Source organism: Pacificispira spongiicola (genome assembly GCF_012926505.1).
In the GTDB taxonomy this organism is placed as follows: domain Bacteria; phylum Pseudomonadota; class Alphaproteobacteria; order UBA8366; family Aestuariispiraceae; genus Pacificispira; species Pacificispira spongiicola.
In genome coordinates this window covers 1-55,156 of sequence record NZ_JABBNT010000007.1, presented here as the reverse complement: position 1 = coordinate 55,156, position 55,156 = coordinate 1, and the positions used below count along the sequence as shown (strand labels likewise).

64 protein-coding genes and 1 tRNA gene (1 of these 65 cut by a window edge) are annotated in these 55,156 nt (G+C 61.2%); 9 read left to right on the top strand and 56 right to left on the bottom strand.

Features of this window, described 5'->3' with window-relative positions; translation table 11 throughout:
• The 11 genes from HH303_RS19255 to HH303_RS19205 all read right to left on the bottom strand — a co-directional run.
• Positions 1-297: the 5' end (the start) of a carbonic anhydrase gene (locus tag HH303_RS19255; RefSeq protein WP_319637471.1), read on the bottom strand. 354 nt of this gene lie to the left of the window's left edge; the window shows 297 of its 651 coding nt (coding positions 1-297); it begins with the start codon at positions 295-297; its stop codon lies beyond the left edge, outside the window.
• On the bottom strand, positions 294-956 hold the full coding sequence (locus HH303_RS19250) for an SDR family oxidoreductase (protein ID WP_169627032.1): 663 nt from the start codon (positions 954-956) through the stop codon (positions 294-296). The genes HH303_RS19255 and HH303_RS19250 overlap by 4 nt, the downstream gene beginning before the upstream one ends.
• Positions 957-974: 18 nt before the next feature.
• Positions 975-2,165, bottom strand: a complete 1,191-nt coding sequence (locus HH303_RS19245; RefSeq protein ID WP_169627031.1) for an acetyl-CoA C-acyltransferase — start codon at positions 2,163-2,165, stop codon at positions 975-977.
• Positions 2,166-2,192: 27 nt separating this feature from the next.
• Complete coding sequence (locus HH303_RS19240) at positions 2,193-3,365, bottom strand: isovaleryl-CoA dehydrogenase (RefSeq protein ID WP_169627030.1); 1,173 nt, start codon at positions 3,363-3,365, stop codon at positions 2,193-2,195.
• A gap of 27 nt (positions 3,366-3,392) precedes the next feature.
• Positions 3,393-3,851 (bottom strand): PaaI family thioesterase, encoded by a 459-nt coding sequence (locus HH303_RS19235; RefSeq protein WP_169627029.1) that lies wholly within the window; start codon positions 3,849-3,851, stop codon positions 3,393-3,395.
• A complete protein-coding gene (locus HH303_RS19230; RefSeq protein WP_169627028.1) occupies positions 3,848-4,312 on the bottom strand; it encodes an acyl-CoA thioesterase in 465 nt (154 codons plus the stop codon). The genes HH303_RS19235 and HH303_RS19230 overlap by 4 nt, the downstream gene beginning before the upstream one ends.
• Positions 4,309-4,710: a MerR family transcriptional regulator gene (locus HH303_RS19225; protein WP_169627027.1), complete on the bottom strand. Its 402-nt coding sequence runs from the start codon at positions 4,708-4,710 to the stop codon at positions 4,309-4,311. The genes HH303_RS19230 and HH303_RS19225 overlap by 4 nt, the downstream gene beginning before the upstream one ends.
• 117 nt (positions 4,711-4,827) lie before the next feature.
• On the bottom strand, positions 4,828-5,835 hold the full coding sequence (locus HH303_RS19220; protein ID WP_169627026.1) for a DMT family transporter: 1,008 nt from the start codon (positions 5,833-5,835) through the stop codon (positions 4,828-4,830).
• 123 nt (positions 5,836-5,958) lie between these two features.
• Positions 5,959-6,459: a hypothetical protein gene (locus tag HH303_RS19215; RefSeq protein WP_169627025.1), complete on the bottom strand. Its 501-nt coding sequence runs from the start codon at positions 6,457-6,459 to the stop codon at positions 5,959-5,961.
• A 59-nt stretch (positions 6,460-6,518) separates the two neighbouring features.
• The gene (gene mgtE, locus HH303_RS19210) at positions 6,519-7,931 is read right to left on the bottom strand and encodes a magnesium transporter (RefSeq protein WP_169627024.1); all 1,413 of its coding nucleotides are present in this window, start codon (positions 7,929-7,931) and stop codon (positions 6,519-6,521) included.
• A gap of 49 nt (positions 7,932-7,980) precedes the next feature.
• Entirely contained in the window at positions 7,981-10,260 is a 2,280-nt protein-coding gene (locus tag HH303_RS19205) for an NADP-dependent malic enzyme (protein ID WP_169627023.1), read from the bottom strand.
• A 237-nt stretch (positions 10,261-10,497) separates the two neighbouring features.
• Here HH303_RS19205 and HH303_RS19200 point away from each other — a divergent pair, with 237 nt between their 5' ends.
• On the top strand, positions 10,498-10,908 hold the full coding sequence (locus HH303_RS19200; protein WP_169627022.1) for a GFA family protein: 411 nt from the start codon (positions 10,498-10,500) through the stop codon (positions 10,906-10,908).
• Position 10,909: 1 nt separating this feature from the next.
• Here the strand turns inward: HH303_RS19200 and fabI are convergent, their stop codons facing one another.
• A complete protein-coding gene (gene fabI / locus HH303_RS19195) occupies positions 10,910-11,683 on the bottom strand; it encodes an enoyl-ACP reductase FabI (protein WP_169627021.1) in 774 nt (257 codons plus the stop codon).
• A 200-nt stretch (positions 11,684-11,883) separates the two neighbouring features.
• On the opposite strand from fabI, the gene HH303_RS19190 reads away from it, so the two are divergent.
• Positions 11,884-12,648, top strand: a complete 765-nt coding sequence (locus tag HH303_RS19190; protein ID WP_169627020.1) for a hypothetical protein — start codon at positions 11,884-11,886, stop codon at positions 12,646-12,648.
• Positions 12,649-12,692: 44 nt separating this feature from the next.
• On the opposite strand, the gene HH303_RS19185 is transcribed toward HH303_RS19190, so the two are convergent.
• Both HH303_RS19185 and HH303_RS19180 read right to left on the bottom strand, forming a co-directional pair.
• Entirely contained in the window at positions 12,693-14,309 is a 1,617-nt protein-coding gene (locus HH303_RS19185; RefSeq protein WP_169627019.1) for a GMC family oxidoreductase, read from the bottom strand.
• 216 nt (positions 14,310-14,525) lie between these two features.
• Positions 14,526-14,612 (bottom strand) — tRNA-Leu (locus tag HH303_RS19180).
• 107 nt (positions 14,613-14,719) lie between these two features.
• Between HH303_RS19180 and lipB the strand changes: the two genes are divergently transcribed.
• A complete protein-coding gene (gene lipB, locus HH303_RS19175) occupies positions 14,720-15,439 on the top strand; it encodes a lipoyl(octanoyl) transferase LipB (RefSeq protein ID WP_169627018.1) in 720 nt (239 codons plus the stop codon).
• 293 nt (positions 15,440-15,732) lie between these two features.
• On the opposite strand, the gene HH303_RS19170 is transcribed toward lipB, so the two are convergent.
• Together HH303_RS19170 and ipdC are read right to left on the bottom strand one after the other, a co-directional pair.
• Positions 15,733-16,008, bottom strand: a complete 276-nt coding sequence (locus HH303_RS19170; RefSeq protein ID WP_169627046.1) for an acylphosphatase — start codon at positions 16,006-16,008, stop codon at positions 15,733-15,735.
• Positions 16,009-16,028: 20 nt separating this feature from the next.
• Complete coding sequence (gene ipdC / locus HH303_RS19165) at positions 16,029-17,663, bottom strand: indolepyruvate/phenylpyruvate decarboxylase (RefSeq protein ID WP_169627017.1); 1,635 nt, start codon at positions 17,661-17,663, stop codon at positions 16,029-16,031.
• 186 nt (positions 17,664-17,849) lie between these two features.
• Here ipdC and HH303_RS19160 point away from each other — a divergent pair, with 186 nt between their 5' ends.
• The gene (locus HH303_RS19160; RefSeq protein WP_169627016.1) at positions 17,850-18,797 is read left to right on the top strand and encodes an NAD(P)-dependent oxidoreductase; all 948 of its coding nucleotides are present in this window, start codon (positions 17,850-17,852) and stop codon (positions 18,795-18,797) included.
• Here the strand turns inward: HH303_RS19160 and HH303_RS19155 are convergent.
• Positions 18,787-19,599: a helix-turn-helix domain-containing protein gene (locus tag HH303_RS19155; protein WP_169627015.1), complete on the bottom strand. Its 813-nt coding sequence runs from the start codon at positions 19,597-19,599 to the stop codon at positions 18,787-18,789. The two genes, HH303_RS19160 and HH303_RS19155, sit on opposite strands and share 11 nt — an antisense overlap.
• 115 nt (positions 19,600-19,714) lie before the next feature.
• On the opposite strand from HH303_RS19155, the gene HH303_RS19150 reads away from it, so the two are divergent.
• Together HH303_RS19150 and HH303_RS19145 are read left to right on the top strand one after the other, a co-directional pair.
• The gene (locus HH303_RS19150) at positions 19,715-20,581 is read left to right on the top strand and encodes an SMP-30/gluconolactonase/LRE family protein (protein WP_169627014.1); all 867 of its coding nucleotides are present in this window, start codon (positions 19,715-19,717) and stop codon (positions 20,579-20,581) included.
• 149 nt (positions 20,582-20,730) lie between these two features.
• Complete coding sequence (locus HH303_RS19145) at positions 20,731-22,224, top strand: class I adenylate-forming enzyme family protein (protein ID WP_169627013.1); 1,494 nt, start codon at positions 20,731-20,733, stop codon at positions 22,222-22,224.
• 8 nt (positions 22,225-22,232) lie between these two features.
• On the opposite strand, the gene HH303_RS19140 is transcribed toward HH303_RS19145, so the two are convergent.
• A complete protein-coding gene (locus tag HH303_RS19140; RefSeq protein WP_227421949.1) occupies positions 22,233-23,372 on the bottom strand; it encodes an MFS transporter in 1,140 nt (379 codons plus the stop codon).
• 187 nt (positions 23,373-23,559) lie between these two features.
• On the opposite strand from HH303_RS19140, the gene HH303_RS19135 reads away from it, so the two are divergent.
• On the top strand, positions 23,560-24,102 hold the full coding sequence (locus tag HH303_RS19135) for a CGNR zinc finger domain-containing protein (protein WP_169627011.1): 543 nt from the start codon (positions 23,560-23,562) through the stop codon (positions 24,100-24,102).
• Between the two features lie 32 nt (positions 24,103-24,134).
• Here the strand turns inward: HH303_RS19135 and HH303_RS19130 are convergent, their stop codons facing one another.
• Entirely contained in the window at positions 24,135-26,144 is a 2,010-nt protein-coding gene (locus tag HH303_RS19130; protein WP_169627010.1) for an acetyl-CoA carboxylase biotin carboxylase subunit, read from the bottom strand.
• 207 nt (positions 26,145-26,351) lie between these two features.
• Here HH303_RS19130 and HH303_RS19125 point away from each other — a divergent pair, with 207 nt between their 5' ends.
• Positions 26,352-28,421, top strand: coding sequence for a methyl-accepting chemotaxis protein (locus tag HH303_RS19125; protein ID WP_169627009.1), 2,070 nt, complete (start codon positions 26,352-26,354; stop codon positions 28,419-28,421).
• 28 nt (positions 28,422-28,449) lie between these two features.
• Here HH303_RS19125 and HH303_RS19120 read toward each other — a convergent pair whose 3' ends face one another.
• The 9 genes from HH303_RS19120 to HH303_RS19080 all read right to left on the bottom strand — a co-directional run bounded on the left by HH303_RS19120 (position 28,450) and on the right by HH303_RS19080 (position 39,478).
• Complete coding sequence (locus tag HH303_RS19120; RefSeq protein WP_169627008.1) at positions 28,450-29,982, bottom strand: acyl-CoA carboxylase subunit beta; 1,533 nt, start codon at positions 29,980-29,982, stop codon at positions 28,450-28,452.
• A 69-nt stretch (positions 29,983-30,051) separates the two neighbouring features.
• Entirely contained in the window at positions 30,052-30,750 is a 699-nt protein-coding gene (locus HH303_RS19115; protein WP_169627007.1) for an ATP12 family chaperone protein, read from the bottom strand.
• Between the two features lie 115 nt (positions 30,751-30,865).
• Positions 30,866-33,826, bottom strand: coding sequence for an AsmA family protein (locus HH303_RS19110; protein ID WP_169627006.1), 2,961 nt, complete (start codon positions 33,824-33,826; stop codon positions 30,866-30,868).
• 20 nt (positions 33,827-33,846) lie between these two features.
• Entirely contained in the window at positions 33,847-34,524 is a 678-nt protein-coding gene (locus tag HH303_RS19105) for an HAD-IA family hydrolase (RefSeq protein ID WP_169627005.1), read from the bottom strand.
• Positions 34,525-34,528: 4 nt separating this feature from the next.
• Positions 34,529-35,530 carry an RluA family pseudouridine synthase gene (locus HH303_RS19100; RefSeq protein ID WP_169627004.1) on the bottom strand — a complete coding sequence of 334 codons (1,002 nt, stop codon included), beginning with the start codon at positions 35,528-35,530 and terminating at the stop codon, positions 34,529-34,531.
• A gap of 24 nt (positions 35,531-35,554) precedes the next feature.
• Positions 35,555-35,935, bottom strand: coding sequence for a fluoride efflux transporter CrcB (gene crcB, locus HH303_RS19095; RefSeq protein WP_169627003.1), 381 nt, complete (start codon positions 35,933-35,935; stop codon positions 35,555-35,557).
• Between the two features lie 49 nt (positions 35,936-35,984).
• Positions 35,985-36,734 carry a TerC family protein gene (locus tag HH303_RS19090; RefSeq protein ID WP_169627002.1) on the bottom strand — a complete coding sequence of 250 codons (750 nt, stop codon included), beginning with the start codon at positions 36,732-36,734 and terminating at the stop codon, positions 35,985-35,987.
• A 3-nt stretch (positions 36,735-36,737) separates the two neighbouring features.
• Positions 36,738-38,066 carry a replication-associated recombination protein A gene (locus tag HH303_RS19085; RefSeq protein ID WP_406611460.1) on the bottom strand — a complete coding sequence of 443 codons (1,329 nt, stop codon included), beginning with the start codon at positions 38,064-38,066 and terminating at the stop codon, positions 36,738-36,740.
• Positions 38,063-39,478, bottom strand: a complete 1,416-nt coding sequence (locus tag HH303_RS19080) for a Do family serine endopeptidase (RefSeq protein WP_169627001.1) — start codon at positions 39,476-39,478, stop codon at positions 38,063-38,065. The genes HH303_RS19085 and HH303_RS19080 overlap by 4 nt, the downstream gene beginning before the upstream one ends.
• 127 nt (positions 39,479-39,605) lie before the next feature.
• Here HH303_RS19080 and HH303_RS19075 point away from each other — a divergent pair, with 127 nt between their 5' ends.
• A complete protein-coding gene (locus HH303_RS19075; RefSeq protein WP_169627000.1) occupies positions 39,606-40,136 on the top strand; it encodes a PAS-domain containing protein in 531 nt (176 codons plus the stop codon).
• A gap of 101 nt (positions 40,137-40,237) precedes the next feature.
• Here the strand turns inward: HH303_RS19075 and rplQ are convergent, their stop codons facing one another.
• The 28 genes from rplQ to HH303_RS18935 form a co-directional block, all read right to left on the bottom strand.
• Positions 40,238-40,657, bottom strand: a complete 420-nt coding sequence (rplQ, locus tag HH303_RS19070; protein WP_169626999.1) for a 50S ribosomal protein L17 — start codon at positions 40,655-40,657, stop codon at positions 40,238-40,240.
• A gap of 131 nt (positions 40,658-40,788) precedes the next feature.
• Positions 40,789-41,823, bottom strand: a complete 1,035-nt coding sequence (locus tag HH303_RS19065) for a DNA-directed RNA polymerase subunit alpha (protein WP_169626998.1) — start codon at positions 41,821-41,823, stop codon at positions 40,789-40,791.
• Positions 41,824-41,944: 121 nt separating this feature from the next.
• Complete coding sequence (gene rpsK / locus HH303_RS19060; RefSeq protein WP_169626997.1) at positions 41,945-42,331, bottom strand: 30S ribosomal protein S11; 387 nt, start codon at positions 42,329-42,331, stop codon at positions 41,945-41,947.
• A 67-nt stretch (positions 42,332-42,398) separates the two neighbouring features.
• A complete protein-coding gene (gene rpsM, locus HH303_RS19055; RefSeq protein WP_169626996.1) occupies positions 42,399-42,767 on the bottom strand; it encodes a 30S ribosomal protein S13 in 369 nt (122 codons plus the stop codon).
• Positions 42,768-43,096: 329 nt separating this feature from the next.
• Positions 43,097-43,741 (bottom strand): adenylate kinase, encoded by a 645-nt coding sequence (locus HH303_RS19050; protein ID WP_169626995.1) that lies wholly within the window; start codon positions 43,739-43,741, stop codon positions 43,097-43,099.
• On the bottom strand, positions 43,738-45,090 hold the full coding sequence (gene secY / locus HH303_RS19045; protein ID WP_169626994.1) for a preprotein translocase subunit SecY: 1,353 nt from the start codon (positions 45,088-45,090) through the stop codon (positions 43,738-43,740). Before secY ends, HH303_RS19050 begins: the two co-directional genes overlap by 4 nt.
• Positions 45,091-45,275: 185 nt before the next feature.
• Positions 45,276-45,818, bottom strand: coding sequence for a 50S ribosomal protein L15 (gene rplO, locus HH303_RS19040; protein WP_169626993.1), 543 nt, complete (start codon positions 45,816-45,818; stop codon positions 45,276-45,278).
• A gap of 51 nt (positions 45,819-45,869) precedes the next feature.
• On the bottom strand, positions 45,870-46,064 hold the full coding sequence (gene rpmD, locus HH303_RS19035; protein WP_169626992.1) for a 50S ribosomal protein L30: 195 nt from the start codon (positions 46,062-46,064) through the stop codon (positions 45,870-45,872).
• Entirely contained in the window at positions 46,057-46,662 is a 606-nt protein-coding gene (gene rpsE / locus HH303_RS19030) for a 30S ribosomal protein S5 (protein ID WP_169626991.1), read from the bottom strand. The genes rpmD and rpsE overlap by 8 nt, the downstream gene beginning before the upstream one ends.
• Positions 46,663-46,678: 16 nt before the next feature.
• Positions 46,679-47,041: a 50S ribosomal protein L18 gene (rplR, locus tag HH303_RS19025; RefSeq protein ID WP_169626990.1), complete on the bottom strand. Its 363-nt coding sequence runs from the start codon at positions 47,039-47,041 to the stop codon at positions 46,679-46,681.
• An 11-nt stretch (positions 47,042-47,052) separates the two neighbouring features.
• On the bottom strand, positions 47,053-47,592 hold the full coding sequence (gene rplF / locus HH303_RS19020; RefSeq protein ID WP_169626989.1) for a 50S ribosomal protein L6: 540 nt from the start codon (positions 47,590-47,592) through the stop codon (positions 47,053-47,055).
• Between the two features lie 15 nt (positions 47,593-47,607).
• Positions 47,608-48,006: a 30S ribosomal protein S8 gene (gene rpsH, locus HH303_RS19015; protein ID WP_169626988.1), complete on the bottom strand. Its 399-nt coding sequence runs from the start codon at positions 48,004-48,006 to the stop codon at positions 47,608-47,610.
• A 12-nt stretch (positions 48,007-48,018) separates the two neighbouring features.
• Entirely contained in the window at positions 48,019-48,324 is a 306-nt protein-coding gene (rpsN, locus tag HH303_RS19010; protein WP_169626987.1) for a 30S ribosomal protein S14, read from the bottom strand.
• Positions 48,325-48,341: 17 nt separating this feature from the next.
• Complete coding sequence (gene rplE / locus HH303_RS19005; protein WP_169626986.1) at positions 48,342-48,899, bottom strand: 50S ribosomal protein L5; 558 nt, start codon at positions 48,897-48,899, stop codon at positions 48,342-48,344.
• Positions 48,900-48,938: 39 nt separating this feature from the next.
• Positions 48,939-49,256 carry a 50S ribosomal protein L24 gene (gene rplX, locus HH303_RS19000; protein WP_169626985.1) on the bottom strand — a complete coding sequence of 106 codons (318 nt, stop codon included), beginning with the start codon at positions 49,254-49,256 and terminating at the stop codon, positions 48,939-48,941.
• Position 49,257: 1 nt separating this feature from the next.
• Positions 49,258-49,626, bottom strand: coding sequence for a 50S ribosomal protein L14 (gene rplN, locus HH303_RS18995; protein ID WP_169626984.1), 369 nt, complete (start codon positions 49,624-49,626; stop codon positions 49,258-49,260).
• A 32-nt stretch (positions 49,627-49,658) separates the two neighbouring features.
• Positions 49,659-49,898, bottom strand: coding sequence for a 30S ribosomal protein S17 (gene rpsQ, locus HH303_RS18990; RefSeq protein WP_169626983.1), 240 nt, complete (start codon positions 49,896-49,898; stop codon positions 49,659-49,661).
• A 27-nt stretch (positions 49,899-49,925) separates the two neighbouring features.
• Entirely contained in the window at positions 49,926-50,138 is a 213-nt protein-coding gene (rpmC, locus tag HH303_RS18985; protein WP_169626982.1) for a 50S ribosomal protein L29, read from the bottom strand.
• 12 nt (positions 50,139-50,150) lie between these two features.
• Positions 50,151-50,564: a 50S ribosomal protein L16 gene (gene rplP / locus HH303_RS18980; protein WP_169626981.1), complete on the bottom strand. Its 414-nt coding sequence runs from the start codon at positions 50,562-50,564 to the stop codon at positions 50,151-50,153.
• A 78-nt stretch (positions 50,565-50,642) separates the two neighbouring features.
• The gene (gene rpsC / locus HH303_RS18975; protein ID WP_169626980.1) at positions 50,643-51,341 is read right to left on the bottom strand and encodes a 30S ribosomal protein S3; all 699 of its coding nucleotides are present in this window, start codon (positions 51,339-51,341) and stop codon (positions 50,643-50,645) included.
• Positions 51,341-51,721: a 50S ribosomal protein L22 gene (gene rplV, locus HH303_RS18970; protein WP_169626979.1), complete on the bottom strand. Its 381-nt coding sequence runs from the start codon at positions 51,719-51,721 to the stop codon at positions 51,341-51,343. The genes rpsC and rplV overlap by 1 nt, the downstream gene beginning before the upstream one ends.
• Positions 51,722-51,724: 3 nt before the next feature.
• Positions 51,725-52,003 (bottom strand): 30S ribosomal protein S19, encoded by a 279-nt coding sequence (gene rpsS, locus HH303_RS18965; RefSeq protein WP_169626978.1) that lies wholly within the window; start codon positions 52,001-52,003, stop codon positions 51,725-51,727.
• Between the two features lie 12 nt (positions 52,004-52,015).
• Entirely contained in the window at positions 52,016-52,846 is an 831-nt protein-coding gene (gene rplB, locus HH303_RS18960; protein WP_169626977.1) for a 50S ribosomal protein L2, read from the bottom strand.
• A 40-nt stretch (positions 52,847-52,886) separates the two neighbouring features.
• Positions 52,887-53,210 carry a 50S ribosomal protein L23 gene (locus tag HH303_RS18955; RefSeq protein ID WP_169626976.1) on the bottom strand — a complete coding sequence of 108 codons (324 nt, stop codon included), beginning with the start codon at positions 53,208-53,210 and terminating at the stop codon, positions 52,887-52,889.
• Positions 53,207-53,827 carry a 50S ribosomal protein L4 gene (gene rplD / locus HH303_RS18950; protein WP_169626975.1) on the bottom strand — a complete coding sequence of 207 codons (621 nt, stop codon included), beginning with the start codon at positions 53,825-53,827 and terminating at the stop codon, positions 53,207-53,209. The genes HH303_RS18955 and rplD overlap by 4 nt, the downstream gene beginning before the upstream one ends.
• A gap of 27 nt (positions 53,828-53,854) precedes the next feature.
• Positions 53,855-54,607, bottom strand: a complete 753-nt coding sequence (gene rplC, locus HH303_RS18945) for a 50S ribosomal protein L3 (protein WP_169626974.1) — start codon at positions 54,605-54,607, stop codon at positions 53,855-53,857.
• Positions 54,608-54,624: 17 nt separating this feature from the next.
• Positions 54,625-54,933, bottom strand: coding sequence for a 30S ribosomal protein S10 (gene rpsJ / locus HH303_RS18940; RefSeq protein WP_169626973.1), 309 nt, complete (start codon positions 54,931-54,933; stop codon positions 54,625-54,627).
• Positions 54,934-55,037: 104 nt separating this feature from the next.
• A partial coding sequence (locus tag HH303_RS18935; protein ID WP_455011043.1) for an EF-Tu C-terminal domain-related protein occupies positions 55,038-55,156 on the bottom strand: 119 nt, incomplete at its 5' end.

Here is a 55,156-nt window from a genome sequence, read left to right as displayed (position 1 = left end):
GATTTCCTGAACGCCCAGGTCTTTAACCGCGAATTCGATTGCCGACGAGGTGCCGTGATGCGACGAATCCGGGCTGTAAGGCGGCACCAACGCCGCCACGTTACGAACGACGAAGATTTCCCCCGGATCGGCGTTGAACAGGATCGCCGGATCGACGCGGCTGTCCGAACAGGCGATAACCATGATCTTCGGCTTTTGCCCTTCTTCCGCCAGACGCCGGGTCATATCCCCGCGTTTTTCGTGATAGAGGGCACGATAGCTGCGATAGCCTGCGAGAAGACGGTTGATCGGATTCACCAGGGAAGCTCCTTTCCATCGTAATTGAAAAACTGTCCGGTTTGACCGGCGGCAAGACCGTCGACCACGGATTTCATACCGGCCGCGGATTGCGTCGTGTCGATATCCGCGCCCGCGCCGCCCATATCGGTGCGCACCCAACCGGGATGCAGGACGACCGTGCGGATACCGCGCGGTGCCAATTCCTGCGCCAGACTGGACACCGCCATGTTCAGCGCCGCTTTCGACGACCGGTATTCATAGGCCCCGCCGGAATTCAGCGCGACCGACCCCATCTTGCTGGTCGTGAAGGCCAGTTTGCGCAATCCCGACGCCGCGACGTTTTCCAGCAAGGCCCGGCATAGCATGATCGGCGCGATCGTGTTGATGCGGAAACTTTCCAGCCAGTCTTCCGCACGCAAGTCTTTGAGCGCCTGCCCCTTGTCGATATAGATGCCCGCATTGTTCCACAGAACATCGATGGATCGACCGGACAGAGCTTTCGCCGCCGCCGCGATGGAACCCGCATCGCCGACATCCAGCGCGAGTGGTTCGCCGACCGGATCGCAGCCCGCCGGGTTCCGGCAAGCCGAAATCACCTCCCAGCCGCCGGCGCTGTATAACTCCGCCAGACGGCGACCGATACCACGGCTGGCCCCGGTAATCAGAATGGTCGGCATATCCAACTCCTCTGCCCGTTACTGAAGACGTTTCACCGCCATCGCCGTAGCCTCTCCACCGCCGATGCACAAGGACGCAACGCCGGTTTCAAGATCGTATTTCTTCAACGCGTTCAGAAGCGTCACCAAGATGCGCGCACCCGATGCGCCGATCGGATGGCCCAGGGCACAGGCCCCGCCATGCACATTCACCTTATCATGCGGCAGGTCCAATTCCCGCATCGCCGCCATGGCGACGACGGCAAAGGCCTCGTTGACTTCATACAGGTCGACCGCGTCCTTCGACCACCCGGCCTTGTCCAGGCATTTGCGGATCGCATCGACCGGCGCGGTCGTGAACCAGGCGGGGGCCTGGGCATGGGTCGCGTGGGACACGATTTCCGCAATCGGCGTCAGGCCGCGCTTTTCCGCTTCGGACCGACGCATCAGCACCAGGGCCGCCGCCCCATCGGAGATGGACGACGAATTCGCGGGCGTCACCGTCCCGTCCTTCGCGAAGGCCGGTTTCAGGGTCGGAATTTTGTCCGGGTTCGCCGTGCGCGGCTGTTCGTCCAGCGCCACAGTAACTTCCCCCTTCCGGGTCTGGACCGTGAGCGGCACGATCTCGCTTTCGAAAGTGCCGTCATCCTGCGCCTTCTTCGCGCGGTTCAGGCTTTCTATAGCGAAAGCATCCTGGGCCTCGCGCGTAAACTGGAAATGCGTCGCCGTTTCTTCGGCGAAGGTGCCCATCAGGCGGCCCTTGTCATAGGCGTCTTCCAGCCCGTCCAGGAACATGTGATCCAGCACCTGACCATGACCCAGGCGCATGCCACCGCGCGCCTTGGGCAGCAGATAGGGGGCATTGGTCATGCTTTCCATGCCGCCCGCGACCATGATCGCGTTCGTCCCGGCGGTCAGCAGATCCGTTGCCAGCATCGTCGCCTTCATGCCGGACCCGCACATTTTGTTGATGGTCGTGCAGCCCGTGGCATCCGGGATGCCCGCGCCCTTGCTGGCCTGACGGGCCGGGGCCTGCCCCTGACCGGCGGGGAGGACGTTGCCGAAGATCAACTCGTCGACATCCGCCGGTGCGACGCCCGCGCGGGACAGCGCTTCCTTGATCGCTGCCGCGCCCAGTTGGGATGCGTTCATTTCCTTCAGGTCGCCTTGGAACCCGCCCATGGGGGTCCGCGCGGCACCGACGATGACGATGGGGTCTTGCGTGGTCATTCCCGTTTCCTTTCCTCTTGCCGCGCCTTACGCCGTTTCGGCGAAGAGTTCGCGGCCGATCAGCATGCGGCGGATTTCGGACGTGCCCGCGCCGATTTCATAGAGTTTCGCGTCGCGCAGCAGGCGGCCCGTCGGGCTTTCGTTGATATAGCCCATACCGCCCAGAATCTGGATCGCCTCCAGCGCCATCCAAGTGGCCTTTTCCCCGGCATACAGAATCGCGCCCGCCGCGTCCTTGCGCGTCGTCTGTCCCCGGTCGCAGGCTTTCGCGACCGCGTAGACATAGGCTTTGCAGGCATTCATCGTCGTATACATGTCGGCAATCTTGCCCTGCATCAGTTGGAATTCGCCGATCGCCTGCCCGAACTGTTTGCGTTCGTGGATATAGGGGATCACGACATCCATGCAGGCGTCCATGATACCGATCGGACCGGCGGCCAGCACCGCGCGTTCGTAATCCAGACCGCTCATCAGGACGCGGACGCCCTTGCCGACCTCCCCCAGGACGTTTTCTTCCGGGACCTCGCAATCCTCGAAGACCAGCTCCCCAGTATGGGATCCGCGCATGCCCAGCTTGTCCAGCTTCTGCGCGACGGAGAAGCCTTTGAAACTCTTTTCCACCAGAAAGGCGGTGATGCCTTTCGACCCGGCATCCATATCGGTCTTGGCATAGATCACCATGACATCGGCATCCGGGCCGTTGGTGATCCACATCTTGTTGCCGTTCAGGACGTAGCGGTCACCCTTCTTGTCCGCGCGCAGGCGCATGGACACGACATCCGACCCGGCGCCCGGTTCCGACATGGCCAGCGCCCCGACATGATCGCCGGAAATCAGTTTCGGCAGATAACGCTGCTTCTGATCCGCGTTTCCATTTCGGCGGATCTGGTTCACGCACAGATTCGAATGCGCACCGTAACTGAGACCGACGGAGGCGGAGGCACGGCTGATTTCCTGCATCGCGATGCAGTGTTCCAGATAGCCCATATTGGCGCCGCCATATTCCTCCTCCACGGTAATGCCGAGGAGCCCCATGTCGCCCATCTTCTTCCACAGGTCCATCGGGAACTGATCGGTGCGGTCGATTTCCGCCGCACGCGGCGCGATCTCGTCGGCGGAGAATCCGGCGACGCTTTCCTTCATCAGTTCGGCGGTCTCGCCGAGATCGAAATCCAGCACGGGATAGGAATTGGGGATCATGATGGTCGTTTCCTCTTTGTTATCCGCTCAGGCGGCCTTGTCGTCCGACATGTTTTCCATGGTCATCAATGTGCACAGCGCGGTGGCGCAGAGCGCTCGCTTGCCGTCCGTCTCCGCGTAAATGCGGGCCTCGCAAATAATCAGGCGGCGGCCGGGCTTGATCACCGTGCCGATGGCGATCAACGCATCCCCGCGCCCAGGCGAAACGATGTTCATCTTATACTCCACCGTCAGAATGGAGTCCTTGGCGTCGAGCATGGTGAACGCGGCATAACCGCCGACATTATCCGCCAGCGTGCCGATCACGCCGCCATGAAAGAAACCGTGCTGCTGTCCCAGTTCTTCACGATAGGGCAGGCGCATCTCGGCATGGCCCGGCTCCACCACCGTCAATTCCGCGCCCAGGGTTTCCATGAACCGCTGCCGACCGAAGCTTTCCCGCGTGCGGGATTCGAAATCCGGGTTCCGGGGTTGAAAACCGCTCATGCCGGGGCTCCTTCTTCCAGGGGGCGGACGCGTGCCTTGACACGGGCCGCAATCTCGTCGGGCCAAACACGCGCCTTTCGCGCTGTCCGGTCCAGGCAGGCGACGGTATAGGTGCAGGTCGCGGACAGGGTTTCCACCTCCGCGCCGTCCCGATCTTCCACCAGATACATGCGGTGATGAAAACCGGCGGTCTTGCCGCCCAGCGTGATCACGCGCGACCGGGTGCGGATCGTCTGTCCCGGAAACAGTTCCTTGTGGTAGGTCAGGCGCGATTCCAGCGCCGCGATCCCGATCCTATCGCGTTCCATGACCTCGACGCTCAACCCCAGCCCGGACCACATCGCCCAGGTCGCCTCGTCAAAGCGGCGGGTATAGGCCGCGACATTGAAATGCCCCATATGATCGCACTCGTCGGCGTAGATCGTGCCCTGCGCCGTCACCGGATCGATGTTTTCCGTCATGCCTGTTCCCTCCCCTTCGCCAATTCGGACAGCCGGTTGCGGCAATTCCGTTCGACCTCCGCCAGTTCCGACAGGGTCAGGTCGATGTCGCGGCGTTTCTGTTCCAGGTCGACACGCCGTTTTTCGATCATGTCCAGGAAGAAGTCGAGCTGCCCGCGTTCCCCGGGCGCCGAGTCGTAGAGATCGATGATTTCGCGAATCTCGGCGAGCGAGAAGCCCAGCCGCTTGCCGCGCAGAATGAGTTTCAAGCGCACCCGGTCGCGCGGGTGATACAGGCGCTGGCTGCCCTGCCGTTCGGGGGAGATCATGCCCTCCGCCTCATAAAAGCGGATGGTCCGCGCAGTGACGCCGAAGTCCCGCGCCAGTTCGGCAATCGTACTGACCGCCTTATCCGTCATCCCGTCCCTCCCTGTTATGGGTGGAAATAGTATTTACGTTTACGTAAACGTCAACTGCGAAATCTTGATAATTCCGTGACGATTGCCTGGTATCGATCCTGGGCTGTCGTTTGCGGTCTAGGGCGACTTGGGTTCCGCGAGGCTGTGGGCAGGATTGCGCAGCGAGCGTGGGCCGCGCGTCCAGCGTATTTCCCGCGACAGGATGAACAGCCCGCTGCCGACGATCAGGGATGCGCCGATATAGGTCCAGATGCCGGGCACTTCGGAAAAGAATATCCAGCCGGCCAGGGTGCCCCACAGAACGCCGGAATATTCGAACGGGGCGACCACGGACGCGTCGCTGCGGGCATAGGCCGTGGCCAACATGATGAACCCCGCCGCCGCGATGAACCCGATCGCCAGGATCAGCCGCACATCCGTCCAGGCCGGGACGACCCAGGCGCGCAGCAGGAATTGCAGACTGGGGTGGCTGGACACCCCCTCAAATCCGCCATGTCCCAGCAACAGGCCCATCAGACCGGCGAAGGCGATGAAGCCGACCATCTGGTAGAAGGCGATACCCGGGCCGACCATGCCGTCGCGCAGCAGCCGGGTCAGTAAGGTCTGAACCGCATAGGTCGCGGTGCCCGCGATCGCGAATAGGACCGCCGGGTCCAATAAATGACCGGAAGGCCCGACCACGACGATGACGCCGGCAAATCCGATCAGCACCGCCGTCCAACGCCGCCAGCCGACCCGTTCGCCCAGCATGGGCACGGACAGGGCGCAGATGAACAGCGGCGACGAAAACCCGATCGTCACCGCATCGGCCAGGGGCAGCCGCGCGATGGCGAGATAATAGAAAGTAAAGCAGGAGAAGCCGAAAAAGCCGCGCAACACGATGATGCCCGGCCGCACGATCCGGAATCCGGCCTTGCCGTATCGCCAATAGACGAAAGCCGCCATCAGCCACAAGGCGATCCCACCCCGCAGAAAGACAAGCTCATGCACCGGCAGGGTGCCGCTCAAGGACCGCACGATGACATCCTGAATCGAAAAGATCAGCAGCCCAAAGCACAGCAAAAAGACACTGAGAACCGGAGAATTCTCCACACTCCCAGCGGACGGCGCAACCGTGACGGCCATTCGCGTGACACTCTGTTTTCAAGGAAACGAACCGGACGCTACGCCGTTTTCATGCCGCCGAATAGATCGAAAAATTTCAGCCTGACATTAATTTTTTGACCGGGCGTGCACCGACCGCCACGCCTAGCCGTACTGGGCAAAAAGCGCCAGGGCGTCGGACGGCATCGAATTCGTGTCGATCGATGCCCCGAAGGGGCCGAAGCCGGTGTTTTCCCGGTCGTCGTCTTCCGGGAACATCTGCGCATACATGGCCTGTTCCGCCTGATAGAGACGAAGCTGGGCGAGGACGTTATAGGCACCCTGCAGCTCCTTCGCGTCGGCCCCGTCTTCGACCATCTGTTCGATCTGGGCTTCCTGATCGGCAATCCATTCCGATGTGCTGTCCTGCTGCACGCCCAGGAACCCGGCAAAACCGGACACGGTCGACCCGGACAGCAGCCCCAGCCCGCCCATCCCGGATGTCGCGTTCTTTGCCCTATAGTCGTTGGCCAGCGCGTCGTAGAACCGGTCGCGCCCCAGGTCCCGCACGGCCTGCGCGGCGTCGGGTTCCACGGTCGCGGATTTTTTCGCGGCGGCATAGGCCGTGGCCACACGGAAGATTTCGGAATTGTTGTTCGACAGCATCGGGACGCTCCGGTTTCGTTACGTCACCGGAATGAGCAAACCGCGTGCCAGAACATGCTTTACATCAAGACAACGCTGGCGAGTCCCAGGAAAACGAAGAAACCGACGACATCGGTAATCGTGGTCAGGAAAACCGTTGAGGCGATGGCCGGATCCTGCCCGATCTTCTCGATGGCCAGGGGGATGAGAACGCCGCTCAACCCCGCAATCATCAGGTTCAGGATCATGGCCGTCGCAATCACGCCGCCCAGGACAGGGTCGCTGAACCACAGCCAGGCGACGATGCCCATGATGATGGCGAACAGGATGCCGTTGGCGCTGCCGACCAGGACTTCCTTCGTCAGGATGCGCAGCGCGTTGCGTGTCGTCAGTTCGTTGGTGGCGAGCGCGCGCACGGCGACCGTCAGTGTCTGCGTTCCGGCATTGCCGCCCATACTGGCCACGATCGGCATCAGGACAGCCAGGGCCACGACCTTCGACAGGGCGGTTTCGAACAGAGCGATGACCAGGGACGCAACGATGGCCGTGCCCAGATTCACCAGCAGCCAGGAAAAGCGCAGCCGCGTCGTCTTCAGGAAGTCGGAATAGAAGTCGTCCTCGCTGACCCCGCCGAGTTTCAGCATGTCGTCTTCGTGTTCTTCATCCATGACGTCGACGATGTCGTCGATGGTCAGGACACCGACCAGCCGCCCGGACTCGTCGATCACCGGCGCTTCGACCAACCCGTATTGCCGGAACAGGAAGGCCGCGTCCTCCTGATCCAGGTCGACCGGGATCAGTTTCGGATCAGTTTCCATGATGGCGGAGACAGGCACGATCCGCTTGGTGCGTAGCAGCTTCGACAATTGGACGAGGCCGACGGGCTTATGGTTCGGAGACACGACGATGATGTTGTAGAAATCGTCCGGCAGGTCGCTGCCGCCCTCCCCATCGGAATCGCGCATGAAATCGATGGTCTGACCGACGGTCCAGAATTCCGGGATCGTCACCGTTTCCCGGCGCATCAAGCGACCGGCGGTATATTCCGGGTAGCTGAGTGCCTGTTCGTAGAGCGCGCGGTCTTCCGCCGGGACGAAGGACAGAATTTCCTTCTGATCCTCCTCGTCCATATCCTCGAGGAAATCGACCACGTCGTCGGAATCGAGGTCCTGGACGAAGGTGGAGAGGACGGAGTTCGGCAGCGCGTCGGTAATGGTTTCCTGAACGGTATCGTCCAGATAGGCGAAGACGTCGGAATCCAGTTCCTCGCCCAACGCATGGACGACCGACAGGCGCTCGTCTTTTGTCAGGCGTTCCAGAAGGTCGGCAAGGTCGGCGGCGTGCAGCGGCACGACGAGCGGCCGGATGGTTTCCGGTCCGGCGCCTTCCTCCAGCGCAGCCTCGACCGCCGCCACCGTCTCTTTTGTAAGACCGTAGAGATCGTCGAAGGCATCGCCTTCGGTTTCTTCCGTCTTTTCCAGCACGTCGGACATCGACGGCCCGCCTTCTTCGGCTAGGGTTTACCCGTTAGGGCCTGCTTGCTTAAGCCACGCCGCCTTTCGCCGCTTCCGTCTGTGCGTCGACCACCGCGACCGCGGTCATGTTGACGATACCCCGCGCCGTCACCGACGTCGTCAGGATATGCACCGGCCGGGCCGCGCCGATCATGATCGGCCCAACGGATAGCCCGTCCGCCAACATCTTCACCGCATTGTAGGCGATATTCGCGGCGTCGAGCGATGGCATTACCATTAAGTTTGCCGCGCCGGTCAATTTATTGCCGGGAAGCAGGGTTTCGCGCAGCACCTCGTCCAGCGCGGTGTCGGCGTGCATTTCGCCTTCCACTTCCAGATCTGTTTCGGCCTGCAGCAATTCGACCGCCTTGCGCATCTTCGCCGCCGACGGCGTATCGGCGCTGCCGAAATTCGCATGGGACAACAAAGCGACCTTCGGTTCGATGCCGAAGCGCCGGACTTCCTCCGCCGCCATAACCGTCATTTCGGCCAGTTCTTCCGCCGACGGATCGTAGCTGACATGGGTATCGGCGAAAAAGAACACGCCCTTGTTCAGGATCAACAGGTTCAGCGTCGACAGGTCCCGCGCGCCGTCGCGCAGGCCGATCACCCGGCGGACATGTTTCAAGTGATCGCGGAACCGGCCGATGGTGCCGCAGATCAGTGCATCCGCCTGCCCCATCCGCACCATCAGCGCCCCGATCACGCCGGTCCGCGTGCGCACCACTTCCCGCGCCCATTCCGGCGACGTGCCCTGTCGCCCGGCAATTTCCAGATAGGTCGTCCAGTAGTCCTTATAGCGGGGATCGTCTTCCGGGTCGCACAGTTCGAAATCCTCGTCCATGCGCAGGCGCAGGCCCAGCCGTTCGATGCGGGACTGCACGACCTTGCGTCGGCCGATCAGGATCGGGAAGGCGATGCCGTCATCGACCACGACCTGAACCGCGCGCAGCACGCGTTCCTCTTCCCCTTCGGCATAGACGACCCGCTTCGGATCGGCGGTCGCCCGGTCGAAAATCGGCTTCATCACGGTGCCGGAGCGATAGACGAAGCTTTCCAGTCGCGCGTTATAGGCCTCGAAATCCTCAATCGGGCGCGTCGCCACGCCGCTCTCCATGGCCGCGCGCGCCACGGCGGGGGCGATTTCCAGGATCAGGCGCGGATCGAACGGCTTCGGGATCAGGTGATCGCGGCCGAACCCGGAGGAACTGCCATAGGCCTTGGCCACGACTTCCGACACTTCGCGCCGGGCGAGACTGGCAATCGCCTTGACGGCGGCGACCTTCATTTCCTCGTTGATCGTCGTCGCGCCGACATCCAGCGCGCCGCGGAAAATGAAGGGGAAGCACAGGACGTTGTTCACCTGGTTCGGATAGTCCGACCGTCCCGTCGCGACGACAGCGTCCGGGCGCACCTCTTCCACCTCTTCCGGCAGGATTTCCGGCGTCGGATTGGCCAAGGCCAGGATCACCGGATTGTCGGCCATGGTCTTCACCATGTCCTGCGTCAGAACCTTCGGCGCCGACAGGCCCAGGAAGACATCCGCGCCGCCGATCACATCGGCCAGCGTCCGCTTGTCCGTATCCTTGGCATAGATGCCTTTATACTGGTCCATCTGGTTGCGGCCTTCATAGACCAGCCCATCGATATCGCAGACCCAGATGTTTTCCCGCTTCGCGCCCATCGCCTCCAACATGGCGAGGCAGGCCAGCGCCGCCGCGCCCGCGCCGGACGCGACGATCTTGATATCCTCGAATTTCTTGCCGACCAGTTCCAGCGCGTTGAAGACGGCGGCGGATACGATGATCGCCGTGCCGTGTTGGTCGTCGTGGAAGACCGGGATATTCATGCGTTCGCGCAGGCAGCGTTCGATTTCGAAACATTCCGGCGCCTTGATGTCTTCCAGATTGATGCCGCCGAAGGTCGGTTCCAGCGCCGCGACGATGTCGCAGAATTTGTCGACATCCAATTCGTCGACCTCGATATCGAACACGTCGATCCCGGCGAATTTCTTGAACAGGACGGCCTTGCCCTCCATCACCGGCTTGGAGGCCAGCGGGCCGATCGGCCCCAGGCCCAAAACGGCGGTCCCATTGGTGATCACGCCGACAAGGTTGCCGCGTGCCGTCAGGGTCGCGGCCTCCGCCGGGTCGCGTTCGATTTCGCGGCAGGCGGCGGCGACGCCGGGAGAATAGGCAAGGCTGAGGTCGCGCTGGTTGGCGAGAGGCTTGGTCGCAACGACGCTCAACTTCCCTGCCGGGGCCAGCCGGTGATAGTACAGCGCCTCCTGGTCGAAATTCTTCGCCATGAGCTTTCCCTTCTCTCCCAATCAGATACACCTCGGCCGGGACCGGCCATCGGGTCACGCCGTACCCGCCGCAGTCTATCCATTTTTACCATGGAGGAAAGTGGACATGGGGCCTTCCGCACCGGAATTCGTCACGTCCGGCAATTACCGGGAAGCCGGGATCGATCCATTGGACAAGTTTTCGGCTTTCCCATAGCCTGCGCCTCATCACACGTCAGTCTGAAAACAGGAAAGACGATGACGGATCAGACATATCAAGGGTCGTGCCTGTGCGGCGGGGTCCGGTTCGAAATCGCCGGTGCCTTCGACGGGTTCTTTCTGTGTCATTGCAGCCGCTGCCGAAAAGGGACCGGTTCCGCCCATGCTTCCAACCTGTTTTCGACCACGGCACGACTCCGCTGGCTGTCCGGGGAAGACAAGCAGAAGACCTATCAGGTTCCCGGCGCGCGGCATTCGAAATGTTTCTGCACCGATTGCGGCGGGGCGCTGCCGCGTGTCCAGCCCACGGTAAACCGGCTGATCGTTCCGGCGGGCAGCCTGGATAGTCCGGTCGACATCCGGCCCAACGCGCATATCTTCTGCGCCAGCCGGGCGAATTGGGACGATTGCCTGGAAGACGTCCCGCATTGGGACGAACTGCCGTCCTGACTTACGCCATCAGGTGGACGCCACCGTCGATATAAATCGTATCGCCGGTCATCAGTTTCGCCGCATCGGTCGCCAGATAGGCCGTCGTGTTGCCGACATCTTCGATCGACGCAAGGCGATGGGCGGGCGCCGATTCCGTGGCGCGATTGATTAATTCGTCGAACCGGTCGATGCCGGACGCGGCGCGGGTCATCACCGGGCCGGGGGATATCGCATGCACGCGGATGCCCTTCGGCCCCAATTCATGCGCCATATAGCGGACCGCGCTTTCCAGCGCTGCCTTCACCGGCCCCATCAGGTTGTAGTTTTCAACCACCTTTTCCGCGCCGTAATAGCTCATCGTGAACAGCGCCCCGCCGTCGGGCATCAGGGGTTCCGCCAGCTTGGCCATTCGGATGAAGCTGTGGCAACTGACATCCATCGCCATGGCGAAGCCTTCGCGCGAACAATCCGTCACCCGCCCATGCAGGTCCTCGCGCGGCGCGAAGGCGATGGAATGCAGGGCGAAATCGATCTTCCCCCATTTTTTACCCACCGCGTCGAAAAAGGCTTCCAGGCTGCCCTGTTCGCGCACGTCCAGCGGCAGGAACAAATCGGCTTCCAATTCCTGCGCCAAGGGTTCGACATAGGGTTTCGCCTTGTCGTTTAGATACGATACGGCCAGGTCCGCGCCCAAATCCTTGAAGGCCCTGGCGCAGCCGTAGGCGATGGAATGTTCGTTGGCGATGCCGAGAACGACGCCCTTTTTCCCGGCCAATGATACTGCGGAGCCCATGGCTATATCCCTTTCGCCTTGGTCCTCCCAAGAACACGGATCGGCTGTTCGCCCTTATTGTGCACTGCAATATCACGGATGAACACGAACCGGAACCTCTAAGGCATGACGGTTTCGTTGCATGCCTGCCCCATAGGTAGCTTTGGCATGCGTGATGCATTCGGAACGATTCAGATCAGACTATGGGGAGATCGGGTGTCATGGATTTGAATTTCAACGCGGAGATGTTCTCCGATCCGACGATGCGTCCGCATTTGAAGGCGCTGTATGACGAAAAATACTCGGCAATTTACGACCGTATCGACGCGATGGAGGAAAAAGGTGCCGCCGGACAGCAAACCATTAGCGTGCGCGGTCCGAATGGGGAAACGGTCGAGGCCAAGGAAATCAGCGCCGCCCAATATCGCGCCGCCATTCCCAGTTTCGACGACTGGCTGGATTTTCAATCCACCTTCACCCAGCGCATGACGGAAATGACGGAAAACAGCGTGGAAAGCGCCCGCAAAATGGTTGAGCATCTCAAACAGGACGGCCCGGATACGTCCTCCGGCGTCCGCACCGTCTTTTCCAGTGGTGACCGCATCCTCGGCTATATCAACGAGGACGGCAGCGTCGTGTCCCATTCCGGCGGAAGCGCGCTACAGGATTTGGCACGGCAGGCGAATACGCTGAACCTGACCGGCGAAGACAAGATCGCCTATATTCGCGACCATGCCACGGCGGCACTGTCCGGGCGGTTCGGTGCCCTAAAGGTAACCGACTATACGGAAGACACCATGCCGATGAAGCGGGAATTCGCGGCGGCTTGGTATCCGGGACACAGCGCCGTCAACGACCATGCCTCAAACCTGGCGGCGGCCCGCGACCATCTGGCCCGCATGGAAGATCTGTACCAAAACCACCAAAAGAACCTGAGCGAGATGAAAGCCTTCCTGCTTCAACACATCCAGGAGGCCAACGCCTGATCCGGTTGGGGACAGCCACCCGGAATAGTCGCCGTTTCTTCCCGTTACCGGTAATCTTCCCGGATCAGGTCCGACGCCCGCTCCGCGACCATGATAACCGGGGCATTGATATTCCCGGACGTGACATTCGGGAAAACCGACGCGTCGACAACGCGCAACCCTTCCACCCCATGGACGCGAAGGGAGGGGTCGACGACGGACTTCTGGGGATCCTTGCCGATCCGGCAGGTCGAACACGGATGATACACCGTCCAGGCCGTATCACGGATATGTTTCAGGTAGCCCTCATCGGTCCGAATGTCGGCGCCGGGCGAAATTTCGCGCTTGATAACCGACGCAAGCGCGGGGGCTTCACTGATGCGGCGAACAAATTTTGACGCTTCGAGCATGTCGGCGACATCCTCGCTGGTCGACAGGTAATTCGGGCGAATGACCGGCGGGTCGAACGGGTCGTCGGAGCGGATCATGATCTCACCGCGGCTCGTCGGACGGCACATGTCGAAACCGAAAAGCAGTCCAGGGAACGGGTCCGGGCTCATGAGCGCCCGTTTCATCTTGGGGCTGCGGGTATAGCTGACCGGGTTGAAGTAGAGTTGCACATTGGGCGCCTGCAGATCCGGTCTCGTTTTCAGGAACCCCCCGGCCTGATTGACGCTGAGCGAAAGCGGGCCTTGCCGCGTCAAGACATACTGAATCCCATACAAAATCCGCCTGTGCCACGGGCGCAGCATTTGATTGAGCGTGGGCACCCGGGTTTCAAAATGAAAATCCGCGCCCAGATGGTCCTGCAGATGGCGCCCCACCGCCGGCAAATCGCGCGTTACGGCAATGTTCTTGTCTTGCAGCACCTCGCCAGGACCGACGCCTGAAAGCTGCAGTATCTGCGGCGAGTTGACCGCACCGGCGGACAGGATCACGCAGGCCCGGGCCAGGGCGACGCGTCTTTGCCCCTTTACCGAATACCGAACCCCCTTCGCCCGGCCGTCTTCGATATCGATGCCGGTAACATCGGCGTGGGTGGTGATTTCAAGGTTTTTGCGACCCCTGGCCGGGTTCAGATAGCACAGCGCGGTCGATGCGCGAATGCCGTTTCGGGTGGTTATCTGATAGGCGGCTGCGCCTTCGGCTTCCGCGCCGTTGTAATCGTCCGTGACCGGCAGCCCCAATTGCCGCGCGGCTTCAAAATAGTCATCGCACAGGGGATGAATCCGTCCCGAAATGTCCTGCACAGCCAGCGGACCGTCGCCGCCACGGACATCGTCGCCGCCCCTCGACCAGTTTTCGAGTTTCTTGTAATACCGCTGGGCGGTGTCCCAGCCCCAACCGTCCGCGCCGGCGGTGACCCAATCCTCGAAATCGTTGGGCAATCCCCGCGCCCAGACCATCGCATTGATCGCGCTTGACCCGCCCAGCACTTTCCCCCGCGGCCAGTAAGACTGGCGGTCGCCAAGCCCCGGACCGGTTTCGGCCATGTACTTCCAGTTGATTCGGGCGTTGTAGAAGGAAAGGCCATAGCCGATCGGCATATGAATGAAGGGACTCCAGTCCCGGCCGCCCGCTTCAAGCAGGAGAACAGACCGCTTTCCGTCTTCGCTGAGGCGATTGGCCAGAACGCAACCCGCTGAACCAGCGCCGATAATGACAAAATCGAAGGTTTCCATTTGCCTCAGGCCTGCCCCGTTTTCGACGTCACCGCGCCGATCATTGATCCGCAAATCCTTATGGGCCAACCGGATCGCCCGGTGCAATCCCGGATCAAGCGAAAATCATTTAAATCGTCGAAATGAGAAACGGAATCCGCAATCGAACGGCTCCACCCCGGCCCATCGGACCAAGATGCTAAATCCCTCGGGAGGCTATTTCGGGGAGGGGGATGATGGTGCGGTCGAGAAGACTCGAACTTCCACCCGTGTTACCGGACAGCGACCTCAACGCTGCGCGTCTACCAATTCCGCCACGACCGCGCACCATCTTCCGCCTCAGGTCTTTAAGGCCTGAGCGCGCGATGGTATAGCCAATCGCACCTTCGCGATCAAGCGCCGTTGTTTTGCATTAGGGAAATTGTTTGCCCATGTCCCAGGCTGCCGAATCCTGTGCCGTTCCGCGCCGTACCGACATCACCCTGCCGGAATGGCGGATCAGCGAAAGCCCCGTCGCTTATGAAACGGCGCTGGCCGAAATGGAAGCGCGCGTCGCCGATATTCATGCCGGGACGGCGGGGGAGCTTGTCTGGCTGCTGGAACACCCGCCGCTCTACACGGCCGGGACCAGTGCGAAGGCCCAGGACCTGCTGACCCCCGATCGCTTCCCGGTCTATAAGGCCGGTCGCGGCGGGCAATATACCTATCACGGTCCGGGTCAGCGCATCGCCTATACGATGTTGGACCTGACCCGGCGCGGGCGCGATGTCCGCTGTTTCGTGCACGATCTGGAAGAATGGGTCATCCGGGCGCTGGCGCAGTTCAACGTCGTCGGCGAACGGCGCGACGGACGTGTCGGCATCTGGGTGGATAGGGGCGATGGGCGCGAGGACAAGATCGCCGCGATCGGCGTTCGGGTCCGGCACTGGATCACCTTCCACGGCATTTCCATCAACGTGGAACCGGACCTGTCGCATTTCGGCGGGATCGTGCCCTGCGGCATCGGGGAGGAGAATTTGGGCGTCACGTCCCTTGTCGATCTCGGTCTACCGGTGACGATGGCCGATCTCGATGTCGCGCTGGCTTCCGCCTTTGCGGAGGTTTTCGGGCCGCCGGGAGCCATCCCGCCGGGAACCGAAACAAACCTCTAAACCCTAATACCTCAGTCGGTCGGGTGCGGGCCCTGCAAAGGGTGATCCTGTTCCCGATCCTTCGATTGCATCGTCATGTCGACCTACCAGGGTGTTGTCGTTTGCGTTACGACCGTCCGGTCCGCCCCCGCGAACCGGTATAGTCACGAACCCTAACGCAATTTACAGGCCACATTAAGTAAAAACCGACGGATTATAGGTGAATTACGACAGATTCCCGCTTCTTATACTATGCATCAACTATCTTGCAGCGCAGCATATGCCTGGCTGAAACCGAACGGTAACGGGAAATACTATCCATCCGGCCGAATAATGAACCCGGCTTGATCCGGGGTTTCCGCGGGATCGGTCTGCACTGCCGTGACACGCGACAGCGGCGGTCCGTTCCAGCAGTCGGCCAACATCCGCTCCACCGTCTCCGTGGGGCCGCTGAACACGGCCTCGACACTGCCGTCCGGCCGGTTCCGGACCCAGCCGTCCAGTCCCAGCCCGACGGCCGTTTTCTCCGTCCAGGCCCGGAACCAGACACCCTGCACCTTTCCTTCGATACGGGCTTTGACCGATTTCACCGGCATCGTCGGCCCCTCCGTCACGCTTCCTGCGACAACGCGGACAGCGATCGAATCGCGTTCACGAACCGTTGCAGAGTATCGGAAATAGCCCCGCGCGGAAGCATTGCTTCAATCAATTGAAACCGGCTTTCATCGGCATATGCGTCACGCAGAGCTTTTGCCAGTTCCGCCCGAGTCGACACGCGGTGTCCGCGCCCGCCCAATCCGGTCGCCAAATCGGCATAGTGCCAATCCGGCAGATCGTGATAGGCCGGTCCGGGCTGGAACACCCGCAGCATTTCCCAACTGGTGTTGTTGAACAGCACGACAATCGGGTTCCAACCGTATTTCCGGCAATTCCCCAATTCCCAACCGGTCATCTGAAACGCGCCGTCGCCGACAAGAATCAGGGGTCTGCGCCCGGTCGCGGCCTGCACGCCCAAACCGCCGGGAACCCCGAAGCCCATGCTGGCGTAATAGCCGGGCGCGGCCAGTTCGGTATTGTCGATATCCATTGCGGTGAACAGGCAATCGCCCATATCGGACGTCATCGGCATGGGGCCGACCTCCGCGAACAAGCCGTTGATCGCACGGGCGATATCCATCGGATGCAGGGTATCGGCATCTTCGATCAGCGCGCCGATCTCCTCTTCCGCCGCACTCGGCCCCGCCCGATCCAGGGGGCGGGCCTCCGCGATCATCCGGTCCACGAAGTCACGCAACAGTACATCCGGATAGTAATGCAGACCGACACGCACCTGCCCGTCGAAGGCGTGAACGGCATGGCGCATATCGACCTTCCCGCCGGACACGCCGAAATTCGTATCGCTCAAAATCACGCCGAGCATCAACAGGCAATCCGACTCTTCGACCACCGCGCTGACGTCCGGTTTGCCGGCCGCCCCCAGATAGGTTCCCGCCAAGGGAACATTCTTCCCGGCCATAAGGCCCCGGCCCATAAAACTCGTCGTGACCGGCACCTTCAGGATGGCGGCCAGTTCCGCAACCTTGTCTTCGATACCGTAGCGTCGGGCCTCCACCCCGACCATCAGGGCGGGGCGGGACGCTGCAGCCAATCTGGACAGGACTTCGCGTGCCGCGGATTGCGCGGCCTCGGAATTGCCGGATGGCGGTAAATAGGCAGGAACCGGATTAACCGGCGTGGCGACGAGATCGCGCGGTATTTCCAGATAAACCGGTCGGGATTCGTGCAGACAACGATCCAGCACGCGCGCGATTTCCCGGTGCGCGACCGCCGGGTCATCCAGCCGGGCCTGCGCGCAGGTCAATTCCTTGAATATCTCCCATTGGGAATCGAGTCGTTTGACCTGATGATGCAACAACAGACCGTTCGCGGCTTCCCCCGCGCCCGGCGCGCCGGAAATCACGACCATCGGCGTCTTTTCGGCATAGGCCTGGGCGACAGGGTTGATCATGTTCAACGCCCCCGCCCCATAGGTGACGCATGCGACCGACAAACGGCTGGTAAACCGCGCCGCCCCGTCCGCCGCGAAACCGACCCCCGGCTCGTGGCTCAATGTATACAGCGGCAGGATGTCGCTGGATTCCAATATCTTGAAAAACGGCAAGGCGAAGTCGCCCGGAATGCCGAACACCTCCCCCGCGCCGCGGTCTTTCAGCGCCAGCAACACAGCTTCAGCCAATCCCGGCATCGTATTACCTCACCCGTTCATTATTGGTTATCCAAACACTATGACCATTGAATTTTTTCGCCGCAACCGGTCGGGAAAATTCGAAACGAACGGTATGAATCGTCGAAAAAGCGTGAAACGGTGGCACCGTGAAAGCGCTTCCGGCGCAACACTATTTCAGTCACACGCAGGCGAAGGACGGCAAATATGAAGGTCGGGTTCATCGGGTTGGGGAATGTCGGTGGAAAATTGGCGGGAAGCCTGCTGCGCAACGGCGCGGATCTGGTCGTTCGGGATTTGAACAAGGACACGGCGCGCCCCTTCCTGGACGGCGGCGCCGCCTGGGCCGACAGCCCCAAGGAAATGGCGGAGCTCTGCGATATCGTCATTACCTGCCTGCCCAGCCCGGCCGCCTGCGCGGCGGTGATGGAGGCCGAGGACGGCATCCTGGCGGGCCTGTCCCCGGGCAAGATTTGGGCGGAGATGAGCACGACCGACAGCACGGAAGTCGGCCGCTTGGGCAAACTGGTGGAGGCGAAAGGCGCATCGCCGGTCGATTGCCCTGTTTCCGGCGGATGCCACCGCGCCGCGACGGGCAACATCGCCATCTTCGCCGGTTGCGAGCGAGAAACCTTCGACCGCCTGCTGCCCTTCCTTACCATTTTGGGGCGTCGGGTCCTGCATACCGGGCCGCTGGGCAGCGCGTCGGTCCTGAAGGTCATTACCAACTATCTGGCGACCGCCAATCTTGTCAGCGTGGCCGAAGCCCTGACCGTCGCGGGCAAGGCGGGCCTGGATCTGGGCATGGCCTTCGAAGGGATCAAGATTTCGTCCGGCAATTCCTTCGTCCATGAAACGGAAAGCCAGGTCATCCTGAACGGCAGTCGCAATATCAGCTTCACCATGGATTTGGTCTTGAAGGATATCGGCCTGTTCCAAAGCGTCGCCGACAAGGTCGGGGTGCCCTTGGAATTGAACCCGCTGTTGATCAAGATATTCGAGGACGGACAGGATCGATACGGGCCGCGCGAATGGTCGTCGAATATCATCCGCCGCCTGGAAGATGCCTGTGACATTCACATCACCGCCCCCGGCTTCCCGGCGGAACTGGTAGACGACGAACCGGAAGAACCGGGCTACGAGGTCAGCCGTTAACGACAAAAGCCGTTTTGGGGCCGGGGTCGCCGTCGGCTGCGTCGGCGCCCGCGTCCTTCGGATGGGGACCGATGCTGAAAATGTCCGCGAAGGGGGATCGACCGACGGCAAACGCCCATTTGAACGGGGCCAATTCGGCATCCGGCGTCGTGTGTTGATCGTGCCATGCCAGCGTCTTCGCACGGTCAACCAAGTCCGACACTTCCGCTTCCAACCGCATGACGGTTTCCGGCCGCATCCGTCGGGAGAAACTGTTGAAATACGCATCGTCGGGCGCAACCTGCGTCCGGTCGATCACCCAGCCGGTGAAGGCCTGATTGATTTTCTGAATATGCGGTTTCAACGGTCCGCCCAAATCCCATTGAATGGGTAGATCGACGGTTAGACGCACGGTCAGGCCCCGTCCGCATTCGACCAACCCCAGTTTCTCCAAATCGCGGAAATACAGGAATAGGCTGGCCGGGCTGATCCCGCTTGCCTGCAGAATACCGTCGGGCGTGAATTTCTCCGTCAGCAGGATGAGCACGTCCAGCAGCGCCGGTTGTTCCGCAAGCTTCCATTCAACGTCGCGCGACAGCCGCGCGCCCGGCACCGGACGGTTGCCGATCGTGGCGAAGATACTGTCCAGTTCCACGCCGATCGCGTCGCATATTTCCGACAATCGGCCCAGCTTGCAGTCCTTTTCATGGAATATCCGTTTGACCGTCGGCTCGGACACGCCCAACCGATCCGCCAGTTCGGCATAGGTAATTCCCTTCGCCCGAAGGGTTCGTTTCAGCGCGTCAAAAACCAGGGCGGTCATCGTTTTCCGGAACCTCTTCTGGCGATTTCGTATCGAATTCCGATACCATTCTCGTTCATAAAGATCAATTTATCTTAGTTTTCTATACCAAGGGTTCCAACAACAGGAGACCCTCATGAAACGAAAACACATTTTCAAGGCCGTCGCCGCCGCTATCGCGATCTGGACGGCACCGCAGGCGGCACCCGCTGCCGAACTGTGGCGCATCGAGGGACTGGCCACACCGGAATCGGCGCTGTTCGATACGGCCCGCAACCGCATCGTGGTCAGCAACATCAACGGGTCCCCAGGCGATGCGGACGGCAACGGCTTTCTCTCCCTGGTCACGGTGGACGGTCACATCGACACACTGCATTGGGTGGATGGATTCGACGCGCCGAAAGGCATGGCCATGGTCGGCGACCGACTGTTCGTGGCGGACCTGACGGTGATCCGGGAAGTCGATGTGACATCCGGCACCCTGGTTGCGTCCTACCCTGTCGAAGGCGCGCAGTTTCTGAACGATGTGACCGCATCCGAAGACGGCAGCGTCTATGTGTCGGACATGACGGCGGATACGATCTATCGCCTGAAGGACGGCATCGTCGAATCCTGGCTGCGGGATGCACGCCTCAACACCCCGAACGGTCTTGCCGCCGATGGAAACACGCTGTTCGTCGGAAGCTGGGGTCCGAACATGCATGCCGATTTCTCGACCGATGGTCCCGGCGGATTGATCGCAATCGATCTGGCGTCCAAGGCGATCACCGATGTTCACGGTGCGGAAGCCGCCGGCAATATCGACGGTGTCGTGCTCGACGGCGATACGGTCTTCATGACGGACTATATGAAGGGCGTTTTGTTGCGCCTCGACGCCGACGGCACCCTGTCCGAAGTCGCACGCCTAGAACCCGGCAGCGCCGATCTCGGCGGGAGCGCTGATACGCTGTTCATACCGATGATGTTCGAGGGCGGTTTGATCGCGTTCACCCCCGATCCCTAACCGAACAGCCTCCCGATCGGACAGCCCCCTCCCGGCTCAGGAGGGGGCTTGTTCCGTGGCGATGGCGATCTTGCCGGGGTTCCGCTAAGGTTCGGCTTGTCGTTCAAGCGCGTCCTGGAGTCGCGCGGGATACGAGGGGATCGCCAAAAGTGCCTGATACACCGCCCTCTGCGCCGGAAGACGGTATCGGTCGAACCGGCGATTACCTGTCCTTCCATGCGGCCTTTCGGCCGCAGGCGACCGCACTGGCGGATGCCGGGGAAACGCTGACCTTCGACGCATTGCAAGACAGAGTCCGCAAGACCATTGGCGCCCTAACGAATCTTGGCGTTCGGCCCGGTGATTTCGCCTGCGTGGAATGGACCGGCCTGTTGGACCATATGCCCCTGTTGCTGGCGCTCGAAAACCTGGGGGCGGCCAGTGCAACCTTTCTGCATGACGCTCAGCCGCAGGACAATGCACAAATCCTGCAAAATGCCGCCCTGATTTTTGTCGACCGGTTCGCGCAAGGCGACCTGCCGGGCCGCAGGGTCCGCATCGATGCGGTCACCGGCGATGGACCCGACGACACCGCTCCCCTTCCGGACACGCCGATCGATCCCACCTCCGTCTTCCGCATGGTCACCAGTTCCGGCACCACCGGCGCGCCGAAGGTGATCGCGATCACCCTGAGCCAGACGGAGCGTCGGTTGGAGGTCATCCAATGGATGGTCGGATATTCCAGCCACTCCCGTTTCGTGCACAGCATGCCCTACACATTTCAGGGCGCCCATTTTCAGGCGATGACCTGCCTGCGGGCCGGAGGCGTCAACATCCACGTGACCGTCACGGACTTTTGGAGGGCGCTCAGCGCCTTGAAGGCAACCCATACAGCCGTCCTGCCGTTTCATTTCACGCAGTTGCAGTCCGACGATATGCTGCGCACCCTGCCCGAAGGCCTGACGATCACCTCCTATGGCGGTCCGGTCCCCGATCCGATGCGCGCCCGTTTTCAACAAATCCGACCGGATGTCCGATTGTTCGAAACCTATGCCACGAACGAATTGGGGACGATCGCCGTGCGCCTGACGGACGGTAGCTACCGGAGCTGCCCCGGATCGGAGGTGCAGATCGTCGACGACACGCACCGCCCCCTGCCCCCCGGTACGCAAGGGACCGTTCGGATTCGCAAAACCGGGATGGTGGCGGGCTATGTCTATGACCCGCGGGCCAGTGCCGAGAAATTCCGCGACGGCTGGTTCTATCCCGGCGATATCGGTGTGCAGCCCGACGAAACGCGGTTCCGCGTCCTGGGTCGGGAAGACACGCTGATGAATGTCGGCGGAGTAAAATTCTCCGCCGAGGAACACGAACGCGCCCTGACCGCCCTACCGGAAATTTCGGATGCGTGCCTTTTGACCCGGCCGAATGCCCGCGGCGAGAATGAGATATGGGTCGTCCTCGTCAAAAAGGACGACCTGCCGCTGGACGCCTTGGGAAAACTGGTTGCCGAGGCCTTGCCGTCGCTGATCGGGAACATTGTTCTGATCACGACAAAGCAAATTCCCCGCACGACAAGCGGCAAAATCCGGCGTCAGGCCCTTCATGAGGCCCTGGATCGGATGAAAGCGCCGCTACAAGGCGGCTTCGGTTCGTCGGCCTAAATCAGAAATCAGGTCGACACGGCGACCTGCCGCTTGAACAGGAAAGCCCCCATCAAACCTGTCGCGGCAATCGCCGCATAGATCACCCAAATCACGGATGATGTTCGAACATCCAAGACGAGCCAGCTTCCGACATAGCTGCCGACCGCGCTTCCCACTCCCCAAACGAGGCCGAGCGCACCGAAATATGTCGATTGGCTTCCGTCGGGTGCCAAGGCGGCCGTAATCGTCTCCAATGAGGGCAGGATAAGCGTTTCGGCAATCGTATAAACGAAGACCACCGCCAGAAACCAAACCAAACCCGAACCAAGCAAAGGCATCAAATAAGCTGAAACCAACAGCATATAGCTTAGCGTCGTCATTGCCGGGGCCGAAATCCAACGAAATGCAAATAGGGAAACGGCAACGAAGATCAGCCCCGTTGCCCCGTTTGTAATAAAAACGAGGTTCGCGGCACTTTCCTGCCCGGTGATTTGCACCGCCATGACCGGAAATCCGACAAAGAGCTGCGCGTAAACAATCCACCATGGCAAGGTAACCGCGAGGAAAACCAGGAAACGGCGATTTCGGATCACGGATAACCAGCTTTTCGTAACGGCGGAGCGGCTGGAGTAGCACCGATCCAGATAACTGAACCGAACGGACCAAAAGCCCAGCAGAACGAACAAAATTCCCGCAGCACGGAAGGGAACGACAACATCGCCGTCCGCCAATAAGACCCCCAAAAACGGTCCGATCACCACGCCGAGATTCAGCGCAAAATTATTGATGACAAAGACACGCGATAGAATGGCGGCTGGCTGGCGGCCGAACACACCGTACAGTGCCGATTCGTAAGTTGCCGTGCCCAAGCCGATAAGAAGGGCGGAACCGATCACGCCTTCCGAAGCTTCCGCGGAGCCGAAGAGCAAAAAGCCGCAGCCCCGGACGAGCAACCCGAAGACCATCGCCCCCCTAAAGCCGAAGCGATCGACCATCGGGCCCGTGACGATGGGCAAGGCACGACCGAAGGCCAAGTGTATCGTGAAGACGGAGCCGATCACGAATGCGTTCAAGTCGAGATGCGCCGACATATGGACGGCCATCAAGGGCAACGCCATCAAGGACGACAAACTCATCAAAAATTGCAGGAACAGGAGCCCCCGCATGTCCCTGGGCACGTCATGGAGCTGTTGCGTCAAATAGCCCGGCATCCCAAATCCCCGCCCCAATCCCCGGCCCTGCCCGCCGCACCCGACGAGCGTCGGTCGACAAGACCTTTGTAACCCCCTAAGATAACTTTAATCATTACATCGCCGCGAATGTGAAATGAGTCAAACAAATATTGGTGCTTACATGACGCAATCTTCGTCAAACGGGCTCGCCGAAGCCTTGCTGAAAACCTACGAGGTGGCCCTGGCCGAGCCTGAACATCTGAATGATCCGGGTGATTTGGACGCGTTTGCAGACCGCCATGGCCTGACAACACGCCCAGCGGACGAAAATCAATTGGCCTCTACCAAACGCTTTCGGGACTCATTGCGTCGCCTGTTCGACGCATCGACACCGGATCCTGTTCGGCTTTCCGCGCTAAACCAAATGTTGGACGGTATTTCCGTCGGCGTCGAATTGATCCCCGTATCCGAAGAGAGATTCTGCCTGACGCTCAAGGCAACGTCAGACGACACTGCTTTCACGGTAATCCGGGACGCCTGTCTGATCGATGTCGTGAATGCAGCCGAACGCTATGGGCTCAACAGGCTTAAGTCCTGCCTGGCGGAACCGTGCAGGGACGCCTTTGTCGACATGTCGAAAAACGGGTCGCGCCGATTCTGCAGCACCCGCTGCGCGAACCGCTGGCACGTTTCGCAACACCGGGCGCGCCGGCAAAACAACTAACACCACCGAAACCGACGCGGAGGACAGTTCGCTTACTCGAATTCCAGGATCGGCTGATCGACGGCAAGGCTGTCGCCTTCTTTCGCATGGGCGATCCTGACGGTGCCGCCCGCGCCGGCGCGCAGGACGTTTTCCATCTTCATCGCCTCGACAACCGCCAATTCGGACCCGGCCTCGACGATATCGCCTTCCTTCACCGTCAGTCGGACCAGCAATCCCGGCATCGGCGACAGCAGGAATTTCGACATGTCGGGCGGCGGCTTATACGGCATCAGGCGGCGCAGCGGCGCGTGCCGCGCCTCCAACACGAGCGCCCGGATGCGCGCACCGTCGTGGCTGAGCACGAACCCGGCCCCATCCTTATCGACCTGGAACAGGCGCTCGACATCGTCGATCCGCGCCTTGAAGATCGCAAAGCCGGGTTTCCAATCGCTTTCCACGAAAATCTCGCGTCCATCGACGGTCAGGCGGTGGCAGTCCTCACCCCGCGCCAGATGCAGGGCGACCTCTTCCAAATCCTTGTCGCCCAGAAAGACGGCGTAATCCGACGGCAGATCGGGGGCGCGGTTTTCCTCCTGCCCCGACAGGCGCCGTTCGCGGGCCTCGATCTTGTCCTGCACGACGGCGGCAACGGCGGCGAACAGGCCCAGATCCGTCGGCTTCAAGTGATCTTCGGTCAGGCCTTCCGGATATTCCTCGGCAATGAAATTCGTCGTGATCCGGCCTTCCCCGAAACGCGGATGTTTCACCAGATTGGCCAGGAAGGGCATGTTGTGGCTCAGGCCCCGGACGACATAGCCGTCGATGGCTTTTCGCATGTTCTCGATGGCCTCCGCCCGGTCTTTCCCGCCGACGATCAGTTTGGAGATCATCGGATCGTAGAACATGGAAATTTCCGCGCCTTCGTAACAGCCGCTGTCGACGCGCACCGTGTTTTCGACCGGGGCCGGTTCGATATAGCGGGTCAGACGCCCGGTCGACGGCAGGAATCCGCGTTCGGCATCCTCCGCATACAAGCGGGCTTCCATGGCCCAGCCGGTCAGCGTCACATCCTTTTGCGTGAAGGGCAGTTTCTCGCCATGCGCGACACGGATCATCAATTCGACCAGATCGTAACCGGTGACCAGTTCCGTCACCGGATGTTCGACCTGAAGCCGCGTGTTCATTTCCAGGAAATAGAAGTCCCGATCCTTATCGACGATGAATTCTACCGTCCCGGCGGTTTTGTAGTTCACCTGCTGCGCCAGGGCGACGGCCTGCTCGCCCATCGCCTTGCGCGTCGCTTCGTCCAGGAACGGCGACGGCGCTTCCTCGATCACCTTTTGATGGCGGCGCTGAATCGAACATTCGCGTTCGCCCAGATAGACGCAATTGCCGTAACCGTCGGCCATGACCTGAATTTCGATATGCCGGGGTTCCTGCACGAATTTTTCGATGAAGACCCGGTCGTCGCCGAAGCTGTTGCGCCCCTCGTTCATCGCGGAAACAAGGCCGGATCGCGCCTCGTCGTCGTTCCAGGCCAGCCGCATGCCCTTGCCGCCGCCCCCGGCGGAGGCCTTCAGCATCACCGGATAGCCGATTTCCTTGGAAATCCGAACCGCCTCTTCCGGATCGCGCACGGCGTCCAGATAGCCCGGCACGGTAGAGACGCCCGCCGCCTGGGCCAGTTTCTTGGATTCGATCTTGTCGCCCATGGCCTCGATCGCGCCGACCGGCGGGCCGATGAAGGTGATCCCTTCCTTTTCCAGACGCGCGGCGAAAGCCTTGTTTTCCGACAGGAAGCCATAGCCGGGGTGGACCGCCTCCGCCCCCGTCTGTTTGCAGGCCTCCACGATCTTGTCGATGACCAGATAGCTTTCGGAAGACGCCGCCGGACCGACGGCCACCGCCTCGCCCCCCAGTTCCAGCGCCGTGCGCACATGAAGCGCCTGGGCATCCGGTTCGGAATACACCGCGACCGGCGTGATCCCCATTTTATGCGCCGTCCGCATCACCCGGCAGGCGATTTCGCCCCGATTGGCGATCAGGATCTTCTTGAACATCGCTTTTCCTCGACACCGTACCTGTGCGCCCATGTTCGATGCCATCTGATATACTTCAAGGCAAGTTTCACGACGACACTTGGGCATAGTTCGTCATTTCATCAAAAGACAATACAAGCACATTAAAACAGCGTCTTAATAATCTTGAGGCACCATGTATAGTCTGTTTCAGGATGTGTGGGTTAACATTACCGTTCGGGGGTACTTATGCGTTCTTTTGGCATTCGGACTAAAATTGTCGGCGTGACCGCCGCCATCGTAACGGTTGGATTTGCCGCAGCTTTCGCGGTCGCAACGGTTCTGTTCAGCGACCTTGCCAAAGAAACGCAAGAAGGATTTGTCCAATCGCTGTCCGCCCAACATGCCAATCGGGTGCAGAAAGACATTGAGGCCGCCCTGTATACGGCACGCGGCATGTCCTATGCGGAACAATCGATCCTGACCTCCGGTGCACCGGACCGAACCGCCATGGCGCGGGTTGTGGAGACAACCCTGGCCGCCAACCCGGGCTATGTCGGCGCGGGAATCGGCATTGATTCCGACGTTGCAGGGAATGACACCGATCATGTCGGATCGCCGTACAACGACGACAAAGGACGGCTGGTTCCCTACTTCTTCCACGACGATGGGGCCGTCGCCTGGGAATCCCTGGTGATGGGCGGCGACAGCGGGTCTGAACTTTGGTACGACCTTCCCAAGAATACGCGCCGCGAGGTCGTTACCGATCCCTATCTCTACCCGGTGGGCGGTGTGGACGTGCTCATGACGACCGCCGCGGTGCCGTTTTATGACGGAAAGAACGCCGCCGTTGGCGTTACCACCATCGACATGGCCCTGTCCGATATCCAGGATCGTCTGTCCCAGATCGCAGTGTTCGATACCGGCAATGTCAGTTTGGTAACCGCGACCGGCCTGTGGGTGTCCAACCCCGATAGCGGGCTATTGGCGCAACCGATAGCGGACGGGGAGCTGTTGAACCTCGTCCGTAGGCTAGAACCGGGGACGCCGGTCACCGCTACCATAGCAAACCCGGAAACCGGCGACGCACATTTTGTCGCCATTACCCCCGTTAATTTCGGTGCAAGCGACACCGTCTGGGGTGTTGTCGTCTCCGCGCCGGTGCCGGAAATGTTGGCCGACGCAAACGACCTTATTGCGTTGCTGATCGTCATCGCCGTTGTGGCGGTCATCATCGTGGTCGCGGCGATCGCTGTTGTCGGCACGTCGATCAGCAACGCCCTGCGCCGTCTCGCGGATTCCATGCGACGCCTGTCACAGGGCGACACGGATTTCGAGTCTCAAGGCATCGACCGAAAAGATGAAATCGGCCTTATGGCCGGCGCCTTGGAAGTGTTTCGGGAAAACGCGATTGAAAAGCAGCGCCTTGAAGAACGCGAGGCCGAACAACATCGCCAAGCAGAAGAAGACCGCCGCGCACTACTGTCCAATTTGGCCCAGGATTTCGAAACCAGGGTTAAATCCGTGGTCGGCGAAATCAACGGCGCCGTTTCTTCTGTCCATCGCCAAACGTCCGACATGGCGCAAGTTGCTTCCGACACGCGGGGGCAAACGGAAAACGCGGCGACAACAATCGAGGAAGCGACAGCCGGCGTCACCGCGATGTCTAGTGCATCGGAGGAGCTGTCCTCGTCGATACAGGAAATATCCGCGCGAATCCAGGAAGCGGCCAACATCGCGTCGGAGGCTGTCGGAGAGGCACAATCGACTGACAAAACCGTGCGCTCGCTATCGGACAATACTGCACGCATTGGCGAGGTGGTGAAGTTGATCACCGACATCGCGGAACAAACGAATCTTCTCGCCCTTAACGCCACGATTGAAGCGGCGCGGGCCGGTGAATCCGGCAAGGGTTTCGCCGTGGTGGCGAATGAGGTGAAAGCACTCGCCAACCAGACGGCGAAAGCAACCGAAGAGATTGAAGCGAGTATCAATGCGGTTCAGTCCGAAACGAATCTTACTGTTTCCGCTATCGGCCGGATCGGCACAATCATCGGGCGGATCAGCGAGGTCAGCACAGGCATCGCCAGCGCCATTGAGGAACAAGGGGCCGCCACTCATCAGATCGCGGATCATATCGGCAGGCTGTCCAGCAGCATGCATGAAATCAACGTTACGATCAGAACCGTGGACAAGGCGAGCGAGGAAACTGAAAACTCCGCCGCCTCCGTCGCGCAGACTATCGATGATCTCGAAGGTCAATCCCGTGCGCTAAGCACCCAGATGGACGAGTTCGTATCCAGAATCCGGTCTTCCTAAGCCGGTTCGCCGCGGATAGGGTCTACCGTCACAGCGGAATGTTGCCGTGTTTCTTCCAAGGATTCTGGATGTCCTTGGTGCGCAGCATGCTCAACGCCCGGCCGATCCGGCGGCGGGTATTGTGCGGGCGGATCACGTCGTCGATGAAGCCGTATTGACCGGCGACGAAGGGATTGGCGAATTTCTCGCGATATGCCGCTTCTCGTTCCGCCAGCTTCGCCGGGTCGTCGCGGTCGCCGCGGAAGATGATCTCCACCGCGCCCTTCGGCCCCATGACCGCGATTTCCGCCGACGGCCAGGCATAGTTCACGTCGCCGCGCAGATGTTTGGACGACATGACGTCATAGGCCCCGCCATAGGCCTTGCGCGTGATAACGGTCACCTTCGGCACCGTCGCTTCGGCATAGGCATAGAGCAGTTTCGCGCCGTGCTTGATGATGCCGCCATATTCCTGCGCCGTACCGGGCAGGAAGCCGGGTACGTCGACCAGGGTAACGATCGGGATATTGAACGCATCGCAGAAGCGCACGAACCGACCCGCCTTGATCGAACTGGCGATATCCAGGCAGCCCGCCAGCACCATCGGCTGGTTCGCGACGATGCCGACCGGATGGCCTTCCATGCGTCCGAAGCCGGTGATGATGTTTGCGGCATTCGTCGGCTGGATTTCGAAGAAGTCGCCCTCATCCACGATCTTTTCGATCAGTTCCTTCATATCGTAGGGCTTGTTCGGATTTGCCGGGACCAGCGTGTCCAGCGACATATCCGGGCGGTCCAGCGGATCGTCGGTCGGTCGATGCGGCGGCTGTTCCTTGTTGTTCAGCGGCAGGAAGCCCAGGAAGCGCCGCAGCTCCAGCAGCGCCTCGACATCGTTTTCGAAGGCCAGATCCGCCACCCCGGATTTGGACGTGTGGGTGGACGCGCCGCCCAGTTCTTCCGCCGTCACGGTTTCGTTCGTGACGGTCTTCACGACCTCCGGCCCCGTCACGAACATGTAGGAGGAATCTTTCACCATGAAGATGAAATCGGTCATGGCGGGGGAATAGACCGCGCCCCCGGCACAGGGGCCCATGATCATTGAAATCTGCGGCACGACGCCCGATGCCAGCACATTGCGCTGAAACACGTCGGCGTATCCGGCCAGGGAGGCGACGCCTTCCTGAATGCGCGCGCCGCCGGAATCGTTCAGCCCGATGACGGGCACGCCGACCTTCATCGCCTGATCCATGATCTTGCAAATCTTGCGGGCATGGGCGGCGGAGAGGGAACCGCCGAAAACCGTGAAATCTTGTGAGAAGGCGAAGACCCGACGCCCGTTGACCAGGCCGTGACCGGTAACGACGCCGTCGCCCGGTACCTTATTGTCCCCCATGCCGAAATCGGTGCAGTCGTGTTCGACGAACATGTCCCATTCTTCGAAGGACCCTTCGTCCATCAACAGGACGAGGCGTTCGCGCGCCGTCAGCTTACCTTTCGCATGTTGGGAATCGATCCGGGCCTGACCACCGCCGAGCTGCGCCGCGTTGCGCATTTCCTCTAGGCGGATAAGAATATCCTCCATGGAAGTCCCCTCTCCTTGTTCTTACAAGGAAAGTTGTACAGGGCGGTTACGCTGTTTTCCAGTGGCGCATCACCCCTGCCGCAAGAGGGTCAGAAAGCGATGGGCGGCCTCAACCTCCCCGGACAGGCGCTCGCGACGCTTCCGCGCCTCATCTTCCTCTCCCCAGCGTTCGGCCTGGTGGGCCTCGTCTATCCGGGACAGGTCCAGCGCTTGCTGCGGCGAGCGTTCCCCGTTGAGGACGCTGAGCGCGAGCAGGAAGGAGCCATAAGCCGTGGTCATGACATGCACGGCTGTCAGTTCGAACGGGTCCAGGGCGTGGGCAACCTCCCGCATGCGGGTCAGGGTCGCGTCCGGCTGCGCGACGGGCATGATCCCCGCCGTCGTTTCGAAATGCACGTCATAACGCTGCGCCACCCAGTCCAGGATCGGGTCCCAGCCGTCGGCCTGCAAGGACGTAAGGCTTTCCGGCCGTTCCGCGCGATAGCACAGCAGATCGGACCCGGCGAAGCCCGAGGCCTCATCCGCCACGACCTCGCGGTTCGGCACGACGCGGTCGATGGCCGTCGAGCCCAGGGACATCTGCGCCATACTGTCCGGGACGATCTTGTCGCCCTGTGCGTTCCATTCGTCGGCAACGGCCTGCGCCAGCGCCAAAGTCGGCAGAATCAACGGCGCCTTCGCCGGGCTACGCACCGCGCGCCCATCCAGATGGACCGCGAAACCGCCATCCGTTTCAACCGCAGTGCTGGATTTGTAAAATCGCTTCATCGACACGGATCCCTAAAATGTCGGCGCTATTCACCATGCGGGACGGATAGAATCAAGAAAGGGCCGATGCGGCATTCCGCATCGGCCCTTTTTCAGGATACGCGTGTCAGACGGATCAGTTGCCGAACAGCCCCTTCACCGCGCCACCCAGGCCTTCTTCCAACGCCTTGCCGACGCCTTCGACCGGATTGGACGGTTGCGACGAACCGCTATCCGATTCTTTCGCGTTTTCGAGCTGTTCCTGGCTTTCGGCCACTTCCTTCTTACAGGGGTGACCTTCCGGCAGGTCCGCGACAACCGCCAGCAGCGCCGGGGCGATGCCGCCGGTCAGGATACCGGCCAGCAGACCGGTCCCGATCGCCACCGGGTCGGGAATGATCGACGGATTGGCGAAGCTGCCGGTGATCAGGACCGGCACGCTGGTCAGGCCGCCGCCGCCCGCCGGCTTCGCCTTCAGGTCCAGCTGTTCGGTGCCCAGATTGATTGTGCCTTCGGTTGCGACGGTGATCGACCCGGACGCGGTATAACCGGCTTTGGTTTCCGCCAGCCCTTGTTTGATCGGATAATCGAAAACGGCGCAATCGATAACGACCCAGCCATTCTCGCTGGCCAGCAAACCGGACAGCGTTTCGCCCATCGCATCGTCGAACGCCTTCTTCAGGACGCGGCTGTCATACATGCTCATCATGAATTCGCCGTTCAACGAGGACGCGATGGCGCGCGGGCTGGTGCCCGCCCCATCCAGATTGACGGTCAGGTCCAGCGGCCCGACGATCTTGTCGCGCATGCCCGCCCCGGCCAAAAGGGCATTCAGCCCCATCTGACTGCCGTTCAGTTTCACGGACAGGGGCGGGGTCGCCTGACTGCCGTCCAGGCTAATCGTCCCGTCCAGCGTGCCTTCACCGATCCCGGCCTTGAACGGGCTGACCGTCAGCTTGCCGCCCTGCAACACGACCTTCAGGTCCAGGCTGGTCAGTTCCGGCGCGGTCGCGACGAAGGTCGCGGCCTTGTATTCGATATCGGCGTTGATCGACTTCAAGGCGTCCAACGGCAGCGGATCGTTCGGGATCAGGCGGCCATCGCCCGCACCGCCGGAGCCTCCACCCGACGCCGCACCGCCGGAACCACCAGCGGAACCGCCCTTAGACGGGGGCGTCACATCGGCCAGATCGAAGCGGGTGGAGACGAGGCGCGCCACGATGCTGGGCACGTCGCCCGTTCCGTCGAACACCACGGTCCCGGCGACGTCGCTGCCGCCCACCTTGGCGGTGAACGGGTCCAGGGTGATCGGCTTGCCATTGTCGCCCTTCACGCTGCCCGCGATATCGACCGGGCCGATGGGCGGCACGTCGGAGCCCGCCAGATCGGACAGGATCGACAAGTCCGGCGACTTGACGGAAAAGCCCAAATTGGCGCCCGACAGCTTGACCAGATCGGCGACCGACCCGTTGGCTTCGACCCGCAGGGTTTCGGCCTTACCCAAGGCCAGCGCCAGATCGCTGAGCGTCATCGTGCCCTGGGCGTCGCCCGCCACCTTCATGGCGAGGTTCAGCGGACCCAGCTTCGGCACGGCCATCGGCGTGAAGGCCTCAACCAGCGGCGACAGATTGCCGATTTCCGGCGAGGTCGCACTGATTTGAAGATCCACCCCCTCCTGCGTCAGCAGGTTGTCGATTTCGCCATTCGCCCTCACCAGGATGGTTTCAGCCTTGCCGAAGTCGAGTGCGAGGTCCTTGAGTTCGATGCCCTTGGTCATCCCGCCCTTGATGGAGGCGGCAAGCGACATCGGGCCCATTTTAGGGATGCCCTGGCCGGAATACTGTTTCGCGATATCCGACAGGTTGCCAAGCTCCGGCGAGGCGACGGACAGGTCCAGATCGATGCCGGACTGACGCATCAAATCTTCAACATCCCCGGTGACGCCCACCAGCAGCGACGATTCGGTGCCCAAGCGCACGGCGATATCTTCCGCCGACAGCGCGTCTTCCATGCTGCCGGTAACGTTCAGACCGACCTTCAGCGGCCCCAGCGGCGGCACGGATTGCCCGGCCAGCGCCTGCGTGACCGGCGACAGATTGCCGATTTGATCGCTGGCCACGGCGATGGCCAAGTTCACGCCTTCGACCGCTGCGGCGTTTTCGATGGTGCCGTCGATCGTGACATGAATCCGGTCGCTGGTTCCCAGATCGACCTTCAACGGATTGACGGCCAGATCGTCGCCGTCGCCCTTCAGCGTGGCGGCAACGGAAAATCCGCCGAGATTCGGCAGAGACAGACCTGCCAGTTTCGCCGTGTCGGCCAATTCCTGACCGATGGCGGATACCGTCAGGTCAATCCCGCTTTGCCCCGCGAGGTCCTGAATGCCGCCCTGGATCGACACATCGACCCCGGCCAGATTGCCGACCAGATCAACCGGCGTCACTTCGCCGGAATTGGTCATGGTGTCGAGGGCGCCGAGCGTCCCCGTCATGATCAGCGCGAGGTCATCGAAGGACGCGTCCATGTTCAGCGCCAGCGGCGTTGCCGTGGACTCGCTGCCCATGGTCAGTTCGCGCAGGGTGAACGTCTGTTCCGTCCCGGCCGCGGCATCCTTCATCACCACCTGAACATCGGCGATGCGCAGGTCGCGGATGATCGGCAGGGTGATTCCCCCGCCACCGCCGCTTGAGGGTTCGGACGGTTCCGACGGGCCGAAATCGGTGTTCGACGTCCCGTCGGCGGCCTTTTCCACGATGGCGCGGACCTTATCGACATGGATCACGGAGATATCCGGCGTCCCCAGCAGAGAGAACAGCTTGAACCCGATTTCGACGGAGCCGATTTCCACCATATTCGGGCGGGAGCCCCACTCCGCATTGGACAGCGTAACGCCGGACACTTTCAGACTGGTATCCGCTCCGAGCGTAAAGTCGATCGGTCCGGCGATCGTCAGATCACGGCCCGTCTCCTCCTTAACCTTCTCTTCGATTTCCGGCTTCCACGCGTTGAGGTCACTCAGAATGTAAGCGACCGCACCGACGACAAAGACGATGAGGACGGCCAGAACGCCACCAAGAATTTTCAGGAAACGACCCATGTCATGCTGCTCCGTTGTCGTTAAGCAGTCCAAATTTCTCGCACTAATGCCGGAATGTCGTGGAAAAGATCCGCTACGGATCGCGCCCCGGCCTTCCGTAATTCGTGCGGCGGATGATAGCCCCAGGACACGCCGATTGCGTGGGCCCCGGCCGACACCGCCATGCCGATATCGAATATCGTATCGCCTATCACCACGGTGTTCCAGGGTGATGCGCCCGTTTCCGCCATTGCGTCCTGCAGGATGTGCGGATTGGGTTTTCCCGGACCGTCGTCCGCCGTCTTCAATACATGGAAGTGGCGACCAATCCCGTGTCTTTCAAGCGTATGGTCCAGGCCGCGACGCCCCTTGCCCGTCGCGACGCCCAGCAAATACGCGTCTTCCGCCGCCAGCAGGGCCAGCACATCCGCGCATCCGTCATACAGCGGTTCCTGATGCGCGCCGATATTCCGTCCGGACACGAACACGTTCTTATACGCGTCGCACAAGCGGTCGACCGAATCGCGGTCCCCGTCCGGGTGCAGATTGGCGATGGCCTGTCCCAGCGGCAGGCCGATCTGATGCCGAATGTCGTCCGCCGCGGGCGGGGTCAGCCCTTCCGCGCGCCAGGCGGCGCTCATCGTGTCGACGATGATATGGCCGCTGTCGACCAAGGTGCCGTCGCAATCGAAGACGATCAGGTAAGGCCCGCCATCCATGGGATCAGTCTTCCCAATCTTCGAACGGATCGTCGATATCCGGACCGGTCGTATCGAATTCGAATTCCTTCAGCGTTCGTTTGAAATGATCGGACGGCGCCGCGACGATCCGCGCGCCCGCCCCCGGCACGCCGGGCGGCAGGACCAGGGAGCGCGCATGCAGATGCAGCCCCTTCGGCAGAATATCGCCCGACGGAAAGGCATCGGCCCCGCCATATTTCCCGTCCCCCAGGATCGGCGTGCCGATGGCGGCCAGATGGGCGCGAATCTGGTGCGTCCGACCGGTGCGCGGCCACAGGGCGACCAGCGCCGCCTTCTGCGCGGCGCGGTCCATAACGCGGAATTCGGTGATCGCCATCTGGCCGTCTTCCTCATCCGGGACGACACGTTCGCCGCCCTTCGCCCCCTGTTTGGACAGGGGCAGGCGGATCGTGCCTTCGGACGGGTCGGGTACGCGGACCGTGATCGCCCAATAAATTTTCTGCATCTGGCGGCTTTTCAGCGCCTGCCCCAGCAGGGTCGCGCTTTCCCGCGTTCGGGCCAGCAACATTACGCCGCTGGTATCCTTGTCCAGGCGGTGCACCAGACGCGGGCGTTCGTCCGCGTCGAATTGCAAGAAATCCAACATCGCATCCAGATGGCGTTCGGTCTTGCTGCCGCCCTGAACGGCAAGGCCCGCCGGTTTGTCGATCGCCAGGATCGCCTTGTTGCGGAAGATGACCAGCGATTTGGCGAAGGCCTCATCCCCCGGTTTCAGCTTCGGCGCCCGAACCGTCCCGTCCTTGGGCACGGGTTCGGACGGCTCGTAGGGCGGCAGGCGCACGGCCTGTCCGGCGGCGATGCGCGTATCCGTCTTCGCCCGCGCGCCGTCCAGTCGGACCTCCCCCTTGCGCAGGGCTTTTTGCATGCGGGAATGGGGCATGTCGGGGCAACGGGCCTTGATCCAACGATCCAGACGCATGCCGTCTTCGTCGGGTTTGACCTCCAGGGTCTGAACACCGGGCATCGAATAATCCTTAAAAAACGCCGATCAGGCGAAAACCAACCGCATCAGGGCCATGCCAGCCATCAGACCGACGACCGCAAGGCCGACCGATGCCAGCGCATAGACCAGAGCGAGGCCCCATTGTCCACGCTCCATCAACAATACGATATCCAATGAATAGGTCGAAAACGTGGTAAAGGCCCCCAGAACGCCGACGGCAATGAAGGCGCGCAGGGACGGCATCGGTTCGGACAGATGCATGAAGACCTGCACCACGATGCCCATCAGGAACGACCCCAGGATGTTCGCGGCGAAGATACCCCACGGGAATCCGGTCCCCATCCAGCGCATCACCTGCGCGGCGAAGAAATGGCGGGCCAGGGCGCCGACGGCGCCCCCCGCGGCGATGGCGAGCAAGGTCTTCATATCGCGGTGACAATAGGCGCGGACAGGCGGTTACGGCAAGGTCCTGTCATTACGTCGAAGGAGCGCGTTTCTTCCGCGCCCGCCGCGCCAGCATGTTGAGGCCTTCCACCAGGCCGGAAAACGCCATGGCGGCATAAACGTAGCCCTTGGGAACGTGGAAACCGAAGCCTTCCGCGATCAGCAACATGCCGATCATCAACAGGAAGCTGAGCGCCAGCATGACGACGGTCGGATTCTTGTTGATGAAATTGGCCAGGGGGCCGCTGGCGAACAGCATCAGGATGACGGACGTGATCACGGCGGCGAACATGATCGGCAGATGCGTCGTCATGCCGACGGCGGTCAGGATGCTGTCGACCGAAAACACGAGATCGAGCAGCAGAATCTGCACGATGGCGATTCCGAAACCCAGTCCGGCGCCCTTTTTCACCGGGGTGCCTTCTTCTTCATCCTCATCGGGATCGACATGGTGATGGATTTCCGTCGTCGCCTTCCAAACCAGGAACAAACCGCCCGCCAGCAGGATCAAATCGCGCCAGGAAAAGCCGTGGTCCCACAGGGTGAAAACCGGCGTCGTCAGCCCGACAAGGACGAACAGCAGACTCAAGAGGACGAGCCGCAGGATCAGGGCCCCGCTCAACCCCACCATACGGGCCTTGGGGCGGATGTCCTCCGGCAGCTTGTTGGTCAGGATCGAAATGAAGACCAGGTTGTCGATCCCCAGCACCACTTCCATGACGATCAGGGTTCCCAGGGCCAGCCATGCCTCCGGGCTAACGATCAGATGCGCGACTTCCATGGATCAATCTTCCGTTTCTGTTATGCGCCGCTTGCGACGCAATCCCTCCCAGTATTCCAACCGCTTGCGGATTTCCCGTTCGAACCCGCGCTCCACCGGTTGGTACAGCGCCACCCGCGACATGGTTTCCGGGAAATAGTTCTGACCGGAAAATCCGTCCTGGGCGTCGTGATCATAGGCATAGCCCTTGCCATAGCCCTGATCCTTCATCATCCGCGTCGGCGCGTTCAGAATATGTTTTGGCGGCATCAGCGAACCGGTTTCCTTCGCGGTCCGGCGCGCCGCCTTATAGGCGACATAGGCAGCATTCGATTTCGGTGCCGTCGCCAGATAGATCACGACCTGCGCCAGGGCCAATTCCCCTTCCGGACTGCCCAGCCGTTCATAGGTATCCCAGCCCATCAGGGCCTGATGCGCCGCCGCCGGATCGGCCAGCCCAACGTCTTCATAGGCGAAACGGACCAATCGTCGCGCAATATAGAGCGGGTCCTCCCCGCCTTCCAACATACGGCCCAGCCAATAAAGACCGGCGTCGCAATCCGACCCACGCAGGGATTTGTGCAGGGCGCTCATCAGATTGTAGTGACTGTCCTGACCCTTGTCGTAAACCGGCAGGCGGCGCTGTACCACCTCCGCCAATTTCTTGGGCGTCATCTTTTCGGTGGTCCCCAGGTTGAACAGGGCCTCCACCATGTTCAGGAGGTAACGCCCGTCGCCGTCCGCCATGGCGATCAGGGCGCGGCGCGCCTCGTCGTCGACGGGCAGGGCGCGCTGCTCTTCCTTCTCCGCACGTTCCAGCATCGACGACATCGCGGCCTCGTCCAGGCGGTTCAGGACGAAAACCTGACACCGCGACAACAAGGCAGCATTCAGCTCGAAACTGGGATTTTCCGTCGTCGCACCGATCAGAATGACCGTGCCGTCCTCGACATAGGGAAGGAAGCCGTCCTGCTGTGCCCGGTTGAAGCGGTGGATTTCATCCACGAACAGCAACGTGCCCTGGCCGGTCTGACGTCGGGATGCGGCCCGTTCGAAGACCTTCCGCAGATCGGCCACGCCGGAAAAGATGGCCGACAGGGGTTCGAATGCCAGACCGCTTTGTTCCGCCACCAACCGGGCCAGCGTCGTTTTCCCACAACCCGGCCCGCCCCACAGGATCATGGACGACAGGCGCCCCTGATCCAGCATACGGCGCAGGGTCCCCTCCGGGCCGATCAGATGATCCTGGCCCACGACCTCCGACAAGGCCTTGGGACGCAGCCTGTCCGCCAGCGGACGGGGGGCGTCCGCTTCGAACAGGCCAGTCATGCCGGAGGCCGGGGCCTTGCTCATCGCAATTGCACCGACAGTTTCTCGCCGTTCCGGTTGATCACCAGGGACCAGGACGATGGCGGGTTATCCAGGACCGCCCGCAAATCCTCGGTAAGGTCGATTTCCCGCCCGCTGATCGACACCAGGATATCGCCGACCTGAAGGCCCAGCCGCGCGGCGGGGCTGTTGCGCAGCAGTTCGATCACCATGACACCGTCCCGTTCCGGTTGGATGCCCAACTGCATGCACAGGGCCGGCGACAGGTTGACGAAACGGGCGCCCGCAATCGGAGCATCGCGCCGAATGGCGACGGGATCCTGCGGTGGGTCTTCCGGTGGGGCGATCAGGATCAGGTCCTTTTCCATCTCCCTCCCATCCCGCAGGATGCCCAGGCGGATATGTTCGCCGACACCTTTTGTCGCCGCGCGAAAGCGCAGATTCTGGGCGTCGTCGACGATGATATCGTCGATCGCGGTGATGATGTCACCGGATTCCAGCCCCGCATCATCCGCCGGACCGCCGTCTCGAACCTGTTCCACGATCACACCGTGCGGCGCGTTCATGCCCAAGGCCATCGCCATGTCCCAATCGACATCCTTGCCGTCGAAACCCAGCCAAGGCCGCACCAGCGGCTGCCCGGACAGTGCGCTTTTCAACACCGCTTGGACCATATTGACGGGGATGGCGAATCCGATGCCGTGGGACCCGCCGGATTTGGAAAAGATGGCCGTGTTGATGCCGATGATCGACCCATCCATCGCCACCAGGGCGCCGCCGGAGTTGCCGGGATTGATCGCCGCGTCGGTCTGGATGAAGGACTGATAGTCGGCAACGTCGACCTGAGTCCGCGCCAGCCCGGATACGATACCGCTGGTCACCGTCTGGCCGACCCCGAAAGGGTTGCCGATAGCGAGCACCAGATCGCCGACATGTACGGCGTCGGAGTTACCCAATGTCACCGTCGGCAGGGTTTGCTTCACATCTTCCAGCTTTAGGATCGCAAGGTCGGTGCGTTCGTCGGACAAGACGACCTGGGCATTGTATTGCCGTTTGTCGCGCAGGATGACGCGGATGTCGGTCGCATCGGCGATGACGTGATGGTTGGTGATGACGATGCCGTCACCTTCAACGATCACGCCGGAGCCGAGCGCCGTTTCCGCGCGTTTACGCGTCCCGCCGAATTGTTGTCCGAAGAATTTCTGGAAAAACGGATCGTTGAACAGCGGACTGCGCGTTTCCACGATCTTGCGGGTGTAGATATTCACCACGGCGGGCGCGACCTGCTCCACCAGGGGGGCATAGCTAAGCCGCACCTGCTCCGCCGATTGGGGTACCGCGACGGTTTCCGCCCGCACCGATCCGGTACACAGGAAACCCAGGGCGACAAGAACGACCGCCGAAACGGCGGCGAGAAGGGGATGTCTTTCAGTCATGCCCCCAATCTAGGAAGCGCCAGCCGGATTTGGAAGGCGCAATTCACCCCCAAATGCGGATACCGGCATCGCGTCGCTTCTGCGAGAAGGAGGTCAGGAAAAATGACCGACCGTGAGGGACATGCAGATGGCGACCGCAACGAAACTGACTGAAACCCATGATGACGCCATGGCCGCGCGGAGTGCCGAGTTGTTTATCGTGCATGAGCTTCTCGACGAACATCGCCAAATGCTGGACATCTCGCTCAATGCCATTCCCGACGGGTTCGCCATCGTTGACCGCGACGGGATGATCCTGATCGCCAATCAGGCATTGGGCCGTCTGCTCAACCTGCCGGCATGTTATTCCCTGGACGGCATGAAACTGTGCGCGGTCATGAAGGATGTCGGGTTCCGGAATATCTGGGACGAAACCTGCGGCCCGGATCTGGAAAGCGCGATGCAACGTCGAAACGGTAACGGCATCGCCGTCTGCGTGCTCGCCGGACCGGAACGCTTTCTTGAAATCAATATCGGCCTGTTCACCGAAACCGGTTATCCGATCACCGTGCGCGACGTGACCAAGCGGGTGCAGTCCGAAACCTCTTCCCCCGAACTCGACATCTGGCGTAAGGCCCGGTCGGAGCACGGGCGCTATGCGGCCCCCACAGCCGCTTAGGATCGATACGATCTCCCCACCCACTCGTTGTATCGATCCGAAAAGGAAAGGGCGGCATCCGAAAGATGCCGCCCTTTCTTAATTCCTGTCGGAAGAGGATCTTATTCCTCGTCCGCCGCCTCGACCTCTTGGGTCGGGCCGCTGTCCTGGCCCTTCGCGCTTTCGTCGCGGTCGACCAGTTCGATGACGGCCATCGGCGCGCTGTCGCCATAGCGGAAACCGGCCTTCAGAACGCGGGTATAACCGCCCGGGCGGGTTTCGTAACGCGGGCCCAGAACGTCGAACAGCTTGGACACCATGGCGTCGTCGCGCAGCTGCGAATGAGCCTGACGGCGACGGTGCAGGCCGCCCTTCTTGCCCATGGTGATCAGCTTGTCGGCGACGCGCTTCAGTTCTTTCGCCTTCGGCAGGGTCGTCACGATCTGCTCGTGCTTGATCAGCGCGTTGGCCATGTTGGCGAACATCGCCTTGCGGTGTTCGGCCGTACGGTTGAGCTTACGCCCTTGCTTAAGATGCCGCATAATCTGCGTCCTTTCTATAGTACTGCCCGGTTTCTGTACCGGGGGGTGGTTTCGGGTCGCGTCTCCGCCGGTCGCTCTAGGCTACAGCCGACGGGGGACGGTACGCGTTTACTCTCGCGGAGAACCGTTCCTTAAAACGGCTCTTCCAGCTTCTTGGCCAGGTCTTCGATATTCTCAGGCGGCCAATTGGCAATTTCCATGCCGAGCGACAGGCCCATGTGACCGAGAACTTCCTTGATCTCGTTCAGGGACTTGCGGCCGAAGTTCGGCGTGCGCAGCATTTCGGATTCCGTCTTCTGAACCAGATCGCCGATATAGACGATGTTGTCGTTCTTCAGGCAGTTCGCGGAGCGGACGGACAGTTCCAGTTCGTCCACCTTGCGCAGCAGGTTCTTGTTGAACGGCAGTTCCGACGGACGGTCTTCTTCGGTGCGGACTTCCGGCTCTTCGAAGTTGATGAAGATCTGGAGCTGATCCTGCAGGACGCGGGCGGCGAGCGCCACGGCGTCTTCCGGGGTCACCGCACCGTTGGTTTCCAGGCTCATGGACAGCTTGTCATAGTCCGTGACCTGACCGACGCGGGTGTTTTCCACCTTGTAGGAGACCTTACGGACCGGGCTGAACACAGAATCGACCGGGATCAGGCCGATCGGCGCATCTTCCGGGCGGTTCTGGGTCGCCGGAACATAGCCCATCCCGTTGTCGACGGTGAATTCGATGTTCAGCTTGGCGCCGCTGTCGAGCGTGCAGAGCACGAGGTCCGGGTTCATGACTTCGATGTCATGACCGGTTTCGATCATGCCGGCGGTCGCTTCACACGGGCCTTCGCAGAACAGGCGCATTTTCTTTGGGCCTTCGCCGTGCATGCGCAGGGCCAGGGCCTTCACGTTCAGGACGATGTCCGTCACGTCTTCACGCACGCCCGCAATGGACGAAAATTCATGCAGCACGCCGTCGATCTGGATCGAGGTCACCGCCGCACCCTGGAGGGAGCTCAACAGAACCCGACGCAGCGCGTTGCCGAGCGTCAGACCGAATCCGCGTTCCAGCGGCTCGGCGACGACGGTCGCAATGCGACGCGCATCGTAGCCGGCGGTCACTTCCAGCTTCTTCGGCTTAATCAGCGCTTGCCAGTTCTTTTGGGCGTTCGCGGCAATATCACTCATTTCGGTTCCAGCCTCATCGCTTTAGGTAAGCTTTAGACCCGGAACGGTCCGATCGAATATGGACCGGACCCCGGGTCTCGCATGCGCCCGTCGTAAAAGGCGGGCGCCAAATATCGGTCTGTTAGACCCGACGGCGCTTGCGCGGACGGCAGCCGTTGTGCGGGATCGGCGTCACGTCACGGATGGCCGTGATCTGGAAGCCGACCGACTGCAACGCACGCAGGGCCGATTCACGTCCCGAACCCGGACCCTTGACGTTCACTTCCAGGGTCTTAACGCCGTGTTCCTGCGCCTTCTGACCGGCTTCTTCCGCGGCCATCTGGGCAGCGAAGGGCGTCGATTTCCGGCTGCCCTTGAAACCCTTGGAACCGGCGGAGGACCAGGAAATCGCATTCCCCTGGACGTCGGTGATGGTGATCATCGTGTTGTTGAACGTGGAGTTCACGTGGGCGATACCCGACGCGATATTCTTCCGTTCCTTGCGCTTACGAACCGGAGCCTTAGCCATATTTCTTCCGTCCTTCACTGCGCACGGGCCGACCTGCCCGCGCCGACCGGCAAATGCCGATCAAGAATTATTTCTTCTTACCGGCGATCGCCTTCGCCGGACCCTTGCGGGTACGTGCGTTGGTGTGCGTGCGCTGACCGCGGACCGGCAGGCCCTTACGATGACGCAGGCCGCGATAGCAACCCAGGTCCATCAGACGCTTGATGTTCATCGCCACTTCACGGCGCAGGTCGCCTTCAACCACATGATCGCGGTCGATGACTTCACGAATGCGCGCGAGTTCGTCTTCGCCCAGCTCGTTGACCCGACGCGTCGGATCGACATTGCACTTGGCAAGAATACCTTCGGAAGTGGTGCGCCCGATACCCGTGATGTAGGTCAGCGCGACCAGCACCCGCTTGTTGGTCGGAATGTTAACGCCCGCGATACGTGCCACGTCGCGTACTCCTTCAAACGTGTTTAGGAGACGCCTACGACGTCCCCGTCCATCATTCCATCTCGATCGAACCTGTCGGCGAGCGGCGGAAACCCTATCGATTTCCAGTATGCCCGACCAATCCGGTCCGTTTTTCGGCCTCGCCCCGCGTGTTGGGGGCGAAGTCGCTTATTTATCAAGCGCTTCCGTCATTTCCGCCCGGCGAAGCGCGCGGAGTATAGGGAAATGCGCCCGGTTGTCAACGTCACAGCAAGCAGAAAAGCCGAGATTTCTCGAATTTTCCGCGAGACCATGCCGCCTGTCGCGAAACACCGTGCGAATTCGGGCTGTTAGCCCAAAATCGCCTCGATCTGACGCGTCACCTCGTCGATATCCGCCATGCCGTCGACCGCTTTCAGCATCCCCTTGTCCTTATAGTAAGGCAGGATCGGCGCGGTTTGGGCGTGGTAGGCCTCCAGCCGTGCAGTGACGGTTTCGGCATTGTCGTCAGCCCGGCGCTTGAATTCCGTGCTGCCGCATTTGTCGCAGACGCCCTCTTTCGCGGGCTTCTGGAACGTATCGTGATAGCCCTGGCCGCATTTGGCGCAGGTATAGCGCCCGGTAATGCGTTCCGTCAGGGCCGCGTCGTCGACGGCCATTTCGATCACCGCGCCGAGCTGCATGCCCTTTTCCGCCAGCATCGCATCCAAGGCTTCCGCCTGGGCGACCGTGCGCGGGAAACCGTCAAGAATGAACCCCTTGGCGCAATCCGGCTGCGAGATCCGGGAAGAAATAATGCCGATGACCAATTCGTCGGTGACCAGTTGCCCGGCATCCATGACGGCCTTCGCCGTCTTGCCGAGTTCGCTGCCGCTCTGCACTTCGGCGCGCAGCATGTCGCCGGTCGAAAGCTGGATAAGGCCGCGACTGTCTTCCAACCGCTTGGCTTGCGTCCCCTTCCCTGCGCCCGGCGGGCCCAGCAGAATGATGTTCATCGTTTTTTCCCCCGCAGTTTTGACTTCTTGATCAGCCCTTCATACTGATGCGCGATCAGATGGCTCTGAATCTGCGTGACCGTGTCCATCGTGACCGTTACCACGATCAGCAGGGTCGTACCGCCCAGATAGAACGGCACGGCAAACTGGCTGATCAACAATTCCGGCAACATGCAAACCACCGACAGGTAAGCCGCACCGACGACCGTCAAGCGGGTCAAGACATAGTCGAGATAATCCGCGGTATTCTTCCCCGGACGGATACCCGGCACGAAGCCGCCATTCCGTTTCAGGTTGTCCGCCGTATCCTGCGGATTGAAGACGACCGAGGTGTAGAAGAACGCGAAGAACACGATCATCCCGACATAGAGCGCCATGTAGAGAGGCTGCCCACGGCCGAGATAGGAGGAAATCTGCGCCAGCAGACCGCCATCCGCGCCGCCCGGGCCGGAGAAATTCGCGACCGTCAGAGGCATCAGCAGGATGGAGCTGGCGAAAATCGGCGGGATCACACCGGCTGTGTTGATCTTAAGCGGTAGATGGGAACTGTCCCCACCGAACATCTTATTGCCGACTTGCCTTTTCGGATATTGGATCAGGATTCGGCGCTGTGCGCGTTCCATGAAGACGATACCGACGATGACGCCGACCGCCAGGATCAGGAAACCCAGCAGCAGCGGGGTCGACAGCTGACCGGACCGGCCAAGCTCGAAGGTGGAGGCGAGCGCCGCCGGGAATTCCGCGACGATACCGGCGAAAATAATCAGCGAAATACCGTTGCCGACGCCACGCTGCGTGATCTGTTCGCCCAGCCACATCAGGAAAACCGTGCCGCCCACAAGCGTCACCACCGCGGAGGCCCGGAAATACCAGCCCGGATCGATCACCGCGCTGGCCCCGGCGGAGGTATTCAGCCCTTCCAGGCCGACCGCGATGCCGTAGCCCTGAACAGCGGCCAAAACGACCGTCAGGTAGCGCGTATATTGGTTGATCTTCTTACGGCCGGATTCGCCTTCCTTCTTCAGCGCTTCCAGGGTCGGGAAGACCGCGGTCAGAAGCTGCATGATGATGGAGGCGGAAATGTACGGCATGATGTTCAGCGCGAAAATCGCCATGCGCCCGATGGCGCCGCCGGCGAAGGCGTTGACCATGTCCAGGACACCGCCGCGCTGTTGATCGAAAATGTCGGAAAGGATCGTCGGATCGATACCCGGCAGCGGGATGTAGGTCCCGATCCGGTAGACGACCAGCGCACCCAGGGTGAACCAGAGCCTTTGCTTCAGTTCTGTCGCCTTGGCGATGGAGCCGAAATTGAAATTCGCTGCCAGTTGTTCCGCGGCTGAAGCCATGGTCCGTTTGTCCTCTTTCCGGTGCGGTAAGGCGTTTATCGCCCGGCCTGACCGGTCCCCATTACGATCCCGTCTTGCCGACGGCATGTCTTATATAGGAAGCGCGCGGGAGAGGTTACAGGACGAATTGTCGCCTGCCCCCTACCCGCGCACCAATCACCCGACCCGAACAGGTCGAAACGCGATTACTCTCCGGCCAGGCGGGCAGCGCGCTTCTCGGCCGCTTCCTTGCGGCGGGCGACGCGCTTGCCTTCCTTCAGCGGCGCAACCGGCGCCGGAAGGGTGACCGAACCACCGGCCTTTTCAACGGCCGCAACAGCGGACGCGGAGGCACCGGCAACATCGAAGGAAACCTTCGCGGTCAGGTCGCCTTTCGCCAGCAGGCGAACGCCGTCCTTGACCTTGGAGATCACACCGGCGGCGACCAGAGCGGCCCCGTCGACGGTGGCCTTCGCATCCAGCTTACCGGCATCGATCGCCTTCTGAACCCGCCCGAGGTTGACCTCGGAGAAATCAGACGCCGTCGGGTTGTTGAACCCGCGCTTCGGCAGGCGACGATACAGCGGCATCTGACCGCCTTCGAAGCCGTTGATCGAAACCCCGGTGCGGGACTTCTGACCTTTCACACCACGGCCGGCCGTCTTGCCCTTGCCGGACCCGGCGCCGCGACCGACACGCATACGGTCCTTGTGGGCACCGTCGTTATCGGAGATTTCGTTGAGTTTCATAACACTCATCCTTGGTACGCTTGCGGGAGGCGAAGACCGGCACGGGCCGGATTACTTCGACTCCTCGACGATTTCCACCATGTGGTGGACCTTGCGGATCATGCCGCGCACCGCCGGAGTATCTTCCAGCGTGCGGACACGGCCCATCTTGTTAAGGCCCAGCCCGATCAGGGTGTCGCGCTGCTCCTTAGGACGGCGGATCGGCGAACCGGTCTGCCGTACCGTCACGGTCTTCGTATCAGCCATTGCTCACGGCCTCCTGCGCGCTGTCATCGACGCCGTCGGTGCGACGGCCAACGAGATCGGCGACCTTCAGGCCACGGCGCGACGCGACCATGCGCGGCGACTGGCTGTTGGTCAGACCGTCGAACGCGGCCTTGATCATGTTGTACGGGTTGGACGTGCCAACCGACTTCGCGACAACGTCCTGAACGCCCAGCGCTTCGAACACCGCACGCGTCGGACCGCCCGCGATGATGCCCGTGCCCGGAGGGGCGGCGCGCATCATAACGTGACCGGCACCGAAATGACCTTTGGTGTCGTGGTGCAGGGTACGACCTTCACGCAGCGGAACCCGAACCATGGTCTTGCGAGCCTGGTCCGTCGCCTTGCGGATCGCTTCAGGAACTTCACGGGCCTTGCCCGAACCGAAGCCGACGCGGCCACGGCCGTCACCGACCACGACCAGGGCGGCGAAGCCGAAGCGACGGCCACCCTTCACGACCTTCGCGACGCGATTGATCGCGACGAGCTTTTCGGTCAGTTCCGGTTCGTTGCTTTCCCGGTTATCACGATCGCGATCGCGATTGCGACCGCCCCGATCTTCCTTGGGTCCTCGTGCCATTTTCGCGGCTCCCGACTTAGAACGTCAGGCCGGATTCACGCGCGGCATCCGCCAGCGCCTTGACCCGACCATGAAATTTGTAACCGCCACGGTCGAAGACGACTTCTTCGACACCGGCCTTCTTCGCACGCTCCGCCAGCAATTTGCCGACTTCGACGGCGGCGTCGACCGTTGCACCGGTCTTCAGCTTGCCCTTCAGATCCTTGTCGACCGAGGACGCAGCGGCGAGCGTAACGCCCGCACCATCGTCGATGATCTGCGCATAGATCTGCTTGGACGAACGGAAGACCGACAGACGCGGACGACCCTTCGCCAGTTTGCGAACCCGGAACCGGGTCCGCTCTTTGCGACGCTCGAAAAGTTCTTTCGCGTTGAGCATTTTCCGGTTCCTTACTTCTTCTTGCCTTCCTTACGGAGGATGGTTTCCTCCGCATATTTCACACCCTTGCCCTTGTAAGGCTCCGGCGGACGGAAAGCGCGGATCTCGCTGGCGATTTGGCCGACGCGCTGCTTGGAGGCGCCGGAAATCGCGATGACGTTGTTACGATCACCTTCCACCGCGATCGTCAGGTCCGACGGGATCGGGTAGTTGATGTCGTGGCTGAAACCGAGCGACAGCTTCAGGGTCGAGCCCTGGACCTGCGCACGATAGCCGACACCGTTGACTTCCAGGCGGCGGACGAAGCCTTCATTGGCCCCCGTCACCGCATTCGCGATCAACGCGCGGGTCGTGCCCCAGGCCTGACGGGCACGCTTCGTCGTCGCGACCGGAACGACGGTAACCTTACCGTCTTCGATCTTGACTTCGACGCCGTCCAGAACCGTGACGAACTGTTCGCCCTTCTTGCCTTTTGCCTTCACCACGCCGTCGGCCAGAGTGACCTCGACACCGCTGGGGATGGCAACCGGATTGACACCGATACGTGACATGATCCTACCTCCCTCTTAGAAGACGCGGCACAGGATCTCGCCGCCGACATTCGCTTCACGGGCTTCGGCGTCAGACATCACACCACGCGGGGTGGAGAGAATCTGAATGCCAAGACCGTTATAGAAACGGGGCAGATCCTTAATTTTCGAATAGACGCGGCGGCCCGGCTTGGACACGCGCGCCATTTCCTTAATGACGGGCTCGCCGTCATTATACTTCAGTTCGACCGACAGCTCGCGGATGCCCGGGCGGACTTCCGCCTCGGAGTAACCACGGATGAACCCTTCGCGCTGCAGCACGTCCAGGACGCGTTGACGCAGCTTGGATGCCGGAACAGGAACCACGGCCTTGCGGGCGTGTTGACCGTTCCGGATGCGGGTCAGCATATCGCCGAGCGGATCACTCATCGACATGATAGATCCTCCTTACCAGCTCGACTTGACCACACCGGGGACGTGGCCGAGAGCGGCCATGTCGCGCAGCGCGATACGGGAAATACGGAATTTGCGGTAGAACGCGCGCGGGCGGCCCGTGATTTCGCAACGGTTGCGAACACGGATCGGGCTGGCATTCTTCGGCAGGGCGTCAAGCTTGATGACGGCCTGGAACCGATCTTCCGGCGGCAATTCGCGATCGTGGATCAGCGCCTTCAGCGCGGCACGCTTCTTAGCGTAGCGCTGCGACAGCCCACGACGGCGGTTGTTCTTTTCAACGGCGCTTTTCTTAGCCATATCGTCTATCCCCCGCCTTAAGCCACGAACGGCATGTTGAACTTCGTGAGCAGGCTTTTGGCCTCCTCATTCGAGTTCGCCGTGGTGCAGATCACGATGTCCATGCCCCGGGTTTCGTCGACTTGGTCGAAATCGATTTCCGGGAAGACGATCTGTTCCTTGAGGCCCATGGCGTAGTTGCCGCTGCCGTCGAAGCTCTTGCCCGGCACGCCGCGGAAGTCGCGGACGCGCGGCAGCGCGATGTTGATCAGGCGATCCAGGAATTCCCACATACGCTCACGGCGCAGGGTCACCTTGCAGCCGATCGCCATACCGTCGCGGATTTTGAAGCCGGCAACCGACTTCTTCGCTTTGGTGGCGACGGGCTTTTGCCCAGTGATTTTGGCAAGTTCCGCCATCGCATTGGTGAGCTTTTTGCGGTCGTTGACCGCTTCGCCGACACCCATGTTGATGACGATCTTGTCCAGCCGCGGCACCTGATGGGAATTCGAATAACCGAATTCCTTCAGCATATCAGCTTTGACTTTTTCGTCGTAAAGCTGCTTCAGCCGCGGGACGTAACGATCTTCAGCCATCGCTCGTATCCCTTACCTTCTTAATGATCGTCGCCCAACTTAGGCGTCGATGATTTCACCGGACCGTTTGGCGACACGCACCTTACGGCCATCTTCCAGGGTCTTGAACCCAACACGGGTCGCCTCGCCGGACTTCGGATCCTTGATCGCGATGTTCGACAGATTGATACCCAATTCCTTATCGACGATGCCGCCTTGGGACATCTGGCTCGGGCGGGTGTGGCGCTTGGCCACGTTGATGCCCTGAACGATCGCCCGGCCTTCGCTCGGCAGAACCTTCAGAACTTCGCCTTCCTTGCCTTTGTCACGGCCCGTCAGAACAACGACGGTGTCGCCCTTTTTGATCTTCGCAGCCATATCAGATGACCTCCGGCGCCAGCGAAACGATCTTCATGAACGACTTCGCACGCAGTTCACGAACGACCGGGCCGAAAATACGGGTACCGATCGGATCTTTCGATTTGTTGATCAGCACCGCCGCGTTGGTGTCGAACTTAATCGTCGACCCATCCGGACGGGCGATTTCCTTCGCCGTACGCACGATAACGGCACGGTGAACCGCACCCTTTTTCACACGACCGCGCGGAATGGCTTCTTTTACGGAAACGACGATGACGTCGCCGACAGAAGCGAAGCGGCGTTTAGAACCGCCAAGAACCTTGATGCACTGGACTTTCCGGGCACCGGAATTGTCCGCTACATCGAGGGTGGTTTGCATCTGAATCATTGCACCTACTCCCGATCAGAGTTGAAACGACGTCAAGCGTCCGCGCCCGTCACCAATTCCCAAGTCTTACGCTTGGAAATCGGACGGCATTCGCGGATGCGGACCACGTCGCCAACTTGCGCCGTGTTATTCTCGTCGTGCGCCATGAACTTTTTGGACAGGCGAACGAACTTGCCAAAAACGGGGTGTTTTACCCGACGTTCGACCTTAACCACAACCGTTTTTTCGGCTGCGCTGGAGACTACCGTCCCCTGAAGAATGCGTTTCGGCATTTATCCGAACCTCCGTTATGCCCGGCTTCAGGCCTGGGCCGACGGCGCGGCGCGCCGACGATCGTTCAACAGCGTCTTGATACGCGCGATATCGCGGCGCACCGTACGAACCCGCGCGCTATTTTCCAGCTGGCCGGAAGCCGCCTGGAAACGCAGGTTGAACTGTTCTTTCTGCAGCTCGGTGAGCTGATCTTTCAATTCGTCGTCCGTCTTCGGACGCAGATCGGCGATCTTAGTCATGGTTTCGCTTCCTTACGCACCAATGCGGGTGACGATCTTGCACTTGATCGGCATCTTGGCCGCGGCAAGTTCGAAGGCTTCGGCAGCCAATTCGTTCGGCACACCGTCCATTTCGAACATGATACGGCCGGGTTTCACGCGGGCCGCCCAGTATTCAGGCGTCCCCTTACCCTTACCCATACGCACTTCGGCGGGCTTTTGGGAGACCGGCACATCCGGGAAAACCCGGATCCACACCTTGCCCTGACGGCGGATCCGACGCACCAAGGCGCGACGGGCCGCTTCGATCTGGCGCGCGGTGATGCGGCCCGGTTCCATCGCCTTCAGGCCGATAGAACCGAAATTCAGCGAGGTACCGCCCTTGGCGTTGCCATGGATCCGGCCCTTGTGCTGTTTGCGGAATTTCGTGCGCTTCGGTGACAGCATCGTCTTAAATCCGTCTCTTACGATCGGCGGCGCAGTTGCCGCCTATCCTAGTTCCATACCTATCGGGCGTCGCGTGACTTAGCGGTTGTTGCCGCTAGACGTGGCGCTGCCCTGTTGATCCGCCAGGCGCTTGTCCTGGGCATAGGGGTCGTGGGCCATGATCTCGCCTTTGAAGATCCAGACCTTCACGCCGCAGATGCCGTAGGTCGTCGCCGCTTCAGCGGTGCCGTAGTCGATATCCGCACGCAGCGTGTGCAGCGGAACGCGACCTTCACGGTACCATTCGGTCCGCGCGATTTCCGCGCCGCCCAGACGGCCGCCGCAGTTGATGCGGATGCCTTCGGCGCCCATGCGCATGGCGTTCTGAACCGCACGCTTCATGGCGCGACGGAACGCAACGCGGCGCTCCAACTGCTGGGCGATGTTTTCGGCCACCAGCTTCGCATCCAGTTCCGGCTTGCGGATTTCGACGATGTTCAGGGCGACGTCGCCACCGAAACGCGTCGACAAATCGCGGCGCAGCTTCTCGATATCCTGACCCTTGCGACCGATCACGACACCCGGACGGGCGGTGTGAATGGTGACGCGGGCGCGGCCGGCCGGACGCTCAATGACGACACGGGACACACCCGCCGCCTTCAGCTTGTCCTGCAGGTATTCGCGCATGGCGACGTCCTTATGCAGGAGGTCGGCATAGTTCTTACCGGCGTACCAGCGGGAATCCCAGGTCCGGTTGATCCCGACGCGCAGGCCGATCGGATTGATTTTCTGACCCATTATTCGATCTCCTCGCGCTCGCGAACGACGATGGTCAGGTTCGAGAACGGTTTCTGGATTTTACCGACGCGGCCACGGGCGCGCGGACGGAACCGCTTCATCACGAAGGCCTTACCGACGTAAGCTTCCTTCACATACAGCCGGTCAACGTCCAGCTGATGGTTGTTTTCCGCGTTCGCCACCGCCGATTCCAGCGCCTTCTTGACCGTGTCGGAAATCCGACGACGGCTGAAAGCCAGATCGTTCAGCGCCGCGCCGACATCCTTGCCGCGGATCATCATCGCAACCAGGTTCAGCTTTTGCGGGCTGACCCGGATCGCGTTCACGACCGAGCGGGCTTCCGTGTCGGCCAGGGTGCGTTCTCTTGCCGCCTTGCCCATCGATTACTTCCTCTTCGCCTTCTTATCGGCCGCGTGACCGTAATAGGTGCGCGACGGCGCGAATTCGCCGAACTTGTGGCCGATCATCTGTTCGTTGACCATGACGGGCACGAACTTCTGACCATTGTGAACGCCGAACGTCAGTCCGACGAATTGCGGCAGGATGGTCGAACGGCGGGACCAAGTCTTGATCACCTCCTTGCGACCGGATTCGCGGGTTTTGTCCGCCTTCTTCAGAAGGCTCAGCTCCACGAAGGGGCCTTTCCATACCGAGCGTGCCATGGTCTCTAACCCTTACTTCTTCGCGTGGCGACGGCGGATAATGTACTTGTCCGTCGACTTGTTGGAACGGGTGCGCTTGCCCTTGGTCGGCTTGCCCCACGGGGACACCGGATGGCGACCGCCGGAGGTCCGGCCTTCACCACCGCCATGCGGGTGATCGACCGGGTTCATGACCACGCCGCGCACCGACGGGCGGCGACCCAGGTGGCGGTTGCGACCGGCCTTACCCAGGTTGATGTTCTGCTGGTCCGGGTTGGACACGGCGCCGACAGTGGCGACGCATTCCGCGCGGACGACACGCAGTTCACCGGAAGACAGTTTCAGCTGGGCATAGCCCTGGTCACGACCGACCAGTTGGGCGTAGGTCCCGGCGGAACGGGCGATCTGACCGCCCTTGCCCGGCTTCATCTCCACATTGTGGATGATGGTACCGATCGGCATGTTCGCCATCGGCATGCTGTTGCCCGGCTTCACGTCGACCTTCTTGCCCGCGATAACCTTGTCGCCGGCCTTCAGACGCTGCGGGGCCAGGATATAGGCCTGCTCGCCGTCGTCATAGGTTATCAGCGCGATGAACGCGGTGCGGTTCGGGTCATATTCCAGACGTTCGACGGTCGCGGACACGTCCCACTTCGCGCGTTTGAAATCGACGACGCGATAGCGGCGCTTCGCCCCGCCGCCACGACGGCGTTGGGTGATGCGGCCCGTATTGTTGCGGCCACCCTTCTTGGTCAGGCCTTCCGTGAGTGCCTTTACCGGCTCGCCCTTATGCAGGTCGGAGCGGTCGACCAGCACCAGGCCGCGCTGGCCCGGGGTGATCGGCTTGTAGCTCTTAAGCGCCATGGCTTAACTCCTTCTCGATCTCTATCCGTCGGCGTTCAGGTCAAATGCCCGAACCGACGTCGATCGAATGCCCTTCTTCAAGACTTACGACCGCCTTTTTCCAATCGTTCCGAACGCCCAGACGGCCCCGGAAACGCTTGGTCTTGCCCTTAACCACCGACGTGTTCACGGCTTTCACCTTCACGTCGAAGATCTGCTCAACCGCCGCCTTGATCTCCGGCTTGGTCGCGTCTTTCGCGACCTTGAAGACCACCGCGCCGTGTTCGCCGGCCAGCGTCGCCTTTTCGGTGATAACCGGGGCGACGATAACGCGATACATACGCTCCAGGCTCGGCGTCGACTTATTCAGAAATTTCCAGCTCATTTCAACCGGGCCTCCAGACCTTCGACGGCCGCCTTGGTCAGGACCAAGGTGTCGCGGCGCAGGATGTCGTAAACGTTCGCGCCCTGGATCGGCAGGACATCGATTTGGGCGATGTTGCGAGCCGCCAGCGCGAAGTTGCGATCGACTTCCGCACCGCCGACGATCAGCGCGCTGTTCAGGCCGAGACCCAGGAACTGCGCCTTCACGGCTTTGGTTTTCGGTTCGGCGGCAACCGCATCATCCAGGATGATCAGCTTGCCGTCGGCCGCCTTCGCGGACAGCGCCATTTTCAGCGCCAGACGACGGACCTTTTTCGGCAGATCGTGAGCATGGTCACGCGGCGTCGGGCCGAAGGCACGTCCACCACCGCGGAAATGCGGGGCCTTGCCGTTACCCTGACGGGCGCGACCGGTGCCTTTCTGCTTGTAAATCTTCTGGCTGTTGCCGGCAACCTCTGCACGGTTTTTCACCTTGTGGGTGCCCGCGCGGCGCTTTGCCAGCTGGTAATTGACCATGCGCGCCAGGATATCCTTGCGCGGCTCGAGGCCGAAAACATCGTCGGAAAGATCGATGTCGCCGGCGGCCTTGTTATCGAGCGTGAGGATCGTAGTTTTCATTGTCTTCACCTTCTACGCATCGCCGGATTATTCGCCGTCGGTCACGGCTTCGGGAGCCGCTTCCGCCGGGGTTTCAGCCGGAATTTCGGCAGGCGCGTCAGCAACGGCGGCCTTGATCGAACCCGGGAAAGGCAGGCCTTCCGGCGCAACCTTCTTCACCGCGTCCTTCAGCAGGACCCAACCGTTCTTCGCACCCGGAATGGCGCCTTTCACCAGAACCAGGCCGCGATCGACATCGGTCAACACGACTTCCAGATTCTGCTTCGTCACCTGGGACGCGCCCATATGACCGGCCATTTTCTTGCCCTTGAACACCTTACCCGGGTCCTGACACTGACCGGTGGAGCCGTGCGCGCGGTGCGAGATCGACACACCATGGCTGGCCCGCAGACCGCCGAAGTTGTGCCGCTTCATCGCGCCGGCAAAGCCCTTACCGATGCTGATGCCCGTGGCGTCGACATACTGGCCGGCCACGAAGTGGTCCGCCTGCAGTTCGTCACCCGGATTGAGCAGACCGTCCGCCGAGACGCGGAATTCGGCCAGCTTGCGCTTCGGTTCCACGCTCGCCTTGGCGAAGTGGCCGCGCATGGCCTTGCTCGTGTGCTTCACTTTCCGCTTGCCCAGGCCGAGCTGTACGGCCGTGTAGCCGTCGGTCTCGTCCGTCCGCACGGCCGTCACCTGAAGGCCGTCCATCTGCAACACGGTGACCGGCACATGAACACCGTCGTCCGTCCAGACGCGGGTCATGCCCAGTTTTTTCGCGATAACGCCGGTTCGCATAGATCCGTCCCCCGCGATTAGAGCTTAATCTCGACATCGACACCGGCGGCCAGGTCGAGCTTCATCAGCGCGTCCACGGTCTGCGGGGTCGGGTCGACAATATCCAGCACGCGCTTATGCGTGCGAACTTCGAACTGTTCACGGCTCTTCTTATCGATGTGCGGCGAGCGCAGCACCGTGAACTTCTCGATGCGGGTCGGAAGGGGGATCGGTCCCCGGACTTCCGCGCCGGTCCGCTTGGCGGTGTTGCAGATCTCCTTGGTCGACTGATCGAGGACCCGGTGATCAAACGCCTTCAGGCGGATGCGAATGTTCTGGCTTTCCATGCCTTCACCCTCTGTCATCCCCGCCGTCGGCCAATCTTGGCCCAGTCCGGGGAAGGATAGCGGCGGCTCCGATACCTAGGTGCCGCCGCAATGGATACCCTTGTTTACTTAATGATGGACGCGACGACGCCGGCGCCGACGGTGCGGCCACCTTCGCGGATCGCGAAGCGCAGGCCTTCATCCATCGCGATCGGCGCGATCAGCTCGACATCCATCGAGATGT

Coding starts and splice junctions, on each gene's coding strand:
- HH303_RS19185 (WP_169627019.1), bottom strand. CDS start 14,309: ATGGAAACCTTCGATTTTGTCATTATCGGCGCTGGTTCAGCGGGTTGC.
- rpsK (WP_169626997.1), bottom strand. CDS start 42,331: ATGGCTAAGGCTCCGGTTCGTAAGCGCAAGGAACGGAAGAATATCGCG.
- HH303_RS19225 (WP_169627027.1), bottom strand. CDS start 4,710: ATGACGGATAAGGCGGTCAGTACGATTGCCGAACTGGCGCGGGACTTC.
- HH303_RS19235 (WP_169627029.1), bottom strand. CDS start 3,851: ATGAGCGGTTTTCAACCCCGGAACCCGGATTTCGAATCCCGCACGCGG.
- HH303_RS19150 (WP_169627014.1), top strand. CDS start 19,715: ATGAAACGAAAACACATTTTCAAGGCCGTCGCCGCCGCTATCGCGATC.
- rplR (WP_169626990.1), bottom strand. CDS start 47,041: ATGCTCAACGCGAAAGAACTTTTCGAGCGTCGCAAAGAGCGGACCCGG.
- fabI (WP_169627021.1), bottom strand. CDS start 11,683: ATGGGCTCCGCAGTATCATTGGCCGGGAAAAAGGGCGTCGTTCTCGGC.
- HH303_RS19245 (WP_169627031.1), bottom strand. CDS start 2,165: ATGACCACGCAAGACCCCATCGTCATCGTCGGTGCCGCGCGGACCCCC.
- HH303_RS19125 (WP_169627009.1), top strand. CDS start 26,352: ATGCGTTCTTTTGGCATTCGGACTAAAATTGTCGGCGTGACCGCCGCC.
- rplN (WP_169626984.1), bottom strand. CDS start 49,626: ATGATTCAGATGCAAACCACCCTCGATGTAGCGGACAATTCCGGTGCC.
- HH303_RS19090 (WP_169627002.1), bottom strand. CDS start 36,734: ATGGAAGTCGCGCATCTGATCGTTAGCCCGGAGGCATGGCTGGCCCTG.
- HH303_RS19135 (WP_169627011.1), top strand. CDS start 23,560: ATGACGCAATCTTCGTCAAACGGGCTCGCCGAAGCCTTGCTGAAAACC.
- HH303_RS19215 (WP_169627025.1), bottom strand. CDS start 6,459: ATGCTGTCGAACAACAATTCCGAAATCTTCCGTGTGGCCACGGCCTAT.
- crcB (WP_169627003.1), bottom strand. CDS start 35,935: ATGAAGACCTTGCTCGCCATCGCCGCGGGGGGCGCCGTCGGCGCCCTG.
- HH303_RS19250 (WP_169627032.1), bottom strand. CDS start 956: ATGCCGACCATTCTGATTACCGGGGCCAGCCGTGGTATCGGTCGCCGT.
- HH303_RS18955 (WP_169626976.1), bottom strand. CDS start 53,210: ATGAGCTGGAAATTTCTGAATAAGTCGACGCCGAGCCTGGAGCGTATG.
- rpmD (WP_169626992.1), bottom strand. CDS start 46,064: ATGGCTGATACGAAGACCGTGACGGTACGGCAGACCGGTTCGCCGATC.
- HH303_RS19110 (WP_169627006.1), bottom strand. CDS start 33,826: ATGGGTCGTTTCCTGAAAATTCTTGGTGGCGTTCTGGCCGTCCTCATC.
- HH303_RS19140 (WP_227421949.1), bottom strand. CDS start 23,372: ATGCGGGGGCTCCTGTTCCTGCAATTTTTGATGAGTTTGTCGTCCTTG.
- secY (WP_169626994.1), bottom strand. CDS start 45,090: ATGGCTTCAGCCGCGGAACAACTGGCAGCGAATTTCAATTTCGGCTCC.
- rpsE (WP_169626991.1), bottom strand. CDS start 46,662: ATGGCACGAGGACCCAAGGAAGATCGGGGCGGTCGCAATCGCGATCGC.
- HH303_RS19115 (WP_169627007.1), bottom strand. CDS start 30,750: ATGAAGCGATTTTACAAATCCAGCACTGCGGTTGAAACGGATGGCGGT.
- HH303_RS19120 (WP_169627008.1), bottom strand. CDS start 29,982: ATGGAGGATATTCTTATCCGCCTAGAGGAAATGCGCAACGCGGCGCAG.
- HH303_RS19080 (WP_169627001.1), bottom strand. CDS start 39,478: ATGACTGAAAGACATCCCCTTCTCGCCGCCGTTTCGGCGGTCGTTCTT.
- rpsH (WP_169626988.1), bottom strand. CDS start 48,006: ATGTCGATGAGTGATCCGCTCGGCGATATGCTGACCCGCATCCGGAAC.
- HH303_RS19160 (WP_169627016.1), top strand. CDS start 17,850: ATGAAGGTCGGGTTCATCGGGTTGGGGAATGTCGGTGGAAAATTGGCG.
- HH303_RS19105 (WP_169627005.1), bottom strand. CDS start 34,524: ATGGATGGCGGGCCTTACCTGATCGTCTTCGATTGCGACGGCACCTTG.
- rpsQ (WP_169626983.1), bottom strand. CDS start 49,898: ATGCCGAAACGCATTCTTCAGGGGACGGTAGTCTCCAGCGCAGCCGAA.
- rplV (WP_169626979.1), bottom strand. CDS start 51,721: ATGGGCAAGGCGGCAAGAGAACGCACCCTGGCCGACACGGAAGCCCGC.
- HH303_RS19220 (WP_169627026.1), bottom strand. CDS start 5,835: ATGGCCGTCACGGTTGCGCCGTCCGCTGGGAGTGTGGAGAATTCTCCG.
- rpsS (WP_169626978.1), bottom strand. CDS start 52,003: ATGGCACGCTCGGTATGGAAAGGCCCCTTCGTGGAGCTGAGCCTTCTG.
- mgtE (WP_169627024.1), bottom strand. CDS start 7,931: ATGTCCGACGTGCTGGAAAAGACGGAAGAAACCGAAGGCGATGCCTTC.
- HH303_RS19075 (WP_169627000.1), top strand. CDS start 39,606: ATGGCGACCGCAACGAAACTGACTGAAACCCATGATGACGCCATGGCC.
- rpsJ (WP_169626973.1), bottom strand. CDS start 54,933: ATGGAAAGCCAGAACATTCGCATCCGCCTGAAGGCGTTTGATCACCGG.
- rplB (WP_169626977.1), bottom strand. CDS start 52,846: ATGGCGCTTAAGAGCTACAAGCCGATCACCCCGGGCCAGCGCGGCCTG.
- HH303_RS19190 (WP_169627020.1), top strand. CDS start 11,884: ATGGATTTGAATTTCAACGCGGAGATGTTCTCCGATCCGACGATGCGT.
- HH303_RS19240 (WP_169627030.1), bottom strand. CDS start 3,365: ATGATCCCCAATTCCTATCCCGTGCTGGATTTCGATCTCGGCGAGACC.
- rpsN (WP_169626987.1), bottom strand. CDS start 48,324: ATGGCTAAGAAAAGCGCCGTTGAAAAGAACAACCGCCGTCGTGGGCTG.
- ipdC (WP_169627017.1), bottom strand. CDS start 17,663: ATGCCGGGATTGGCTGAAGCTGTGTTGCTGGCGCTGAAAGACCGCGGC.
- HH303_RS19230 (WP_169627028.1), bottom strand. CDS start 4,312: ATGACGGAAAACATCGATCCGGTGACGGCGCAGGGCACGATCTACGCC.
- rplO (WP_169626993.1), bottom strand. CDS start 45,818: ATGAAACTCAACGAAATCTCCGATAACGACGGTGCCCACAAGGACCGT.
- rplE (WP_169626986.1), bottom strand. CDS start 48,899: ATGGCTGAAGATCGTTACGTCCCGCGGCTGAAGCAGCTTTACGACGAA.
- HH303_RS19130 (WP_169627010.1), bottom strand. CDS start 26,144: ATGTTCAAGAAGATCCTGATCGCCAATCGGGGCGAAATCGCCTGCCGG.
- rpmC (WP_169626982.1), bottom strand. CDS start 50,138: ATGACTAAGATCGCCGATCTGCGTCCGAAGACGGACGACGAATTGAAA.
- lipB (WP_169627018.1), top strand. CDS start 14,720: ATGTCCCAGGCTGCCGAATCCTGTGCCGTTCCGCGCCGTACCGACATC.
- HH303_RS19100 (WP_169627004.1), bottom strand. CDS start 35,530: ATGCCCGGTGTTCAGACCCTGGAGGTCAAACCCGACGAAGACGGCATG.
- HH303_RS19205 (WP_169627023.1), bottom strand. CDS start 10,260: ATGGCGAAGAATTTCGACCAGGAGGCGCTGTACTATCACCGGCTGGCC.
- rplQ (WP_169626999.1), bottom strand. CDS start 40,657: ATGCGGCATCTTAAGCAAGGGCGTAAGCTCAACCGTACGGCCGAACAC.
- rpsC (WP_169626980.1), bottom strand. CDS start 51,341: ATGGGTCAGAAAATCAATCCGATCGGCCTGCGCGTCGGGATCAACCGG.
- rplD (WP_169626975.1), bottom strand. CDS start 53,827: ATGAAAACTACGATCCTCACGCTCGATAACAAGGCCGCCGGCGACATC.
- rplP (WP_169626981.1), bottom strand. CDS start 50,564: ATGCTGTCACCGAAGCGCACGAAATTCCGCAAACAGCACAAGGGCCGG.
- rplF (WP_169626989.1), bottom strand. CDS start 47,592: ATGTCACGTATCGGTGTCAATCCGGTTGCCATCCCCAGCGGTGTCGAG.
- HH303_RS19200 (WP_169627022.1), top strand. CDS start 10,498: ATGACGGATCAGACATATCAAGGGTCGTGCCTGTGCGGCGGGGTCCGG.
- HH303_RS19065 (WP_169626998.1), bottom strand. CDS start 41,823: ATGAGTGATATTGCCGCGAACGCCCAAAAGAACTGGCAAGCGCTGATT.
- HH303_RS19085 (WP_406611460.1), bottom strand. CDS start 38,066: ATGAGCAAGGCCCCGGCCTCCGGCATGACTGGCCTGTTCGAAGCGGAC.
- HH303_RS19155 (WP_169627015.1), bottom strand. CDS start 19,599: ATGACCGCCCTGGTTTTTGACGCGCTGAAACGAACCCTTCGGGCGAAG.
- HH303_RS19050 (WP_169626995.1), bottom strand. CDS start 43,741: ATGAACATCATTCTGCTGGGCCCGCCGGGCGCAGGGAAGGGGACGCAA.
- rplC (WP_169626974.1), bottom strand. CDS start 54,607: ATGCGAACCGGCGTTATCGCGAAAAAACTGGGCATGACCCGCGTCTGG.
- rplX (WP_169626985.1), bottom strand. CDS start 49,256: ATGGCTGCGAAGATCAAAAAGGGCGACACCGTCGTTGTTCTGACGGGC.